Origin of the sequence: Streptomyces sp. NBC_01460, assembly GCF_036227405.1 — a bacterium.
Taxonomy (GTDB): domain Bacteria; phylum Actinomycetota; class Actinomycetes; order Streptomycetales; family Streptomycetaceae; genus Streptomyces.
In genome coordinates this window covers 8,060,294-8,117,964 of record NZ_CP109473.1, presented here as the reverse complement: position 1 = coordinate 8,117,964, position 57,671 = coordinate 8,060,294, and the positions used below count along the sequence as shown (strand labels likewise).

Sequence of the window (57,671 nt, the reverse complement as noted above, 5' to 3'; positions counted from 1 at the left end):
GCCCAACAGCGGCGAGATCGACATCATGGAGAACGTCGGCTTCGAACCCGGCACCGTCCACGGCACCCTGCACGGCCCCGGCTACTCCGGCTCCGGAGGAATCGGCGCGGGGTACTCGCTGCCCGGCGGGCAGGCGTTCGCCGACGCGTTCCACACCTTCGCCGTCGACTGGAGCCCCAACGCCATCACCTGGTCCGTGGACGGCACCGTCTACCAGCGGCGCACCCCCGCCGACCTCGGCGGCAAGCAGTGGGTCTTCGACAAGCCCTTCTTCGTGATCCTGAACCTGGCGGTCGGCGGCTACTGGCCCGGTGACCCCGACGGCAGCACGTCCTTCCCCCAGCAACTCGTGGTCGACTACGTCCGCGTCAGCACCGACACCGGGCAGCCGAGCGGCGGCGGGCCCGTCACCGGCATCGGCGGCAAGTGCCTCGACGTACCGAGCGCCAACAGTGCCAACGGCACACCCGTGCAGCTCTACGACTGCAACGGCACGACGGCGCAGCGGTGGACCGTCGGCAGCGACGGCACTCTCCGCGCCCTCGGCAAGTGCCTCGACGTCGCGTCCGCCGGTACGGCCGACGGCACGCCCGTCCAGTTGTGGGACTGCAACGGCACCGCCGCCCAGCAGTGGGCCGTCCCCGCGGCGCGTGACATCGTCAACCCCCAGGCCAACAAGTGTCTCGACGCCATCGGCAGCAGCTCGGCGAACGGCACACGGCTCCAGATCTGGACCTGCACCGGCGCCGCGAACCAGAAGTGGACGGTGACCCGGTGACACGCCTTCCGCTCGGCCGCGCCCTGCGGCGTGGCCTGGGCGCGGCAGCCGCGGCCGCTCTGCTCACCGGCCTGGTCGTCACCCCCGCGAGCGGGGCCGCGGCGGCCACCGGACAGATCACGGGGCTGGGCGGGAAGTGCGTCGACGTCGCCGGGGCCGCCACGGCGGACGGCACGCCGGTGCAGCTCTACGACTGCAACGGCAGCGCGGCACAGCAGTGGACCACCGGGAGCGACGGAACCCTCCGCGCCCTCGGCAAGTGCCTCGACGTCGCGTCCGGCGGGACGGCCGACGGCACCCGGACCCAGCTGTGGAGCTGCAACGGGAGCGCCGCCCAGCGGTGGTCCCTCAGCGCCGCGCGCGACATCGTCAACCCGCAGGCCGACAAGTGCCTGGACGTGACCGGCAACACGTCCGCGAACGGCACACGGCTGCAGATCTGGACCTGTACCGGCGCCGCGAACCAGAAGTGGACGGCGCCGAGCGGTGGCACCACCCCGCCCGGGCCGGGTGCGATGGCCGTGGCGCCGTACCTCTACAACGGCTGGGGCAGCCCGCCGAGCCCCACCACGGTGATGAACGCGACCGGGGTGAAGTGGTTCACGCTCGCGTTCGTCCTCAGCAACGGCTACTGCAACCCGCAGTGGGACGGGAGCCGTCCCCTCACAGGCGGCGTCGACCAGCAGACGGTCAACACCGTCCGAGCCGCCGGGGGTGACGTGATCCCGTCGTTCGGCGGCTGGAGCGGCAACAAGCTGGAGAGCTCCTGCGGCAGCGCCGCGGAGCTGGCCGCCGCCTACCAGAAGGTCATCAACGCCTACGGGCTCAAGGCCATCGACATCGACATCGAGGCGGCGGCCTACGACAGCCCGACCGTCCAGCAGCGCACGGTCGATGCGCTGAAGACCGTCCGGGCGAACAACCCGGGGATCAAGCTGTACGTCACCTTCGGCACCGGCCAGAACGGTCCGGACAGCAGCCTGATCAGCAAGGCGGCCGCGTCCGGGCTCACGGTGGACAGCTGGACGATCATGCCGTTCAACTTCGGCGGCAGCGGTCAGAACATGGGTCAGCTCACCGTCCGCGCCGCCGAGGGGCTGAAGAACACGGTCAAGAGCGCCTACGGGTACTCGGACGACCAGGCCTACCGGCACACGGGCATCTCGTCGATGAACGGCGTCACCGACAACGGCGAGACAGTAACCGTCGACGACTTCCGTACCATCCTCGGCTATGCCCAGCAGCGTCATCTGGCACGGCTGACCTTCTGGTCGGTCAATCGTGACCGGCCCTGCACCGGCGGTGGGGCGGACACCTGCTCGGGTGTCTCCCAGCAGCCGTGGGACTTCACCCGCGTCCTCGCCCAGTACACCGGCTGACCCCGGCTCGTACCCCCCTGTGTGCTGCCGCACCGCGATGCGGCAGCACACAGGCATGAGCGCGCCGAACCTGGAACGGGAAGGGAGGCGCGGGCCCCTTGCGCACGGACCCGCCGGGGCCCGCGTGGCGCGGTGAGCTCCGGCGCGACACCCGAGGCTGAGAGACTGTCCGTCCGCGGGGCGGCCGCGACACCCGGGGCGAGTTCGGAGCGAGTGATGAAGGCAGTCCGTTTCCAGACGTTCGGGGGCCCGGAGGTCCTCGAGATCGTGGATCTCCCCGATCCTCATCCGGGTCCGGGCGAGGTCAGGATCGCCGTGCGCGCGGCCGGGATCAACCCGAGCGACTGGAAGAAGCGCAGGGGCCTCATGGACGAGGAGCTCCCGCAGACCTTGGGTCATGAGGCGGCGGGCGTCGTCGACGAGCTCGGCGAGGGCGTCGCCGACGTGGCTGTCGGCGATCGCGTCTTCGGCTTCTGCACCGAGGGAGCCGCCCAGGCCGAGCTGGCGGTGCTCTCCCACTACGCGCCGGTCCCGCCCTCACTCGGCTTCCCCGCCGCCGCGGCGCTGCCGGCCGCGGTCGAGACGGCCACGCGCGCGCTCGACCGGCTCGGCGTCACGAGCGGCGGCACCCTGCTGATCAGCGGCGCCTCCGGAAGCGTCGGCAGCGCCGCGGTGCAGCTCGCCGTGGTCCGCGGCGCGCGCGTGATCGGCACGTCAGGTCCAGGACGTCACGCGTACCTGCGCGCGCTGGGGGCCGAGCCCGTCTCCTACGGCGAGGGCCTCACCGAGCGCGTGCGTGCGCTCGCGCCCGACGGTGTCGACACCGCGCTCGACGTCGCCGGGAGCGGCATCCTGCCCGAGCTCATCGACCTGGCCGGCGGCTCGGAGCACGTCGTGACGATCGCCGACTTCCGCGGGGCACAGGATCACGGCGTGGCGTTCAGCAGTGGGGACGCCGACCGCGCGGTCCACGCGCTGGCGGAGATCGGCGAGTTGATCGAGTCGGCGCGCTTCTCCCTCCCGGTCGCGCGGACGTTCCCGCTCTCCGGGATCGCCGAGGCGCACCGCGCCGGCGAGGAGGGCCGGGTGCGCGGGAAGCTCGTGCTGGTGGTCGGCCCGTCTGCCGGTGGATCCAGGTGAAGCCCGCCAGGACCGACCGGGCCGGGCGGGTGATCGCGGCACCACCGGCGGCCGTGTACCGCGCCCTCCTCGACCGGGACTCCCTCGAGACGTGGTTGCCGCCGGACGGAATGCGGGGGCGTGTCGAGCGGTGGGATCCCCGGCCCGGAGGCGGGTTCCGGATGGTCCTCACCTACCTCGACCCGACCGGAAGCCCCGGCAAGACGACCGAGGGGACCGATGTCGTCGAGGTCGGGTTCGCCGAGCTCGTGCCGGCGGAACGCGTGGTGCAGCGGGCGGTGTTCGAGGCCGACGACCCCGCGTACGCGGGCACCATGACGATGACCTGGCAGATCGTCGCCACCGGCGACGGGGCCGAGGTGACCGTCACGGCCACGGACGTGCCGCCCGGCATCGACCAGGCTGTGCACGAGGCCGGGATCGCCTCCTCGCTGGCCAACCTGGCGTCGTACGTCGAAGGCACCGGCTGACCGGAGGACGGCCCCGGCCACGAGGGGGACGCCCACCGGGTCCCTGGCCCGGTGAAACGGCACGCCGACCGCACAGCTGTCCAGCCCCGGGAGCGGGCGCGCGGTCGGCGCCACTGCGCGTGATGCACCGTCCGCGTTGCCCCTGGGCAGACACCGGGGCGTCCAGCGGGCGCCAGGACGGTCGCCCAGCTGTCCGGCGAAGCCGTACAGGCCGCGGAAGCCGGTGAAGGCCGCGCCAAGGGTAGGCACCAGGACAACGGGTCCGGCCCGACGCCGCGTTCGGCGATGACGAGGGCAGGCGTCCCGGCGGCCCTGACCAGCCCGTAGCCATGCTGTGCTGAGCACGTGCGGCCCTCACCCACCTACCGAGGTGAGTACGGAAGCTCAGGCCACCGGCACGGCAACCGCGTGACGATGAGCCTCACCTCGAAGCCCGATCTCAGGAGTCCCGTGCTCAGCCAGATGGCCACAGCCCTCGTCCCCGCGTTCGGACGCCTGACGACCTCGGCGGACCTGACCGCCGTCCCCGCCCCCGGCATCCTCGTCGCCAACCACACCTCACTGGCGGACCCCGGCGTCGTCCTTGCCGCTCTGCGACGCATGGACATCGAGCCCGTCGTCCTCGCCACAGCAGGCCTGTGGCGCGTTCCCGTCCTGAGCCATCTCCTGAACCGCGACGGCCATGTCCCCGTCCACCGCCGGACCAGCCGTGCCGCCGAAGCCCTGGAGACCGCCGCCGCCGCACTGGCAGCAGGACGGCACGTGCTCATCTACGGCGAGGGGCGCATCCCTCCACGCCGTGATGCCTCAGAAGCGGCCCCGGAGGCCTTCCGCAGCGGTCCCGCTCGGCTGGCCGCCGCTTCCGGGGCGTGCCTCATCCCGGTGGGCCAGGCGGGGGCCAGGCGCCTTGCCTCCGGCAGCGGGCTCAAGCAGCTGGCTGGAATCCTCACCGCCCCCGTCCGACGCCCCCGGCTCCACGTGCACGTCGGCGCACCCCTTCGCCTGCCGGCCGAGGTGGAGGCGGCGAGCGAGGCCGCGCACCGCGCCGTCACTGCCGCGTGGCGCACCGCAGCCCAGCATGTGGGCGAGCCCGTCGCGCCCTGGTCGGGCCCGGACGGTCACACACCCACCCTCCCGGCTGTCCCCGCTCCCCCGCTTCCTCGGGTGCCCACGGCCGGGAGGCTCTTCGGTGAACGTGTCCCCCGCTGAGCTCATTCCGTCCGTCCGCCGAGAGATGACAACGACCCGGCGCGCAGGGCGAATTCGCGGCGCGCGCGCCGGAGCGCACCGATCCGTAACCGACGGAATATCCGCCTGCGCTTGAATTGGCCGATTCCCGCCCAGGTCGACCGCCCCTCGACCGGCCTTCCCCATATCTCTCGAGACGTCTTTTCCTGATCGCATCGACTGGGGAACGCCACACCATGTCGACCTTCGCGGGAGCGGAAATCAGCGGAAGCACACTCTCTATGGGAGGTGAATCCTTTCCTCATCACACAGAAGACTTCGGACGCCCCTCCCGAGTGGAGCGAGTGGATCACCACCGGGGTCACCGGAAACCGCCCGACGCATTGTTCCCCGCCGTGAAGGTCATTCACCGTCGAAAACCAGCCCGGCATCACCTGCTGAATCCCTGCCCAGAACTTCCTGCCATTGAGCAACGAGGGGTGGTCGCAGACCGTAAGGTAGCGACCGTGGATATTATCTTCCGGCGCCTCGCCACCACCGAAACCGAGCCCCTCATCCGCTTTCTGACCAGCGAGAACTGGCCTTTCCACGGCACCAGCGAGCTGGACCGCGAAACCGTGGGCGGGTGGATCGTGGAAGACCGCTTCGAGAGCGCGGGGAACAGGACCTTCTGGATCGTCGCCGGCGGGGCGGCCGCAGGCCTGCTCCGGCTCATGGACCTGGGGGACCAGACACCCCTGTTCGACCTGCGGCTTCGGGCCGAGGACCGCGGTCGCGGGATCGGCACTCTGGCCGTGACCTGGCTGACCAGGTACGTCTTCGAGGAGTTTCCGGACGCACGCCGCATCGAGGCCCACACACGTCAGGACAACCTCGCGATGCGACGCGTACTCAGGCGCTGCGGCTACGTCAAGGAAGCGCACTACCGGGACGGGTGGCCGTCGTCGGGCGGGGCGGTTCACGACGCGGTCGGGTACGCGGTCCTGCGCCGGGACTGGACGTCCGGAGAAGTGACCGTCCCGCAGTGGAACGACGAGCCATTCGACTAGAACATATTCTTTCGATATGACTTCATGACCGCATCCGGGAATCGACCGTCCGAATATCACCTCTTGTTCGCCCGGCAAAGCCTGTCGTACTCTCACCGAGAACTGCCGGCAACGTCGCTTTGGAGGCGAACATGGCTGACAACACTGCACGGAACACTCCCGAGCAGGAATTCCCCGAGGTGGAGGTAAAGGTTTCCCCCGTGGCCGAGAGGGCACGGGCAACCTTCGCCAAGACCCACAACCGCGCTGGTGTTCCGGACTTCACCCAGATGTTCGGCGACTCGGCGAAGTAGCGAACCGGGGTCCCGCGCCTACCGCTCCGCAAGGCACCGGCAAACGCGGGACCCCTTTTCGCGGCCTCTTTTCGGGAATTATGGCGGCGACGAGGGAGACATCGGAATCATGACGGGATCCGCCTCGGGACTCGGCCGGGCGCTGGCGGCCGCATTCGGCCCCGACTTCGTGGTGAAACACCTCAGCACCGACGTGGTGCTCCGCAAGCTCGACCCGCAGCTGGTGCGGGAGCACTTCTCCTGGCACGACCTGAACGAGATCCTCTCCCGGGGTCGCGTGGAGCCCGCGGAGCTGAAGCTGTGCACCGGGGGCAGATCCCTGCCCGAGCACGAGTACACCGTCATGCGAGCAGGACATCGCGTCGTCGACCTGGCCAAGACGTTCTCGCTCATGCGGAACGGCGCCAGCCTCGTCGTCGACTCCCTCGACCGTATCCACCCCGCCGTCCGCGCCGCGACCGACGATGTCATGCGGATGGTCGGCGAGACCGCCTCCTGCAATCTCTTCGTCACCTTCGACGACGCGCAGGCCTTCGCCAGCCACTTCGACGAGGTGGACACCTTCGTCCTCCAGGTGCACGGCACCAAGAGCTGGCAGGTGCACGGGCCGTCGGAGGAACATCCGCTTCCGGAGTACGGGGACAGCGACCCGGCCCGTTGCCCGGAGACGGTGCTGTTCGAGAGGACGCTGGATCCGGGCGACGTGATCCACGTGCCCCGCGGCTGGTGGCACACCGTGCGCGGGGGCGGCGAATCCAGCCTGCACCTGACCTTCGCCTTCACCCGGCGCACCGGTTACGACTGGCTGCGCTGGGTGGCGTACCGGGCGCTCGACAACGTCGACGTGCGGGAGAGCCTGTCCCGCGCGGGGACTCCGGAGGAGCAGCGGGCGCAGGCCGAGCGGCTCGTCACGGCGTTCGTGACCGAGGCGAAGGGCTTGACGCTGCCCGACTTCTTCGACGCCGAGCGGCGCCGGAGCGGTGGGCGGGACATCGCGGGCCTGCCCTGGGACGTGCTGAGGGCGCGGCCGTCCGCCGAGGCGGTCGTCGAGCTGGCGACCGTGCTGCCCCCACTGCTCGACGTCAGGGGCGAGAGCGTGGTGCTCACCGCCGCGGACCGGGAGTTCGTCCTGCCCGCCGTGCACCGCGCGGCGTGCGAGACGCTTCTCCGGCTGCGTCGTGCCGGCATCGGGGAGCTGGCCGAACGGTCGGGCGCCTCCGAGGCATCCGTGTCCGCTCTGGTCTCCGCGTTGCTGAGGGTGCGTCTGGTCACCGTGACCGACCGCCGGGCGGAGCGGACCGAGGGGTGGCGGGTGTCGTGACGTCCGCCTCGATCCGGGCCGGTGCGGGTGCGCTGGGGCTGCCCGCGGCCGATGTCGACTCCGTGGTGTCAGGGTCCCTGGCCGCCGACGCGGTGCTCATGGGGCTGCCGTTCGACGCCGGGGTGACGGGTGTGCCGGGGCAGCGCCACGGGCCGGAGATCTTCCGGAAGCTGAGCCCTGGCCATGACTGGAGCGTCACTCACGACGGGGCGCTGGGCGGACTGATCGATCCGCTGACCGGGGGGCCGGTGCTCGCCGGCCGTCGGGTGTTCGACCTCGGCGACCTCGGGGCGGTGCCGATCGATCCCCGGGTGGGCAGGGCCGCGTACTACCGGGCGCTGACCGGTCTCACGGAACGCCTGGCCGGGGTGGGGACGATCCCCTTGTTCGTCGGAGGGGACCACAGCCTCTCCGCTCCGGTGGCGACGGGGCTGGCGGCGGTGCACGGACCGGTGCGCGTGGTGTGCTTCGACGCCCACTGCGACTTCAGCATCAGGCCGATGCCCGCTCTCACGGACATCACCCACGGCGATTTCCTCGGCCATCTGCTCGGGGCGGGCGTGGTGGCCGGAGCAGAGCTGTACGGCGTACGGACCTATCTGCCGGCCTCCTGCGGTCCGCTGCCGCCGGCTCTGCGCTGCGCCTACGCGTACGGCTTCCCGGAACCGGCGGACCACGTGGACGACACGGACGACCTGGATGAGCCGCACGACGAACCGACGTATCTGTCGGTCGACCTCGACGTGATCGACCCCACGGAATTCCCGGCAACAGGGCACCCGGAGGCGGGCGGCTACCGCCTGCGGGAGCTGCTGGCCGCCGTCGAGCACGTCTGCCGTACGCGGCGCGTGGTCGCGGTCGACATCGTGGAGGCCCTTCAGGACGACCGTGAGAACCGCGCGACGAGCGCGACGATCTCCGCGCTCGTCATGAGCTGCCTGCGGGCACTGCTGGACGACCACCAGGGACGAGCGAGGGGCAGATGAGTACGGACACGGCAGAACAGCAGCGGGCCCACCGCCTGCACGCATGGCAGATCGAGCTGATCGAGCGGACGGACCGGCCAGATGTCCGGAGTCTCGCGGGGTCCGTCACCGGCGTCAATCAGGGGGAGAACGAGGTGTCGATCCGTCAGGATCGAGGACTCACGTGGCTGTACAGGATGTGGGAGAGCGACCGAAGGCCCGGGCGTTTCCATCTGTACACGCCGGCCACCGGCAGGGTTCACGAGATCACCTCTCGTCAGGCGGTGCTGCTGCGGGCCGCTCGCTGGGACCCGTCAGGCGTGTCGGCGCCCGAGGGGCCGGGAGCACCGGACGGGGCGAGTGTCTCCGAGGCCGAGATCGACGGACTCGCCTCCCTGATCATGCCCTTCGACGGTCCCGGCTGGCAGTTCCCGGATCTGCCGCCCGACGCGCGCCTCGAGCAGCCGCGGGTCCGGGTGCTCATGCTCAATCCCACGGAGCAGTGCAACATCCGGTGCACGTACTGCTATTACGGCGGTGCCTACCCGGGGACGCGCCCGCACCGGACCGCCTCCCCGGAGAAGGACATGGTGAGGGCCGCGATCGACCTGTTCGTCACCGGTGAGGAGCGGCTGGAGCCCGCACAACGGGCGGTCTACTTCTTCGGGGGTGAGCCGTTGATGGCGTTCGACCAGCTGAAGGAGTCCGTGCTGGCCCTGGAGGAGCGGAAGAGGGAGGTCGGCTCCCGGCTGGAGAACCTCATCGTCCAGGTCAACACCAACGGCATGCTGCTGACACCGGAGATCGTCGGCTTCCTGGTCGAGCACGACATCTACCTCAACATCTCCGTCGACGGTCCCAACCACGACCGCTACCGGATCGACCGGCGCGGGAAGGGGACCCATGACCGCGTGCGGGAGCGGGCCGACTGGCTCGCGGAGAACTGGCCCGACTACTTCGCCTCGCGCGTCGCGATCATCTGCGTCCTGTCGGCGCCGCTCGACGAGGGCACGCTGTACCGGTACTTCAGCGAGTGGCCGGCCGCGCTGAGGGCGCTGGCCTGGGACTTCGACCTGCTGCTGCCAGGCGGTGAGGAGTCGTACGCGGACTTCCAGCAGATGTTCGCCGAGCAGCGAAGGGTCTGGGACCTCTTCGTGGCGTCCCACCGGCTGCCGTACGACGAGCGGGAGCAGTCGGGCCGCTACCGCTTCGCGTTCAGCCACGGCTTCCTGCACCGGTCCTTCCACCGCGCCCTGAACCAGCCCGAGCGGGACGGCGGTCCGCAGCTCGGACATCTGCTGGGCGTCCAGCTCGTCCCGGGGAACGAGTACCTCGTGCTCGGCTCGGACGGCACGCTCTACTCCTCGTACGAGTACCAGTCCCCGGACTTCGCTGTCGGCCACACCGACCGGGGCGTCGACCCGCTGGCAGGGGTCGAGCAGCTCGGCATGTTCCGCGACGCCGTGCAGGCCGGTTCCTGCCGGACCTGCTGGGCGGCTCCGATGTGCACGGTGACCGTCCCGGAGGCGCCCTTCCGGGCGTCGGATCCGGCCGGGACCGTACGCGAGAAGGTGGCGGCGAAGCAGGCGCGCTGCATGTCCGAGCGGGAGAACCTCGTGCAGGGCCTGCGCGCGCGGGCCGACATCGAGGCCGCCTTCGGACCCCACGCGCTGCGGGGGCACCGGGAGGACTGGGCCCGCCAGGCGGAGGGGGGCAGCCGCGTTGACTACTTCAACGGCTGACGACTCGGTCACGGCGGCCCGGATCTGCGGCGACCGGCCCGTCGTCCTGCGCGGAGCCGGCCGGGAGTGGCCGGTGTACGCCGCCCTGCATGAGGCACGGCTGCGGGAGCTCGACGACCGTCCGGTAATGGCCGAGGACTCTCGGCGGCAGGCGGTGACCGTGCGGTTTCGGGAGATCCTCGACGAGCTGCGGTCGGGACGTCCACGGGGGCTGTACCTCCGCGACCAGCTGGTCTCGGAGTTCGAACCGGGGCTGTGGAACCTCGTCCCGCGCGACATCCGCCGGCTGAACTGGCTTCTGGCGCTGCCCGCGGACGTACGCCCGGACTGGGTGTGGCTGATGATCGGCGGGGCCGACACCAGCTCCCCCCTGCACGTCGACACGATGGCGAGCTCCGCGTGGAACCTGCTCTGTTCGGGGCGCAAGGAGTGGAGCTTCCACCCACCCTGGCGGGCTGAGGCGTGGCGTCTGCTGCCCCCTGGCTGTGCCGGCGCTCCGGGGGCCGAGGACGAAGAGGGCGTCACGCTGGTCCAGGAACCGGGAGACATCGTGGTGACCCCCAGCGGATGGGCCCACGAGGTGCGGAATCCCACCGGCACCGTCTCCCTCACCGCCAACTTCGTCAACCGGTCCAACCTCGGCTTCGCGAAGAGGTACTTCGAGGTCCTCGGGGACCGGGAGAACCACGAACTGCTCACGGCGGTCGGCGCGACGTTCGACCTGCTCGACGACGCGACCGGCGGCCACGACGGGAGCCGTGCCCGGTGAGCGGGCGGACCCTGCCCGCCGGCGGTCTCCCCCCGGTCAGCCTGGGCACCTGGCAGATGTGGGGCGGGGAGGCGATCCGTGGCGTGCGGGAGGCCCTCGACCTCGGATACCGCTGTGTCGACACCGCCACCGGATACCGCAACGAACAGGCGGTCGGCGCGGGGATCCGCGCCTCCGGCATCCGGCGTGACGAACTGCTGATCGTCACCAAGTTCCCGGAGGAGGACGCCGGACGTGAACGCGAGACGCTGGCGCGCAGCCTGGAGCTGCTCGGGGTGGAGTACGTGGACCTCTGGCTGATGCACGGACCGTTGGACGCCGAGGGGTCCCTGGCCGTGTGGCGACGGTTCATCGAGGCGCGGGAGGCGGGCCTGGTCCGTGACATCGGGGTGAGCAACTTCCGGCCGGCCCAGGTGGACGACCTCGTCGCCCGTTCCGGCGTCGTCCCCGCCGTGAACCAGGTCGCCTTCGGCCCCCGGTACTTCGACCCCGCTCTCGCCCCGCACCACGCCGCGCTCGGGATCGTCGTGCAAGGACACAGCCCGTTCAGTGAGAACGACCTCGGGCACCCCGTGCTGCGGGCGACCGCCGAGCGTCACGGCCGCAGCGTCCACCAGGTCCTGCTGCGCTGGCACCTCGAGCACGGGGTCCCCACCGTGGCGAAGGCGGTCTCGCCCGCCCACCTCGCCGGGAACCTCACGGTCCGCAATTTCTCCCTGGCCCCCGCCGAAGTGGCGGCGATCGACCGCATCGCCGACGGCGCGCGGACGGACGTGGTCTCGTGAGGGTCCACCTGGAATCCGTGCACCGCTCCTACCGGGTTCGGCGGCCCCCGGAGACCGGCGGACGCCTCGGCCGCCTGTTCCGCAGGGTCAGCAGCGAGGTGGAGGCGCTCAAGGGCGTCGACCTGCGGGTCGACGAGGGCGAGGCGGTCGGCTACATCGGGCTCAACGGAGCCGGCAAGTCCACCACCATGAAGCTCATCGCCGGCATCCTGACCCCGACCACGGGCCGGGTCACGGTGGACGGCCGCGATCCGCACGCCGACCGCCGGCGTCTCTCCGCCCGGCTGGGGTATCTCGCGGCACAGCGGGCCAGTCTCTGGTGGGACCTGCCCGTGAAGGACTCCTACGAGCTGCTCCGGCGGGTCTACGACATCGAGCCGGCCGTCTTCCGGCGCCGCCGCGAGCACCTGGTGGACCGCCTCGGCATCGGCCGGTACCTCGACACCCCGGTGCGCGAACTCTCCCTCGGCAACCGGACCAGGGCGGAGCTGGTGGGCACGCTGCTCCACGCTCCCCGCCTGCTGCTGCTCGACGAGCCGACCATCGGACTCGACATCTTCGCGCGGGAGGCCATCTGCGGCGTCCTGCGCGACCTCCGCCAGGACACCGCGCCGACCGTCCTCGTAGCCAGCCACGACCTGCGGGACGTCGAGGCGATCTGCGACCGGATCGTCATGATCGACGACGGCCGGCTGGTCCATGACGGGAAGATCGACGAACTGCGCGCGCTCGGCGGCGGCCGCCGCACGCTGGTGATCCATCACGCGGCGGGGCACCGGCTGCCCCTGCTGCCCGGCCCCGCGCACGTCGAGGAACGGACCGGCATGATCACCACCTACGGATTCACCCAGGGTGAGCTGCCCGGCGAACTCCTCGCGGCGCTGTTCGCCGACCCCCGGGTCGACGACGTACGGATCGAGGCCCCGAGCCTGGAGAGCCTCATCAAGGGCATGTACCTGGAGGGTGCCTGATGGCCGCCGTGCGCCGGGGGTGGCAGACCCACCGGGCCGTCGCCGGCATGCAGGTGAAGCTGGCCTTCCACTACCGGACGAGAGCGCTCGCGCAAGGGATCGGCGCCCTGCTGCTGATCGGCCTCCAGGTGGCGCTGTGGAGCGCCGTCTACGCGGGTGGCGACGGCTCCGCGCGGGCCGGCTGGCTGACCCTGCACCAGACGACGCTCTACGCGGCGGCCGGGACCGTCTGGGTGCTCTGCGTCCCCGGCCTCGCGCTCGCCCGGCAGTTGGAGGCGAGGATCAGGGACGGGAGGATCGTGACCGAGCTGCTGCTGCCCACCGGATTCCAGTCCCAGTGGTTCTCCGCCGCCCTGGGCCGCACGCTGGGCGTCACCGCCCTCGTGGGCGTGCCCGCGGTGCTCGTCGGAGGGGCGCTGCTGTACCCCTTCTCCCTCGATCCCGCCTACGTCGGCCGCCTGGTGCTGACGACCGTCATCGCCTTCGTCGTCCTCTTCGACTTCAGCTACCTCATCGGCCTGTCGGCGTTCTTCATCCGCCGTGTCGAGGGCCTCAACGAGGTCCGCGAGGCCCTGCTCCTCCTGCTCGGCGGCTCGATGATGCCCATCTCGCTGTACCCGCAGGGGCTGCGTGACGTCGCGGTCTGGACCCCGTTCGTGCACGGCTTCTACACCCCGCTCGGCACCCTGGTCCGGGATCCCTTCGTCGACGGCCGGATCATCGCCCTGGGAGGCTGCTGGGCGGTCGTGCTGTCCGGTGCCTCGGTGCTGTGCACCCGCGCCGCCCTGAGGAAGCTGGTGATCGCGGGTGGCTGACGCCCTGGCCGGACTGCGGAAGTCCGCGGGCATCGCGCTGCTCGCCACCCGGATGAACTTCCGGAGCCACCTCGTGCACCCGGGCGAGGTCGCGCTCGCCAACGTCGGGGCTCTGGTCCAGGCGCTGTCCGGGGCGGCCGTCCTCATGCTGGCCCTCTCCGCGTCGGGCGGCATCCACGGCTGGACGCTCGCCGAGTGGGCGGCGCTGACGGGATTCACCACTGTGGCCCGTGCGCTGTGGAACACCGTCTTCTTCGGCACGCTCGACATCCCGGACATGGTGCGCAGCGGAGAGCTCGACCACTATCTGGTCCGTCCCACGAGCCCGTTGGCGCTGATTCTGTTCTCGAAGGTCGACACGGACGTCTGGATCGAGATCGTCGTCGGCACAGGCATGCTGTTCGGCGCCCTCCACGTCAGCGGGGCGGACGTCTCCGGCCCGGTCCTGGTCTTCATCCCGCTGGCACTGATCGGCTCAGCCCTGGTGTTCGCGGCCATGCACCTCGCCGTCACGGCCCTGTCCTTCTGGCTGCGCCAGGACGCGATGCTGAGCATGCTGATCTGGCGCCTGGACAGCTTCGCGCAGCTGCCGATGAGCTTCTATCCGAGGTGGCTGCTGACCGTGTTCTCCACGGTCGTGCCGTTCGCCTTCGTCGGCTACTTCCCCTGCCTCTACATCCTCGGCAGGACCGACTCCCCGTTCGTCTGGGCCCTGCCTCTCGCGGGCCCCCTGCTGTTCCTGCCCGCTGTCCTGCTGTGGCGAGGCGGGCTCGACCGCTACGCCGGCACCGGTTCATGAGGAGCCCCCGCGATGAACAACCGCGAAGCCTTCGAGCGCGACGGATACCTGCTGGCCGATCTCTACTCCGAGGACGAGGTGGCGGCGCTGAAGAGGATGCTCTCCGGCCTCATCGACCCTCCGGCCTCCGGGCATCCCCGGCTGTACGTCCACGCCGCGTCCACCACGCCTCTTCACCACCTCGACCCCTACAACCCGTACGCCGTGTGGAAGATCGTCAACACGCCGCTGGCCGGGGACGACTGGTACGCGCTCATCCACGACGATCGGGTCCTGGACGTCGTGGACGAGCTGCTGGGGCCGGACATCAACTTCCACATGGGGTTCGCACGGCTGCGCCCCTCCCGGCTGTCGGCCGAGGAGGGGTGGCACCGCGACCTCGACACCGACCGGCACACCCGGCCCGAGCTGGTCACGGCGCTGATCTACCTGGACGACATGGACGCGGAGTCCGGTGCGACGCTCGTCTGGCCGGGGAGCCATCTCCGCCACGAGCCCGTGCCCCCGGACGACGAGGTGGTGCCGGTGCGGACCCGCCCCGGGTCGGTGCTGTTCCTGCACTGCCTCACCGCTCACCGAGCCAGCAGCAACACCACGGACCGGCACCGCTCCATCCTGATCCACGAGTACAAGAGCGCGCGGGCGGTGGAACTCACACCCAACGACGCGGCCTTCGGCGACCTTCCGCTGCGCAGGGCGGGCCGCGCTCCGGGTGCCCTGCGGCGCGACCACCGCGCACCGTGGGGGTGACCGGGCGGGATCGTGCGGGGCCTGCGGCGGCGAATCCGGACCACGTACGAACATGCGGGCGAAGAAACGATTCATGCGCCCAACTACCCATACGGAAGGCAGACATTCACCTTCTTTCGTGTGATGACACGTCATGTGACGAGGGGGGAGGGTGAGCAGGCGCACCTACCGAAGGGCTGAGAACCACATATGACCGTTGAAGCCGACCGGGAAGCCGTACAGGCACGGACGACCGGACAGCAGAGTCTGGCCACATCCGCCGCACGGAACCTGGCGACGACATCGAAGTCCGTTCCGCAGACGCAGGAGACCTCCTCGCGGTGGCTCCTCCGGATGCTTCCCTGGGTGGACGTCCGGGGTGGGACCTACCGGGTGAACCGGCGGCTCAGCTATGCCGTGGGAGACGGGAGGGTGACCTTCGTCCAGACCGGCGGGCGGGTCTCCGTCATCCCGGCGGAGCTGGGCGAGCTCCCCGCCCTCAGGGGATTCACCGACGAGGAGGTGCTCGGCGAACTGGCCGGCCGTTGCGAGCAGGTGGACTTCGCCCAGGGCGCCGTGCTGGCCGCCGCGGGAGACTCGAAGGACCGTGTGTTCCTGTTGGCGCACGGCCGCGTCGAAAAGATCGGCACCGGGGCGTACGGCGGAGAGACCGTCCTCGAAGTCCTGGCCGACGGCGCTTACTTCGGCGAACAGTGCCTGACCGAGCCGGAGGCCGCCTGGGAGTCCACCTTCCGCGCCACCACGGCGTGCACCGTGCTGGTCCTGCCCCGGAGCGACGTCGAGAACCTCGCGGAACGCGCGCGGTCGTTGGGCACGCATCTGGAGACCGTCGCGGCCCTCCCCCAGCAGCGCACCAACTCGTACGGCGAATCAGCGGTCGACCTCTCGGCCGGCCACGTGGGCGAGTCCCGGATCCCGCACACCTACGTCGACTACGAAGCCTCGCCGCGCGAGTACGAACTCTCCGTCGCCCAGACGGTGCTGAAGATCCACAGCCGCGTCGCCGATCTCTACAACGACCCGATGAACCAGACCGAGCAGCAGCTCCGCCTCACGCTGGAGGCCCTGCGCGAGCGTCAGGAACACGAGCTCGTCAACAACCCGGAGTTCGGGCTGCTCAGCAACTGCGACTACGGGCAGCGCCTCCAGCCCCACGACGGGGTGCCGAGCCCCGACGACATGGACGAGCTGCTCTCACGCAGGCGTGGCAACAAGTTCTTCCTCGCCCATCCCCGCGCCATCGCCGCGTTCGGCCGGGAGTGCAACAAACGTGGCCTGACGCTGGACCCGGTGGACGTCGGCGGGCATCGCATTCCCGCCTGGCGCGGCGTGCCGATCTACCCGTGCGGAAAGATCCCGGTGACCGATGCCCGTACGACCTCGATCCTGTGCATGCGTACGGGTGAGGACGACCAGGGCGTGATCGGCCTGCGGCAGTCGGGGATCCCTGACGAGATCGAGCCCAGTCTGTCCGTACGGTTCATGGGCATCGACGAGCAGGCGCTCATCTCCTACCTCGTCACCGCCTACTACTCGGCCGCCGTCCTCGTCCCCGACGCTCTCGGTGTCCTGGAGAACGTCGAAGTGGGCCGCTGGCGCTGACCGGAGCCTCCAGGCACCGGACCGCCGATCACCCTTGTTCCGGGCGCGGCCGGCCTCGCGCCGCCCGCGTCCGGCCGGGCCCGCGCCCCCGTGCGGCGGACGCACCCGACGCCTGCCTCCCGACGCCTGCCGCCGGCATGCCCGCAGACGGGGCCTCGGCAGGCGTTCCTCCCCGTTCCCAGCCGAAAGGCACGCTTCGCCATGACCTCGACCAGTGGTGCCGAAGACCCCCCGTGGACACGGAACGGGTCCCCGACCGCCCGGCTGCCGACTCCCCCGCCTCGAACCGTCGATCGGGCCTCACCACCCCCTCCCCCACCCCTCGTGCTGGAGCGTCTCCTGGCCGGCCCGGCCGGCCTGGGCACGTCCGCGGCCCGCCTGTTCAGCTCCCCCACCCCGCCCGCGGCGGCACGGAAGGAGCCTCAGGAGGAAGGCTCGCCGGCGACGGGCGGGGACCAGTCCGCAGAGGGACGGGCCACGGCCGTGCGGATCCCGGCCCTGTACTGCCCCGACGCGGTGCGGGACGACCCCGCTCTGGGCGAGGAGGTCAACAACCGCCTGGTCGAATGGGCCGCGGAGACCGGCATCTTCACCGGTCGCCTCGAACGCCTCCGCTCACACCAGTTCGGGCGCCTGTTCATGCTCGCGCACCCCGACTGCGACGACCCCGACCGGCTGCTGGCCGCGGCCCGCTGCGGGCTAGCGGAATGGTCCGTGGACGACCACTGGGTCGACGAGGGCGAGGACACGGAGCCGGAGCTCCTCGGCGCACGGCTCGCGATGGCCCATGCGGTGATCGACCCCGTCCGCCTGCCCGCGCGCTATCAGGCGCAGTTCGAGGAACTCGTCCGGCGACAGCCCGTGCTCCGCGCCTTCCGGTCCAGCCTCGGTCACCTCTCCCGGTTCGCCAGCACCACCCAGGTGGCCCGGCTGCGCCATGAGCTCGCCGTCATGTTCGTCGGCTACGGGCAGGAGGCCCAGTGGCGCGGCAGCGGGCGCAGGCCCGCGGTGTGGGAGTACCTCCTGCACCGCTACGAGAACGCCTTCTACCCGTGCATGGCGCTGATCGACTCGGTGGGCGGCTACGAAGTACCCGCCACCGAGCTCGCCGACCCCACCGTGCGCCGCACCTATCTCTACGCGGGCATGGCCAACGTCCTGCTCAACGACGTCTATTCGATGGCCAAGGAGGACCCCGGAGACACCAACCTGCCCAACCTCATCGCCGCCGAGGACAACTGTTCCCTCCAGGAGGCCGTCGACCGCACAGCGGCCATCCACGACGAACTCATGCACACCGTCGAGGCCGACTGCGCGGTCCTGGCAACGGCCGGATCACCCCAGCTGCGCCGTTATTTGGCCGGCCTGTGGGCGTGGATGGGCGGGAGCAAGGAGTGGCACGCGACCAGCCCCCGATATCAGCAAGCCGACTGAACCCGTAGCGAGAAATCATGAATTCCGTAGCCAAGGAGAATGCTATGACCGCCCAGGACACCGCCGCCCATCCCCTGCGCAGCCTGTACCAGAAGTCCGTCGCCAACTACTGGAACCAGGAGAAGAACCCGGTCAACCTCCGCCTGGGCGAGGTCGACGGCATCTACCACCACCACTACGGCATCGGCGACGCGGACTGGTCCGTGCTCGAAGGTCCTGAGGAGACCCGGGAGCAGCGTCTCACGGCCGAGCTCCACCGTCTGGAGTGCGCCCAGTCCGACCTGCTGATGTCACACCTCGGCGACATCACCCCCGAGGACCGCCTCATGGACTCGGGATCGGGCCGCGGCGGCAGCAGTTTCGTCGCTCACAGCCGCTTCGGCGCGCGCGTCGACGGTGTCTCGATCTCCGAGACCCAGGTCGCCTTCGCCAACGGTCAGGCCAAGGAACGCGGAGTGGACCACAAGGTCAGCTTCCACCTCAAGAACATGCTCCACACCGGATTCGAGAGCGACAGCTTCCAGGGCATCTGGAACAATGAGAGCACCATGTACGTGGACCTCTCGCTCCTGTTCCCCGAGTACGCGAGGCTCCTCAAGCACGGGGGCCGCTACGTCACCATCACCGGGTGCTACAACGACGCGTACGGACTGCCTTCCCGGGCCGTCAGCGAGATCAACGCCCACTACATCTGCAACATCCACCCCCGCAGCACCTACTTCAAGGAGATGGCTGCCAACCGCCTCGTCCCCGTCAGCGTCGTCGACCTCACCGCGGCCACGATCCCCTACTGGGAACTCCGCGCCAAGTCGCCGCTGGCCACGGGCATCGAGAAGGCCTTCCTCGACGCGTACAAGGACGGCAGCTTCCAGTACCTGCTGATCGCCGCCGACAAGGTCTGATCCCCGGCGCCAGGAGCGGCTCGTCCGGGACCGACCGGCCGAGCCGCCGCTTCGCCCCCGTCCGGCCGGAGAACTCCGGCCGGACGGGGGCTCGTCGCGTTCGGGTGGGCGTTACGCGGTCTCCCGGCCCGCGTGCTCATGCCGGTTACTTCGGGCCGCGTGTGAACGCGCTGGTCGACCAGGTGTAGCCGAGTGCGGTCAGGGCCACGGTCCAGGCGAGGGCGAGCCAGCCGTTGTGGCCGATCTCGGTGCCCACGAGGAGACCGCAGAGGCTTTCGATGGCGGGGGCGAGCAGCTGGTACTCGGCGGTCGGACGGAACCAGCCCGGCACGGCGTCGACCGGGGTGAAGGCGCTGGAGACGAGGGGCAGAAGGATCAGGGACATCGCGCTGTTTCCGGTCATCAGCCGGATGTAGGCGAGTAGTCGGAGCCGTCCGAGCCGCCGCCGACGATGCCGCTCATGCTCGGCAGCAGGGCCGGTGACCGCGAAGGACACCACCACGTCGGAATGCGCGGCCGGCTGCCCCCGCACCTGGTGATGGCCGGAACATGTCTGGCTCCTTCCGCACCTCGTACTGCCGTCCGGGCAGGCATCTCCACCCGATAAAGGACCCATCAACGGCGTGTCTCGCAACGATGGTTGACGCAGAGGTCACGAATCGAGGACACGTCACTCCAGCCCCGTCAGCCAGGCCGCCAAGAAGCAGGACCGCGTCAGGGCATGGAAGCAACCCTCCTGTCAGACGCCCGGCTCACCAGGCCCTTGTGGCGCACAGGAAGTCGCCTCGCCGGAGGAGCCTGCCGGGCTCGGAGTCACGGAGGCGCCGCCGGCCGTCGTGGCCACCACCACCACGTGGTCCTCGGCGCTCCAGACGCGCCGCTCCTCCTTCGGCGGGTTGAGGCGCACCCCACGGCTCGTGGGTTCCGTGAGACCGTCGTGGCTGCGGTAGCCGATCGCGCATTCGCCCCGGTCGCGCGCGGCGGCGACGACCGTGGCGAAGGTGGCTTCGGCACCCGGGCGGACGTACGAACCGGCGAAGCGCAGGCAGATGCTGCTGCCGCCCGCGGAGAACAGTTCGTCGAAGACCGGTGCCAGGTGCCGGTTCTGCGCGATCTGCGCCATGAGGAGCCCGGTCAGCTTTCCGCTGACGATGACGTCGGAGCCTGTGTTGACCGGTGCCAAGGGCCTGTTCCGGTCATCGGTGAGCTCGGTGACGACGGGAACCTCACGTCCGCTGCGTTCCTCCAGCAGCCGAAGGGCCAACAGCGTGACCAGGGTCCAGTCGTCGGGGTGGTCCGGGCCGTCCCCCGGGTCCGGGCCGAGGACGACGAGGCCGTCGTACGGGCCGAGGTCGAGGCCCAGCATGGTCTCGGGCCGCGACAGGGCCGCCGACCGGAAGCGCACGTCCGGCCCCGCCGCCGACCCGGGCTCCGGCTCCGGCCCCCTGGGCCGGGGCACGGCGCTGTCGGTGACGACGTCGAGGACGGATCCCGGGCGGGCCGCGAGCCTCAGCTGGTCGACGACAAGGGGAGCCCGCCGGTTCCAGCCGAGCAGCAGCAGGCGTGTCGGGCCGTCCGGCTCGGAGGGGGCCGCAGCGATCACCGAGGGGTCGACGAGGTGTCCGCAGGCGTCGACCCGGGTGCTGTCGCCATCGAGGGCGAGCACGATCAGGCGGCTTCCCGGGACGACGACGGTGTCGGCGGGCGGGTTCAGCAGCGTACGGCCCTCGGGGGTGAGCAGCCCGACCACGCAGGAGCCGGGGTGGCCCAGCAGGGTCGTCCCGAAGGATCGGTGATGGAACGTCGTGGCGTCGGCCAGATGGAACTCGTCGCCCGCGAAGTCGAGGAGGTCGTGCAGGACGAGGGAGAGGCCGGGCCGGCCGACGCACTGGGCGATCAGCCGGGCCGTGACCATGTCGGTCTCCAGGACCGTGCCGCGGGGACCGGCGGCCAGCCGGGCCGGAGCGCGGTACCGGTCGTCCCGGACCGCGGCGAGCACCGGTGGCCCGTCCGCTCCCTCGCCGAGAACCGCACCCAGCGCCAGCAGGACGCGCAACACCTCGGCGTCGGCGGACTGTCCCGCCGACGGCAGCACCAGGACGGTGCTCGCGGTCCGCGGGCTGACGAGCGCGAGCACGTCCGGGTCGCTCGGGGGGCCGCTGCGGCAGATGATCCGGGCTCGTGCGGCGGGCGGCACGTGGGCGGTCAGCACGCGCTCCATCTCGAGCTTGTCCCGGTCGGCGAGCAGCACGACGGCCCGCGGCCGCTGCGGTGCCTGGGCGGCCACCAGCTCACTCACCACGGTGGTCACCTGGTCCGACCAGCCGAGCACGACGACGTGCCCCTGTTCCAGGACCGTCGACCGTCCTCGGCTCAGCTCCGCCATCCGGTCCGCCAGCCCCGTCGTGATCACCCCGACGAGGGTCGACACGCAGAGCAGGGCGACCAGCCCGAGCACGGCCGAGAGCACCAGCCGGATCGGCGTGCCGGTGGCGGCGCCCAGGCGCAGCGTCTCCGCGCTGGTCCGCCAGGCCGCCGCGATCCGCCCCGAGAGCGAGGGGGGCGAGCCGGGATCCGTCCACACCAGGAGGGTGCTCACCGGGACGACGACGGCCAGGCAGGTGATCACCAGCCAGCCCATCAAGGTTCCGGTGGAGCGTGCCAGCGTGCGGTCGAACCGGTAGCGTGCCCGGCTCCGCAGAGGCACCCGCGACCGCCCCTTGACTGTTTCCACTGCCACTCCCCTCGACCGCCGCGCACCGCGCCCGGGGTACGGCACCGCTCGTCCCCCGACGCAGAGTGCGGCTTCCCCCGCCGGGACACACCGGGTTCGGGAGCCGGTTCATCCTTTCGGGCGGCAAGAGGGGACATCTCGGACACCGCGGCATACTTCGCTGGTCCGCAGGTCGGGCCGGACTCCCCGCCGCGCCTCCGTGAGCAGCGTCGATGCACGGGCGGCCCCGGTGGGCCGCGGCCGGCCGGCCCGGCCGACGCAGGAGCGCCGGCGCCTCAGGTCAGCGACAGCTGCATCAGCGTCAGATCCAGCCAGCGGCCGAATTTGGTACCGGCCTCCGGCACCGTGCCGACAGCGCGGAACCCGAACCGCTCGTGCAGCCGGATCGACGCGGCGTTCCCGGCTTCGATACCGGCGATCAAGCTGTGATGACCGGCCTCACGGGCGGAGACGACGAGGGCACCGAGCAGCGCGGAGCCGATGCCGAGCCCGTGCCGGCCGTCGCGGACGTAGACCGAGTTCTCCATGGTGTGGCGGAACCCGTCCAGCTCCCGCCACGGGGCGTACGCGCCGTACCCGGCCACCTCGCCGTCCACCTCGGCCACGAACGCGGAACCGCGCTCCAGGTGCGCGGCGAGCCAGGCGACACCCTCGGCCGAGGACAGCCTGCAGCCCGTCCACAGAGCCGTCGAGTGCTCCACCGCGTGGTTACGGATCTCGCGGATGGCTTCCGTGTCGCCCGAGTGTGCCGGACGCACCGCCACCGCTCCACCCCTCTCGTATATTGGATTCATGTCCAACATAGTAGATCCTCTGGTTCTCCGGATCGCGGCACGTGTGCGTACCGAGCGGGAGCGACGCCGGTGGACGCTGGCACAGCTGGCCGAGGCCTCCGGCGTCTCCCAGGCCATGATCAGCCGGATCGAGCGCGGCGAGAGCAGTCCCACCGCCGTCGTCGTCGGCAAACTGTCCGCCGCCTTCCAGCTCAGCATCGCCTCCCTGGTCGCCCTGCCGGAGGAGACACAGGAGGACACGGCGACCGGAACCGCCGGGGTACGCCGCCTGGCCGACGCGTCGGAGTGGCGTGACCCCGACACCGGATACCGGCGCCGTCAGATCACCGGCCCGCACTTCCCGGCGGAGATCGCCGAGATCCGTCTGCCCGCGAGGACCCGTGTGCCCTATCCGGCCGCGGCCTTCGCCTTCGTGCGGCAGGTCGTCTGGGTCCTGGACGGCCACCTGACCTTCCACGAGGGCGACACCGTCCACGAACTCGACGCGGGCGACACCATCGAGCTCGGCGAGCCCACCCCCCGCGTCTTCGCCAACACCACCGACGCCGAGTGCCGCTACGCCGTCGTCCTCTCCCGCGGCACCCAGCCGTGACCCGTCCCCTCTCCCGCGGCGGCACCTTCCTTCTCGCCGCCATAGCGGGGACGGCGATAGCGAACAACTACGCCCTCCAGCCCGCGCTCGCGACGGTCGCCGCCGACCTGGGCGCACCGCTCTCCGTGATCGGCCTCGTCCCGGCGGCGGCGCTCGGCGGCTGCGTGCTCGGCTTCGCCTTCCTGCTCCCCCTCACCGACCGCCTGGCCCCCAACCGCCTGATCCCGGCCCAGCTCGCCGCCCTGGCAGCCGCACTCACCCTGGCGGCAGCCGCACCCGGCGCGCCCGTCCTGCTGACCGCGTACCTGCTCATCGGCGCGGCGGCGGGAGTCGCGGCCCAGGCCGGCAACATCGCCGGCCGCGACGCCCTGCCCGGACGCCGCGGGACCGGGGTCGCCACCGTGGCCGCCGGCATGTCGGCGGGCATCCTGCTCAGCCGCGTTGCGGGAGGAGCGCTCACGGACGCCCTCGGGTGGCGGCGCATGCTGCTCGTCTTCTCGGTCCTCGCCCTGCTCGGCGCACTCGCCGCCGCCAGGTTCCTCCCCGGACAGCGGCCGCTCGCCCGCCGCACCTACCGTGCCACCCTCGCGTCGCTGCCCCCGCTCCTGCATCGGCACCCGCAGCTGCGCCGCGCGGTGGCCACCGGCGGGCTCTGGTACTTCACCTTCAACCTCATCTGGGTCGCGCTGGCCCTCGCCCTGGCCCAGGGTCCCTACCACCTCGGGCCGACCGCCATCGGCCTGTACAGCCTGGCCGGACTCCTCGGCTTCGCGGTGCTCCCCCTCACCGGACGCCTCACCGACCGGTACGCCCCGCACGTCCTGATCAGCGCGGGCATCCTGGCCGCCGCGGCCGGTGCCGCCCTGCTGGCCTGCGGCCTGGACACCCCGCCGGTCACGGCGCTCGGGCTCGCCGTGTTCGACGCGGGATGCTTCGCCGCCCAGGCCGCCAACCAGAGCCGCATCATCGCTCTCGCCCCGCAGCAGTCCGGCAGCCTCAGCAGCGTCTACCTCGTGCTGTACTTCACGATCGGAGCGGTCGGCACCTCGCTCGCCGCGCCGCTGCTCAACACTCTCGGCTGGCGGGGCATCACCTTCACCGCCCTCACCGCTCTCCTCCTCGCCGCCCGCGTCGCACGGCCGACGCCGGCAAGGCTCGCCGCGAACTGACGCGCCGCCCCTCCTTCTCCACATGCCCAACCATTGACAGGGCTTCGATGCGGGCGGCAAACTCACCGCATCGAGTGAAGGAAACTTCACCATGCGAACAACGGAACCGATGAGGCGCGGCCTGGGGGGCGACAAGGCCGCCCCTGGACATCCGGGCCGGCGTGGCCGACCTCAGGGAAGCCCCCGTACGAAGGAGAACGAACGGTGCACACGACCGTAGGAATCGTCGGGGGCGGCCCGGCCGGACTGCTGCTGTCGCGGCTGCTCCACCGGGCGGGCGTCGACTGCGTCGTCCTGGAGAGCCGCGATCGCGCCTATGTCGAGCAGCGGCAACGGGCGGGCATCCTCGAACAGTCCACCGTCGACGCCCTGCGCGAGGTGGAGGCGGCCGAGCGGCTGGAGGCCGAAGGGCTGGTCCACGACGGCGTGGAGCTGCGCTGGGAGGGTCGGGCGCACCGGATCGACTTCCCCTCGCTGACGGGCGGTCGCCGTGTCTGGGTGTACGCGCAGACCGAGGTCGTCAAGGACCTCATAGCCCTCCAGTCGGCCGACGGCGCCGCCCTCCACTTCGGGGCCGAGGTCCGCTCGGTCGAAGGAGCGGACACCGACCGCCCGGCGATCCACTACACGCACGAGGGCCAGGACAAGACCCTGACGTGCGACTACGTCGTGGGCTGCGACGGCTTCCACGGAGTGACCCGGACGGCCGTGCCCGAGCACATCCGGCGGACCTACGAACGGGTCTACCCCTATTCGTGGTTCGGCATCCTGGCCGATGTGGCGCCCTCCTGCGACGAGTTGGTCTACGCCCACTCACCGCGCGGCTTCGCCCTGCACAGCATGCGGTCACCCGAGGTCAGCCGCCTGTACCTCCAGGTACCCAACGGAACGAATCCGGCGGACTGGTCCGACGAGCGGATCTGGGACGAGCTGGACGCCCGGTTCGCGCTCGACGGGTGGAAGCTGGAGCGCGGCCCCATCACCTCCAAGAGCGTTCTGCCGATGCGGAGTTCGGTCACCGAGCCCATGCAGTACGGCCGCGTCTTCCTGGCCGGGGACGCGGCGCACATCGTGCCGCCCACCGGCGCGAAGGGGCTCAACCTGGCCGCGGCCGACGTGATCGTGCTGGGGCGGGCGCTGATCCGGCGACACACGGCCGGTGAGACCGATCTGCTGGACGCCTATTCCGACACCTGTCTGCGCCGCGTCTGGCGGGCCGAGCACTTCTCGTACTTCATGACCACGACGCTGCACACCGATCCGGACCAGAGCTCCTTCGACACGCGGCTCCAGACCGCTCAGCTCGACCGCATCGCCACCTCTCCGCACGCGGCGGCCGAACTCGCCATGAACTACGCGGGGTTGCCGCTGCCGTGACCTCACAGGAGCAGGTGCGGCGGGGCGAGTCGACATACGCCCTTCGCGGCTTCACCGGCCCGGGGCGCGAGGACCCCGGAGCCCGCAGGCGCACGCCTGCGGGCTCACCCGTCGTGGGTTCGGGCGCCGGAAAGCCGTCCCGCGCCCCCCATTGACACCGGCGGAGGCCGGGGAGAAACTCACACGGCCTCGTCGAGAGTGGAGTTATTTTCACCTGGCGAACACCCACTCCCCGATCGTGGAGTTCCGCCCTGAGAACGGGACGGTCCACCCGCCACAAAGCCGTGGCAGAAAGCGAGTGCCCCGTGCCTGCCCCGACCACGTCCCCGGACGGCCGCTCCTTCAGGGTCGTCGCTCCGGTCATCGCCCTGTGCTGGCTCGCCGTGTTCTTCGACGGCATGGACGTCAACATCTACGGTGCGACGATGCCGCACCTCCTGGCCGACGAGAGTCTCGGCTTCACGCCCGCGCTGGCGGGCTCCATCGGCAGCTGGACCACCTTCGGCATGCTGCTCGGCGCCCTGGCCGCAGGCACGTCGACCGACTGGCTCGGCCGGAAGCCCCTGGTCACGGGCAGCGTCGTGCTGTTCTCGGTCGGATCCGCCCTGTGCGCGGTCGCGACCGGCGCCACCGTGTTCGGCGCCGGACGCTTCGTCTCCGGACTCGGCCTGGGCGGACTCATGCCGATCGGCCTCGCGATCGTCGCCGAGTTCGCACCACCCCGCCGGGCGGCCCTCGCCACCGGCCTGATGATGACCTCGTACCACGCGGGCGGCATGGCGGCCACCGGCATCGGCCTCGTCGTGGCCCCCGAGCACGGCTGGCGCTGGGTGTTCTGGGCAGGCGTGCTCCCGGCCCTGATCGCTGTCCCTCTGGTGCTGAAGTGGCTCCCGGAGTCCCCGGGAGTGCTCTTCGCCCGGGGACGCGCAGAGCAGGCGTACGCCGTCGCCGACCGCTACCGGCTGGAACGCCCGAGCGCGCAACAGGCCCCGCACGCCGGCGCCAAGGGCCGCGTGGCGGCGATCACCGCCCTGTTCGCCCCCGGTACGCGCTGGGCGACCCCGCTGCTCTGGACCGCGTCCTTCGCGGGCCTTCTCCTCGTCTACGGGGTCTCCACCTGGCTCCCCGAGCTGATGCGCGCCACCGGGTACTCCCTCTCCTCCTCGGTCACCTTCCTCATGGTGATCAACGCGGGTGGCATCGTGGGCATGCTGATAGCCGGTCGCACGGCGGACAGGTTCGGTCCGGTGAAGGTCTCCGCCCTGTGGTTCGTGCTGACCGCCGTGGGCACGTTCCTGCTCAGGGCGCAGCTGCCGCTCGGCGCCGCGTACGTCATCGTCTTCATCACCGGCATCTGGCTGTTCAGCGCCCAGGTGATGGTCTACGCGGCCACCTCCCGCGTCTACGGACCCCGTGAACGCGCCACCGGCCTGGGCTGGGTCACCGGCGTCGGGCGCACGGGCGCCGTGGTCGGCCCGACCCTCGGCGGCGCGGTGCTCGCCGGCGGGAACGCGGGCCTCGGCTTCACGACGTTCGCCGTGGCGGCCGTGCTCGGGGCGGTGGCGATCTCCCTGGTCCCGCTGGCCCTGGGCAACCGCCGCCCGCGCGGTACGGAATCGGCTCCCGCTCTCACCGCGTAGGCCTGCCGCGCGGCGGACATGAGCGGGGCCGCTGGGCACCCGTACCGGTCGGCCGGCGCCGCTCGGCCTTCCTCCACGCGTCGTGCGGGCCGCGTCTTCGCCGTTCCGGCAGGGCCGGTCAAGTGGAATCGGGCGCCGGGACGCGTGACCCCGCACGTCCTGGTGGCAGATGAACAGCGGTAGACCGTCCCCTCCTCCCAGGAGCATCATGCCGCCTCAGACCCCCACCCCCCGCTACACCGTTCCCGGCCTCAGCACCAAGGACGGCGGGCGGGTGATCGAACTGCTGAAGATGCGTCTGCACTCGCTCAACGACCTGGCGCTCACCCTGAAGCACATCCACTGGAACGTGATCGGCCCGCACTTCATCGCCGTGCACGAAATGCTCGACCCGCAGACGCTGGCGGTCCGGGACATGGCGGACGCCACCGCCGAACGCATCTCGGCGCTGGGCGGCGTGCCGCAGGGCACGGCGGGAGTGCTGGTGGCCGAGCGGACGTGGGACGACTACAGCGTGGGCAGGGCGGACGCGATCGCCCACCTCGGCGCCCTCGACCTCGTCTACACGGGAATCATCGAGGACCACCGGAAGGCAGCCGCGAAGGCCGCCTCCATCGACCCGGTCACCGAGGACCTGCTCATCGAGCACCTCCGTTCCCTGGAACAGTTCCAGTGGTTCGTCCGCGCCCACCTGGAGAACAGTGCGGGGGCCCTCACCACGGCGGACGCGGGAAGCGAGACGCAGGCCGCCGCGAAGGCCGGTGCGTCGCGTGCGGTCCCGGCGAAGAAGACGGCCAACGCCGGGCGGACGGCCAAGAAGGCGGCCACCGGCAAGCGCGTCCGCTGACGTGTGACCGGCCCTCGGCCGCAGGACGCGGCGTTCCGTTGAGGGGCGACGACGAGGAGTGCGGCGCCGCCCGCGCCGCACTCCTCGTCCCCCGGCCTCAGCCCCGGGCCCCCCTGATCATGTCCGCGCACTTCTCGCCGATCATCATCGTGGTGATGCAGGGGTTGACGGCGGGCAGGAACGGCATCACCGACGCGTCCGCCACGCGCAGCCCTTGCACCCCCTTCACCCGCAGCTGCGGGTCGAGGGCCGCCTCCGGGTCGTCCGCGGCTCCCATCCGCACCGTGCCGGCCGGGTGGTAGACGGTGTTGTGGGTCTGCCGGATGTAGTCGAGGAGCTCCGCGTCGCTTCCGGCACCGGTCCCCGGCGCCAGTTCCCGGCCGGCCCAGGCGGCCATCGGTGCCCGGCCGACGATGTCCCGGGCGAGCCGCAGCCCGTGGGTCATCACGCGTACGTCGTGCTCGTCCGTGAAGTAGCGGGGGTCGACCCGCGGCTTGTCCCGGAAGTCGCGGGTGCGGAGCCGGACGGTTCCCATGGACCGGGCGCGGGTGACGTTGGGTGTGAGGCAGAAGGCGTTCTCGGAGGTCGGGTATCCGCGCCGGTAGGTGTTCATGTCGAAGGGCACGGATCCGTAGTGGAACATCAGGTCGGGGCGGTCCAGGCCGGGTTCGGTGTCGGCGAAGATGCCGATCTCCCACCACTGGGTGGACGAGGTGACCATGGGCTGCCGCGCCTCCCACATGATCACGCCCTCCGGGTGGTCCTGGAGGTGGGAGCCGACCGCCGGTGAGTCGACCCGGACGTCCACCCCGGTCTCGCGCAGATGCTCCGCCGGGCCGATCCCCGAGAGCATCAGCAGTTTCGGGGCGTCGATGGAGCCGCAGGACACGACCACTTCGCGCCGCGCGCCGACTGTGCGCGTGTGGATGAGGTCGGGCGTCAGGTATTCGACACCGGTGCAGCGCTGTCCGGCGTCGAGGACCAGCCGCTTGGCCTGCAGTCCGGTCCGCACCTCGAGGTTGGGCCGCCGGCCGAGGACCGGGTGCAGGTAGGAGACGGAGGCGGACGAACGCGTCCCGTCGGGGCGGGCGTTGATCTGGAACCAGTGCGCCCCGCGGGTCACCGTCGTACCGGTGTTGAACGGTGTGGTGGGGATTCCGGCTTCGGCACAGGCCTCCAGCAGGGCCGCTCCGCACGGGTCGCTCGGCGGGATCGTGCGGATGGTCACCGGCCCGTTGCGCCCGTGGTGGTCGCCGGGTGCGTCGTTGGTCTCCAGCCGTTGGTAGAGCGGGAAGCAGTCCGCGGCGCTCCAGCCCTCGCACCCCAGGGCGCCCCACTCGTCGAGGTCCTCGGCCGGTGCCCAGAAGGCGATGCAGGAGTTGTGGGACGAACAGCCGCCGAGGACCTTGGCGCGGGCGTGCCGCATGAAGCTGTTGCCGTTGTCCTGCGGCTCCACCGGGTAGTCCCAGTCGTAACCGGATTCCAGCAGCCCCATCCACCGGTCGAGCTGCAGGATGTTGTCGTCCCCCACGTCGGAGGGACCGGCCTCCAGGACGCAGACGGTGACGGAGGGGTCCTCGGACAGCCGGGCGGCGACGACCGCACCGGCTGTTCCCCCGCCGACCACCACGTAGTCGAACTCGTCCTGCGGTCGGGTCTCAGCGGGCATCTCTGTTCTCCGGAATCCTTGGGAGGGACGGACCGCGGCGGTGCGGGCGTCGCGGCTAGGCGGGCGGCGGTGCGGAGCCCGTCGGGTCGTTCACCTCGGTGCGGTGGCTCTCGAGGACACCGGTCCTGTGCCGTTGTACGAACCAGTAGTAGGTGAAGCCCCCGACGGCGACGATGCCGATGAAGACGAACGCGCCCCAGCGCAGGTACCAGTGCTGGGGGCCCGTCGCGTTGTAGACCTCGGCGCGGGGCCAGGCGAGGTTGAGCGCCATGCCCGCCCCCCACAGGACGGCGAGGATGTTGACCGGCAGCCCGAACCGGCCCAGCGAGAAGCTGCCTTCGGCCGGGTGCCAGGCTCCGCGCAGCCGGCGGATCAGCATGGGAGCCGTGACCATCAGATAGGCCAGGTAGATCATGATGACGGCGATGCTGGTGATCACCGAGAAGATCTGCGGCTGGTTGATGTTGATCACCAGGATGACGACGCCCACCACGCCGATCACGACGGCGGGCACCACCGGGGTCTGGAAGCGGGGGCTGACCTTGGCCAGTACCGAGCCTGCGGGAAGGTTGTTGTCCCGTGCCATGGCGAACATCAGCCGGATGCCGGCGGCCTGCACGGCGAGCACGCAGACGGTGATGGCCACGACCACGCACCACAGGAAGATCTCGCCGATGGTCGAACCGAGCGTCTCCAGCACCACGTACTGCAGACCACCGGTCGACAGCTCCTTCGCGGCCAGGTCCGGCACCGCCAGCAGTGCGAAGAGCAGGATGAGCCCTCCGATGAGGAACGACGCGATGAGCGCCCGCAGGATCGCGCGGGGTGCGTTGCGGCCCGGATTGTGCGACTCCTCGCCGAGCGACGACGCGGTGTCGAAGCCGTACATCACGTATGCGGACGCGAGTGAGGCGGTGAGGAAGGCGCCGAAGTAGCCGAGGGTCCGGCCCTCACCCAGCCCGTACGTGTCCGTCAGGACGCTGCTGGGACCGCGGGTGATGTGTGCGGCGAGGAAGATGATCAGCGCGACGGCGGCGATCAGCTCGATGAACACGCCCGCGGAGTTGATCCGGGCCATGAGCTGGACACCGAAGGCGTTGACCAGGGTGGAGAAGAGGATCAGGACGGTGCCGAGGAGTACGGCGTTCGTCGCCGCGTCGTTCTTGCCGGTGCCGTCGCCGACGAACTGGAACCAGCTGTCGATCTGCGGAAGCGTGATCTGGTACGCGAGCGCCACGGCGGAGAGCGAGACCATGGTGGCGGTCATCATCATCCAGCCGCCGAGCCAGCCGACGTGCGGGCCGCCCATGCACTTGGCCCAGTTGTAGATCGAGCCGGCCACCGGGTAGCGGGCGGCGAGCTCGCAGAAGCACAGGGCGACCATCAGCTGGCCGACGAAGACCATGGGCCAGGACCACCAGTAGGCCGGTCCGCCGAAGCTCACGCCGAAGTAGAACAGCTGGAAGGTGCCGGTCAGGATCGAGATGTAGCTGATGCCCGCGGCGAAGGTGTGGAAGTTGCCCAGGGTCCGCTTGAGCTCGGGCTTGTAGCCGAGTTCGGCGAGTGAGTCGTCGTCGTGGATGCCGTCGGCCCCGGTGCCGGGCGGCGGGGTGCTCGCCGGGTCGGGGCCCGTGGGGGCGGAATTGCTCATTCGAACCACCTCTGCGGCCTCGCCGCGGTGTTGCGCCAGATGTGCTTGGCCTCCTGGTACTCCGCGAGACCGGCCGGGCCGAGCTCGCGGCCGACGCCGGACTGCTTCATTCCGCCCCACTCGGCCTGCGGTACGTACGGATGGAAGTCGTTGATCCAGACGGTCCCCGCGCGCAGCCCGGCGGCCACCCGGTGAGCCCGCTCGGCGTCCTGCGTCCAGACCGCCCCGGCCAGACCGTAGACGGTGTCGTTGGCGAGGGCGACGGCCTCCGCCTCCTCCCGGAAGCGCTCGACGGTCAGGACCGGGCCGAAGGACTCGTCGCGCACGACGGTCATGTCCGGCGTGCACTCGTCGAGAACGGTGGGCAGGTAGTAGAAGCCGTTCCGCAGCGCCGGGTCGTCCGGGCGGGCGCCGCCGCAGCGCAGTACGGCGCCCTCCGCCAGACCAGCGGCCACGTATGCCTCGACCTTGTCGCGGTGCGCAGCCGAGATCAGCGGCCCGCTGCGGGCGTCCTCGTCGAACGGTCCGCCGAGCCGGATGTCCTGGGCGCGCCGTACGAGCTCGTCGACGAAGGCGTCGTGCAGGTCGTCCTGCACGAGCAGCCGGGCGCCGGCCGAGCAGACCTGCCCGGCGTGCAGGAACACCGCCATCAGCGCGTAGTCGACCGCGGTGTCGAACTCGGTGTCGGCGAACACGATATTGGGGTTCTTACCGCCCAGTTCGAGCGCGATCTTCTTCACGGTGGGTGCGGCCGCCGCCATGATGAGCCGGCCGGTGACCAGGCCACCGGTGAAGGAGACCATGTCCACGCGCGGGTCCGAGCTCAGGGGCGCGCCGGCGGTCGCCCCGGCGCCGAGCACCAGATTGGCCACACCGGGCGGCAGTCCGGCCTCGGTGAGCGCGTGCATCAGGAGGATCGAGGTGTGGGGCGTGAGCTCGCTCGGTTTGAGGACGAACGTGTTGCCCGCGGCGACGGCAGGGGCCACCTTCCAGGCCGTCTGCAGCAGCGGGTAGTTCCACGGCGTGATCAACGAGCAGACCCCTACCGGTTCGTGGACCACCCTGCTGTCGATCCCGGGATCACCCGTGTCGACGACGCGGTCGGTACCGCCGGAGGCGACCAGGTTGCCGAAGTACCGGAAGCAGTTCGCGATGTCGTCCATGTCGTACTCGCTCTCCACGAGCCGCTTCCCCGTGTCCAGGGTCTCGGCTCTGGCGAACGCGTCCTTGTCCCGTTCGAGCAGGTCGGCCACACGCAGCAGCAGCCGGCCGCGCTCGGCGGCGGGCGTGCGCGGCCACGGCCCCCGGTCGAAGGCCTCGCGCGCGGCGGCCACCGCCGCGGCCGCGTCACGTTCTCCCGCCTCGTCGACGACGGCGACCAGCTCACCGTCGGCGGGGCAGCGGATCTCGCGCGTTCCGCCCTCGAGGGCAGCGCTCCACCGGCCACCGATGAACAGCTCAGGCATGGCGTCCCTCCGGGCTCGCACGAGGAAGGGGGAGGCGGTGTAGCCGACCGTGCCGAGCTCGCCACCCAAAGTAAGCCCGCATGACCCCGCTCGCGCGGCAGGAGGCTCGCACGATGGGGCCACGGCGCCCCTTCACCGGCTCGCCGCAGGCACCGCTTTCCGGCCGAAGCCAGGTTTTTCCCTCGGAGACCAATTCAGGATCGACGCAGGTCAGAAGGTAGTTCGCGGTTGTACCACTCGCTTCTGTCCACATGCCGGACACCGTGCGAGCGTCGAACGCACCACCTCCGAGCTGGCCGAACGGCCATTCGGTAGGCAAACCGCACACCGGTCGGGCCGGAAAGGGCTGATCGATGTGCGGTCACTGCGCGCAGGCATCAGACTCCTCACCGCAACCACCCCCCGAATTCAAGGAGACACACCAATGCTTCACGCGATGCGCAGATCCCTCGCATTCACCACGCTGTCGACACTTCTGGTCTCCGGCACCGTCGCGATGGGTACCGCCCACGCCCTGCCCTCGCAGTCGGCCGGCCTCTACGCACCGTCGGCCCTCGTCCTCTCGCTCGGCAAGGGCGGTACCGCGCCGGCCACCGTCCAGCGCGCCGTCACCCTGAGCTGCGCGCCCCGCCCCAGCGGCACCCACCCCTCGCCGGAGGCGGCCTGCACGGAACTGCGGCAGGTCGAGGGCGAGTTCACCCAGCTGACCACTCCGCTTCCGCAGGGACGGTGCACGCGCCAGTGGGACCCCGTCGTCCTCTCCGCGACCGGCGTGTGGCAGGGCCGCAGCGTCTCCTGGTCGGCCACCTTCGGCAACACGTGCGAAATGCGGGCGAGCCTGGCCGAAGGAGCGGTCTTCACCTTCTGACCGCGCCCCTCCGCGCACGGTCCGGACAGTCGCCGGAACGCCCCTCGGCCGGTGACCGGCCTCCCGTACGCCCCCGCAGCTGCCTGCGCCCTCACCACGCACACGGTGAGGGCGCGGCCCGTCGGCGCCACGACCCCGTCGACGGTCCGGCTCGAACCGGGCGGGAACGACGACCCGGTGGCGACGACCCGCGGCACCCACCGCGCACCGCCGACCCGAACTATGGTGAAGCACCAGACCACGGGCCGACGAGGGGGACGCGATCAACACCGCCGAGAGGGGCCGGCACGCGCTGGACCCCGCCAACGTGAGGAACGCGAAGAACACCATCTTCGAACTGCTGCACCGTGCGGGAGTCTTCCGGGACGACGCCGAAGAGCTGATCGCCCTGGTGGAGGCCGGGGCGATCGCCGAGGCGCACGGCGAAGCGGAGAAGGCGGCGGGTGTCCCGGCCGGGAGAGAAGAACCGTATGCCGTCGGCTGGCAGGACGGGGCCCGGGCCCTCGGCGACGAACTCGTCCGCGTCGCCGAGCGTGCCGTCGACCGGGCCGTCGGTGAAGCCGCAGGAGGGGCCGCAGGAGGCCATCACCCGGTCGGAAGGATGGATGTGGAGCGTGCGAAGGTCGCCGTGACGCCGCTCTATCTCGCCTTCAGCGACGCCTCGGACCTTGATCCGGAGGTGTCGGACGACGTCCTCACGGCGGTGCTCGGCACGATGAGTGTCGTGGGACGGGCCCGTTACGCCGGCCGGCTGGAGCAGTTCACCGACTCCCATCGGCAGCGGCTGGAACGGCTGTACACGCAGTACGGGCCGCGCAGCCGCATCGCCGTCCACGGCCGCTACTCCCTCCTCCACTCCCCTTCGAGCGTCGCCGTGCTCGAGCGGCTGATCAGCGCACCGTCGGCGCTGCGGGTGGAGTGGGAGCAGGCGGAACTGCCTCCGGCATGGCTCGAGGGTCTCTCGAAGGCCTGGCACGCGTCGGAGGGAACGGCGGGCTGATACCGGAACCGGTCGTACGGGGTGTCGGACACCGGCCGCCGTCCTCGGTGACGGACATGCCTGCGGCGCGGGCCCCCCACAGTTCGTGGGGAGACCGCGCCACGGTTCCGGTCCCGAGCCTCAGCTCAGCGGTTCGATCCGGATGGTGCGGAACCGCACCTTGTTCCCGTGGTCCTGGAGGCGGATCGCTCCGGCCGCCGGGCTCTCCGGCAGACCCGCGCCGGTCGGCCCGTCGATCGCGATGTCGTCGTGGACCGTGCGGCCGTTCCACACCACCGTCACCCGGGCGTCGGCGGTCTTGGTGCCGCCTGCGTCGAAGCGCGCCGCGCGGAACGTGACGTCGTACGTCTGCCACGTCTCCGGAGCAGTGGCCGCGTTGGCGTCCGGTGCCTTCTTCTGGTAGATCGCCCCCGCCTCGTTCGTGTCGAGGGTGGTGTCACCGAAGGAGTCGAGGATCTGGAGCTCGTAGCGGTCCTGGAGATAGACACCGCTGTTGCCCCGGTCCTGGCCGGTCACGTCGTCCGGCAGCAGAGGCACCCTGAACTCCAGGCTCAGCTTGAAGTCCTGGTAGGCCTCCTTGGTCCGGATGTCGCCGCAGCACACCTCCATCGACTTCTCGGCGGCCGTCGGCCATTCGAGGCGCCGGCCGTCCGTGTGCTGCCACTGCTCCTGGGAGGCGGTGGTGCCGTCGAAGAGGGAGACGGCGGCGCCATGAGGACGCACGGTGATCAGGTCGAGGTTCACATGACCGGTGTCACCGGGGTCGAAGCGGTACGAGACCGTGTTGGGCCCCGCGTGCAGGGAGACCCGCTCGGTCTGCGTCGACCAGGCGTCCCAGGTCCCGGTCGAGGGGAGTCTCGTCTGCCTGAGCTTCTCCCCGTTGACGTGGAGGGAGAGCGATTTCGTGCCCTGGAAGGGGTTGGGGCCGTTGGAGTAGCGCAGGTTCACGTCGTACGCGCCGGCCTCGGGGACCGTCACGTCGAAGGTCGTGGCGGCCTTGCCCTCCGTGTCGTAACGGTCGACGAAGCCGCTGCCCGCATACCCGGTGTGGTCGGTGTGGATCCCCGCCGTGCCGGTGAGCCGCGCCTCCTCCGCCTCGTACAGCGTCGCCGCCGGGGGCTGCTTCCCGGGCAGGGCGTTGAGCGTGTACCAGGCCTCCGTGCTCCACAGCGCCTCGCCGGACGCGGAGGCGAAGGGACGCGGTGAGCGCAGGTGCACGACCCGGCCGGGCTTGAGGCCGTCGAACCGCAGCTGGACCGTACGGCCGTCGTCGGCGAGGGTCGCGGTGCGCACGGTGAGCCGCTCCTCACCGATCTTCGGGCCGCCGTAGTCGGAGGTGGGGGTGTAACGCCACTGCTCCGCCTGGTAACGGGAGGTCAGATTCTCCGCGGTGGCCTCCGACAGCGGCTGGGTGTACTCCAGGTCGAAGCCGCCGGGGACCGCGCGCATCTCCTGGATGTCGAAGGTGTTACCGCCGTTCGGTGTGAGCTTCTGCAGGCCGAACTTCAGCTTCCCCTCCTGTCCCCAGTTGCCGTCGGCGCCGAGGCCGCCGGCGTATATCGCCCCGTCGGGCCCCATGGTGATGCGGTTGACGCCGGCTTCGAGTCCCTGCGTGTAGCGGAACACGGCGCCCTGGTACTCCCCCTTCACCTTTTCCAGGTAGGCGCGCTGGAGTCCGCCGTAGGTGACGTCGCCGATCAGCATCTGGCCGGCGAACCGGCCCTCGGTCAGGTACAGCGGGGTGCTGGGAGAGTTGCCTATCTCGTTCTGCGGGAGCCAGAGCACCGGCTGGGTGACGGGGCGGTTGTCGAATCCGCCCGAGGGCTGGGTGTAGTGGTTGAAGAAGCGGTCCTGCTTGATCTGGACGAGCTTCGACGCCGGCAGCCAGCCGCCCTGGTTGTCCGTGGTGAAGAGCGAGCCGCCGGGGCCCCAGCCGATGCCGTTCGGGGTCCGCAGTCCGCCCGCGATCGCCCGGATCTTCCCCGTCTTCTTGTTGACCTTGTACGTCGTGCCGCGGCCCTCCGCCGGCTGCGGAGTGGTGGTCGCACCGCCGTAGTCGATGGCGACGGACAGGTTCACGTAGAAGGAGCCGTCCCGGTACAGCAGCCCGAACGCGAACTCGTGGAAGTTCCCGCCGTACGGCCATGTCGCGACCGTGCGGTACTCGTCGGTGACGAAGTCCTCGTCCTTGTCGACGAGTTGCGTCAGCTCGTGCTTCTGCGAGACGTACAGCGACCCGTCGACGTACGCGATGCCCATCGGCTCGCGCAGACCCTCCGCGACCTTCTTCACCGTCACCTTGTCGCGGCTGGTGTCACCGGTGACGTGGTCGAGGAGGTACACCTCTCCCGTCCGGTTCTCGGAGCCGCCCCAGGTGGAGAGGGCCAGCCGGCCGTCCGGCAGCCAGTCCATGCCGGTGACCTGCGGTTCGAAGCCGTCCGGGCGCAGCTCGGTGAGGTCGAGGTCGGGGCGTACGTCGGCGAGCGGCAGGCCGTCGCCGGGGCTGTCCGCGCCCGACTCGCACTCCTTGCGGCCCGGCGCGGTCACGCGGACGACCCCGGCGTCGGTGCTCAGGGCCGCGCTCGGGACGACGGCGAAGCCGTCCGCACCCGGCGGCCTCCACGCCAGGGTCAGCTGCTGCTCGCCGCCCCGCTCGAAGTAGTCGACCGTGAACGGATGCGATCCGGCGGTGAGTTGGACGGAACCGTCCTTGGGCTCGGCACCGTGCAGACCGTCGTGGTCGATGACCTCCCGGCCGTCGACGGTGAGCCGCGAGCCGTCGTCGCTGTTGAGGCGGAAGGTGTAGGTCCCGTCGGCGGGAATCACCAGGTATCCGGAGACCTCGGCCACGAAGTTGTCCGCGTAGCCGCCGAAATCGCCTGTCGCGGACCAGTCCACGGTCGGCATCAGCTTGTCCACGTTCGGCGTCTGACCCGGTTTGAGTGTGCACAGGGTGCTGAGTGGCACCTGGGTGTCGAAGACGCGCAGGGTGACGCCTGGCTCCTGGAGCGGGATGTCGGCGGAGAGGGCGGCGGCCGGCGAGCCGGAGAGGACACCTCCGGCGAGAGAACCCGCGACGAACAGAGTCGTGAGCCTTCTTCGGGCACGTGGGAACAGCCGTAACTGCATCGGTCCTCCAGCAGGGTGGTGGCACTCCGGCGGGGCTGTACGGATCCGCGACTACGCAAGGGGCTGCGGTGGCGCCGCCACGCTAGGGGACTTCTGCTGAAGAAGTCCATACTTTGTCATCTGCGAGTCGAAAGTTCCGCCGCCCCCTCCCCCGGGCCGGGGCCGGTCGGCGTCGTCGACAGCGCTGGGCGCGCGCGGAGCAGGGCGGACGAGAGGCCTGGCCGGTCGAACCAGCCAGGCCGACCAGTCATCGAGCAACATGTGGCGGAAGCCGCTCAGCCCAGGTGTCCCGGTGCGCAGGGGGCGGCTCGGGAGCGGCAGCGGCGTCGCCGGTTCGCAGGTCCCTCCGAGGGGAATGGATGCAGGAGCCGGGTCGCGGGGCCACGGCCGACGCGCGTGTGCGCGCCGTGGTGTGAACGAAGGACGCCCACGTATGACGCGGGACACCGCGAGGTGGTTCGACGGTGGGAAGGGCTTCGGTTCCCTCTCGGTGGACGTGAGAGACGCGCACGTGTTCGTCCGCTCCCACGCGTTCATCGGCACAGGTCTCCGCAGCCTGGACGAGGGCGAACGTACTGGTTCGAGATCGCGGGGTGTGTGGGGGCCGCAGGCGGACCAGGACCGCGCGCCCTTCAGCAGCAGGATCGGACACCACTCATGCGCACGTCCGAACACTCATCACAGGAGGAACCCACGCCATGAGCACTGCGCACCGTCTGCTCGGATCCGGTGACCACAGGGTCCTGGTGCTTCACGACTGGTTCGGCACCAGCGCCGGGTGGGGATCCTTCCTGGACTACCTCGACGGCGACACCTTCAGCTACGCCTTCCTCGACTACCGCGGCTACGGCGACCGCAAGGCCGTGACCGGTGCGTACACACTCGCCGAGATCGCCGATGACGCCCTCACTCTGGCCGACGAACTCGGCTGGCAGCGCTTCTCCCTCGTCGGCCACTCCATGGGCGGCAAGGCCGTTCAGCAGGTACTGGCGCAAGCCCCGCAGCGGGTGCGCAAAATGGTCGGGCTCGCACCCGTCCCCGCCGGGGCGTACCCGCTCGACGCTGACGGCGAGGCGCTCTTCTACGGTGCTGCACAGGACCGTGACAAGCGGCTGGCGATCATGGACCTCGTCACCGGTCAACGCGCCAGCCGGGTATGGGTCGATCTGATGGTCGACCGCTCCCTCCAACTCTCGACCCGCGAGGCATTCGGCGGTTACGTCAAGGACTGGGTCTCCGCCGACCTGACCGAGAGGATCGTCGGCAGCCGCATCCCGGTCAAGGTCATCGTCGGCGAGCACGATCTCGCCCTGACAGCCGAGGTGATGCGGGGAACGTGGCTCAGCCACTACCCGAACGCCGAACTCGAGGAGATCGCCAACAGCGGCCACTACCCGATGCACGAGACCCCGGTGGCGCTGGCAACGGCGCTGGAGGCATTCCTGCGAGCCTGAACCCGGCCCGGTCGCTCCTGCTGCTTCACGAAGTGGGAGGCTCTGCCTTGGACGAGGCCACGCCTGTCACCGCTCCGGCTACTACGCCGTTGGGTCCGGCTTCGGACCGGGGCCGGCGGCACGTAGCTGCTCACGCAGGATGTCCGCGTGCCCGCAGTGATGGGCCAGTTCGCGCAGGACTTGCAGGTACACCCAACGCAGAGTGCGTGGGCCGGTTCGGTGGCCGGTCACGACCTTGTCCAGCGGCAGCTCGGCGACCGCCGCCAGGGCTCGCGCGCAGGCCTCCTGGTGGGCCGCCGTGACAGAGGCGACGGTGTCGTCGTCGGCGAGCCGGAAGGACTCGTCCGGGTTCTGGACCAAGCCGAGTTCCCGACGGGATGTGCCGCCGACGCATTCCTCGAACCACACCCGCTGCATCCACGTGACGTGCTTGAGCAGTCCGAGCAACGTTGTTGCCGATGAGACGAGGCGCCGGCGGGCCTGCTCTTCGGTGAGGCCGTCGAGGGTCGCCTCGACGGCACCCCGGTACTCCTCCACGAACGCATCGAGCTGGGCGCGTTCGTCGTCCAACAGCACATCGAACGAGCCCATCTGTGTCTCCCATCGCCCTGCGGTCCGGGACGCATCAGCTCGTGCGAGCTGCTGACCACGCCGACAGCGACAACTCTAGGCCGTGCCCTCCGCGGTCAGATCCCGGACGTGAACATCGAGGACCTGGACTCGGCCGGCCACCGCTGCCCGGTGAAGGCGAAGGGCGTCCGTCTTTACGTCTTCGACCGATGCGGTGCGCGAGCGAATGCACGCAAGATCCGCGAGACCGAGCGCGCCTGGCAGAGGAGCCAATGGTCGAGCGGACAGCCGAGTAGACAGCGTAGCGAGACTGCCTAGCTCTCGGCATCTGCGGCGGACGCGTCCTCGTGCGCCGCGGGAAGGGTGAAGACGAAGCGGGTACCGGGGGTGTGGTCCGTGTCCAGGGTGATCGTCCCGCCGTGGTACTCGACGATCTTCTTGCAGAGGGCGAGGCCGATGCCGTTCCCCGGATAGGTGTCACGGGTGTGGAGGCGCTGGAAGATGACGAAGATCCGCTCGGCGTACTCCGGGCCGACCCCGATCCCGTTGTCGCTCACGGCGAACTCCCAGCGGGGGCCGGCGTCCTCGGGACCGTCCGGGGCGGCCACCGTTTCGTGCGCGCTGACGTGGATGCGGGGCACGACGCCCGGGGCACGGAACTTGATGGCGTTGGAGATCAGGTTCTGCAGCAGGACGCCGAGCTGGGTCGGGTCGCCGTGGACCGAGGGGAGCGGGTCGTGGGTGAGGATGGCCCCGCTCTCCTCGATGACCAGGCCCAGGGAGCTGGTGGTGCGGCGCAGCACGGGTTCGAGTGCGACGTCGGCGTCCTCGGCGTGCAGACGTCCGACGCGGGAGAACGCGAGGAGGTCGCCGATGAGGGTCTGCATACGGTTGGCACCGTCGACCGCGAAGGAGATGTACTGCTTGGCGCGGTCGTCGAGCTGCTCCGCGTAGCGGCGTTCCAGGAGCTGGCAGAAGCTGGCGACCTTGCGCAGCGGCTCCTGGAGGTCGTGGGACGCCACGTAGGCGAATTGTTCGAGCTCCTCGTTGGAGCGGCGCAGCTCCGTGGCCTGTTCGTCGAGCTGGGCCCGCGCCCGGTCGCTGAACTCCAGTTCACCGGAGAGGCGCCGGCGCATGCCGTCCACGTCGGTGGCGAGCGCCCGGAGGTCGGCGGGGCCGGAGGGGACGATGGAGTGTCCGAACCTGCCGTCCGCGATCTTCCGGACGTCCGTGCGCAGCTGGTCCAGGGGCAGTTGGACGCCGCGGCGCAGCCCGGCGAAGGCGAGAGCGATGAGGGCGAGGACCACGCACGCGATCGTGGTGAAGACCGTGTTGCGCAGGGAGCGCGCACCGTCCAGGTCGCTGCGCGCCGCGTCCCGTGCGGCCTCGATGTGGGTCTGCTGCTCGGTCAGTGAGGCACGAAGGGCGTCGAACGTGTCCTTGCCCGACTCGACGCGCTCCCTGGCCGAGGCCACGGGGTCGCCCGCCTCGCTCACGGGGCGGGCGGTCGCGGCCTGCCAGCGCTCGGACCGCTCGCGCACCCGGGCGAGGTCGGCCGTCGACTGCTCGTCGCCGCCGGTCAGCCGTGCCAGTTCCCTGGCCGCGGCTCTCTCCTGGGCCACGCCCTCCCGATAGGGCTCGAGGAATTCACGCTTCCCCGTCATCCCGTATCCGCGGATGCCCGTCTCCTGGTTGATCAGGGCGCTTTCCATCCGCACGGAGGCGATCAGGGCGGGCGACCAGCGATCGGTGAGCCGCCTGTTCACGTCGGTGGCGTGGGCCAGGACCCAGACGCCGCACCCGGTCAGGACGAGCAGGAGCACCAGCGCCGCCGCGGAACCGGCGCTCAGCCAGCCACGCGTGGTCCAGCCGTCCTGGGCGGACCGCGGCGGTGTGACCGAGGTCTGCTGAACGGTGTCGGTCTGCACGTCGGTCCACCCTCCCTGGGCCCGGTGGCGCACCGGGCGGCGCCACCTTACCCGCGAGGACAACCATGGTTGTCGACGGGGTGCCCCGGCGTCTACGGTGCATCCATGGCAGTAGAGACGCAGACGAGCGCCGAACAGGAGGAGCTGGCCGAACGGGCACGTGCGGCCGTCGCCGAAGCCGCCCGGCTGCTCACCCTCGGCTCGCCGGTGCCGGACGTCGGCGAGGAGGGCACCGACCAGCCCCCGAGCGACGCACTGGCCTCGCTGCGCGCCCTGGCCTACCTGGGCCGGGCGGTGGAGGAGTGCGCGGCTCTGGCCGCGCGGGCCGCCGCCCTGGAGGGCGCCGGCTACCCCCAGCTGGGGAGAGCCTGGGGCGTCAGCCGCCAGGGGGCCCGCAAACGCTGGCCCGGACTCGTCTTCACCACTCGCCCGGCATCACGCCCGCTACCCCACCACAAGACCCGGAGCTCGCTCATGAACGGCCTCGCCCCCCGCACCTACACCGTCCTGCTCGTCGAGGACGACATGGCGGACGCCATGCTGATCGAGGAGGCGCTGACGGAGCACGGCATGGCACGCGGGATCCAGCGGGCCGACGACGGCGTCGCGGCGCTGGAGTACCTCCGTGACCCGCAGACCGACCGGCCGGACCTGATCGTGCTCGACCTGAACATGCCCCGAATGAACGGCCGGGAGCTGCTGAACGTCCTCAAGAACGACAGCGATCTGGCGAGCATCCCCATCGTCGTACTGACCACGTCCGCCGCGCCGGACGACGTCGAGGACGCCTACCGCCAGCACGCCAACGCGTACGTCACCAAGCCCGTCAACCTCGACGACTTCATGGAGACGGTCCAGAGCATCGACTCCTTCTTCCTCGACACCGCCACGACGCCGCCGCCCCACCTGCGCAACGACGGCTGAGCAGGCGGGGCGGTCAGGCAGGGCGGTCAGACGGCGGGCCTCAGATGGTCGCCGCGTCGATCACGAACCGGTAGCGGACGTCGCTGTTCAGCACACGCTCGTACGCCTCGTTGATCTCGGACGCGCCGATCAGCTCGATCTCCGCGCCGAATCCGTGCTCGGCGCAGAAGTCCAGCATCTCCTGGGTCTCCTGAATGCCCCCGATGCCGGAGCCCGAGAGGGACTTGCGTCCGCCGATCAGGGAGAAGAGGTTGACGGAGATGGGCTCCTCGGGGGCGCCGACGTTGACCAGCGCGCCGTCCGTCTTCAGGAGGGCGAGGTAGGCGCCGAAGTCCAGGGGCGCCGACACCGTGGACAGGATGATGTCGAACGTGCCGGCCAGGTCCTCGAAGGTCTTCGGGTCGCTGGTGGCGTAGTAGTGGTCGGCGCCCAGCTTCAGCCCGTCGTCCCGCTTGCGCAGGGACTGCGAGAGCACGGTCACCTCCGCACCGAGCGCGTGGGCGATCTTGACGCCCACGTGTCCGAGGCCGCCCATGCCGAGGACGGCGACCTTCTTGCCGGGGCCGGCCTTCCAGTGCTTCAGCGGGGAGTACGTGGTGATGCCCGCGCAGAGCAGCGGCGCGGCCTCGTCCAGCGACAGGCCGTCGGGGATGCGAACGGTGTAGTTCTCGTCCACGACGATGTGCGTGGAGTAGCCGCCGTAGGTGGGCTCGCCGTTCTTGTCGAGGGCGTTGTACGTGCCGGTGTTGCCCTTGACGCAGTACTGCTCGAGGCCGGCCTTGCAGTTGTCGCACTCGCGGCAGGAGTCGACCATGCAGCCGACGCCCACCCGGTCGCCCACGGCGAACCTGGTGACGCCGGAGCCGGTCTCGGTGACGACCCCGGCGATCTCATGGCCGGGGACCATCGGGAATATGCCCTCGCTCCACCCGTCGCGGGCCTGATGGATGTCCGAGTGGCAGATGCCGGCGAACTTGATGTCGATCAGGACGTCGAACTCGCCGACCGCGCGCCGTTCGATGGTGGTGCGCTCGAGCGGGGCCTTGGCGGAGGGGGCGGCGTACGCAGCGACAGTGGTCATGCGGGAATGCTCCTAAGGAGTGGTCCTGCGCCCGGCAGCCTTCGGTCCGGGCACAGCATCCAGCCTGCCCCACCTCACGGCATTCACCCAGGCCACAGTTGTGCCTACGTCCAGTGGTCCTACTACTGGCGGGGACAGGATGGTGTGCGTACGACCGTGGATACTGGAGACATGGAGGAGCAGCCTGTATCCGAACGCCGGCCGGCCGGCCCCCGCGGCCCCGGTGCCGGCACGGGCCCCGCCATCGACCGGCGCGCCGAGCTCAGCGAGTTCCTGCGCAGCCGGCGTGCCCGCCTGAAGCCGGAGGACGTGGGTCTGCCCGACTTCGGGCGTCACCGCCGGGTCCCGGGGCTGCGCCGCGAGGAGCTGGCCCAGCTGGCCGGTGTGTCCGTGGCGTACTACACCCGCCTCGAGCAGGGCAACGGACAGAACGTGTCCGGTGAGGTGCTCGGCGCGATCGCGTCCGCGCTGCGGCTGACGGATGCCGAGCAGGCGCATCTCACCCACCTCGCGAAGCCGAAGCAGCACCGGAAGAAGCCGTCGCCGCGGCAGCAGCGGGTGCGGGGTGCCCTGTGCCGGCTGCTCGACACCATGGACGGTGTGCCCGCCTACGTCGTCGGGCGGCGTTCGGAGATCCTGGCCTGGAACCGGATGGCGGCGGCGGTGTTCGGCGACTGGTCGCAGCTGCCGGCGCAGGAGCGGAACTGGGCGCGACTGGTGTTCCTGAACCCGGACTACCAGGACCTGTACGTGGACTGGGACCAGAAGGCGTCGGACATCGTCAGCTACCTGCGGATGGACGCGGGCTGCCACCCCGACGACCCCCGTCTCTCCGCGCTCGTCGGTGAACTGTCCGTGAAGAGCGAGGAGTTCCGACGGCTGTGGGCGCGGCACGACGTCAGGGAGAAGAGCCACGGCGTCAAGCGGCTGCACCACCCGCTGGTCGGTGAACTGTCGCTCTCCTTCGAGACGTTCACCCTGCCCGACGACGCGGAACAGTCGGTGGTCGCCTACCACGCGGAGCCGGACTCCGCGTCCGCCGAGGCCCTGCGGCTGCTGGCGAGCTGGGGCACGGACGCGACACGGGCGGGGTCGTCCGCTCCCGGGATGCAGTAGACCCGGTCGTCCCCCCCGCGTCGTCCGGCCGGCGAGCCGCCGCCGGGGCGAGCCGGGACGCCGGGCGGTGCCGGATCGGCCGGGTGACGTCCTGTACCAGCCTGTACGCTGCGGGGATGCAGCCGTCCGCCTCTTCCTCCTCCGCGCGGTCCGGCCAGTCCGCGGCCCCCGCCCAGCGTGGGCTCCTCACGGAGCGGATCGCACGGGACCTCGAGCACGACATCCGGTCCGGTGACATCCCCGTCGGGACGAAACTCCCCTCCGAGCGCGAGCTCGCGGCCCAGTTCGGTGCCAGCAGGAACGTCGTGCGGGAGGTTCTGCGGCGCCTGGAGACCCAGCACCTGATCGAGGTCGCACCGGGTCGCGGCTCGTTCGTCCGCGAGCAGAGCTCGGGGCAGGCGAGGGGCTACGACGCGTTGTACCGCGCCGGGCGGCCGACCGTCCGGCAGTTGATCGAGGCCCGGCTGCCGCTGGAGGTCGAGACGGTGCGGCTGGCGACCGAGCGCGCGACGGACGAGGACATCGAGGCGATGAGAGCGGCACGGGACGCCCTCGAATCGGCGAACGACGTCGTCGTCAAGGCCCGGGCCGACATGGCGTTCCACGATGCCGTCGCCGAGGCGAGCAAGAACCCGGTCCTGCGGATCATGCTCTCGTCGATCAGCGGGATGATGTTCGAGATGATGCTCCGCTCCAATTCCGACCCCTCGATCGGCGAGCCCGGCGTTCCGCACCACCCCGAGATCTTCGAGGCGATCGAGGCGCGTGACGTGGACCTGGCCGGTGAGCGGATGCGGGAGCACCTGATGCTCGGGCTGCGCACCTACGGCAAGGATCTCGACGTCCAGGTCGACATCATGGCGCGCAACCACATCGAAGCGCTGCTGGACGACACCGGGAACCGCTAGGGCCACGGAAAGATCGGCGAGCGGCCTTTCGGGGCCGGCCGCCCAGGGCGGACCGGGGCGCGCGCCCCGCAGAGGTCCGACGCGGATCCGATCCGTGCAGGGGCTGTTCGGCACGTCTTCCTCCTGCTAACGTCCGTCTGGTTCAACTGGTCCTACCAGTTGGGCCAGACGGACCGGATCTCACGCGGAGGCCGCACGCCCCCGCGTGAGCATGACGCACGACAGCGCAGAGAGACGAGGACGACGATGTCCACGAGCAGCCAGCTCCTCAGCCGGCGCTCCTTCGGCAGGCTGGCGGCAGGGGTCGCGGGAGCCGCCGGGATGGGGGCGCTCGGCGCGTGTACGACCAGGGGCGGCCGGCCTTCCGCCGACACCCCGTTGCGGATCATGGCGATCAACCACGTGTGGTCGCAGGCGATCCGGCGCCGGACGAAGGAGTTCGAGGAGCGGATCGGGCGGCGGGTCTCGATGACGCTGCTCACCGCGGACCAGCTGGCCAGCAGCTACAACGTGAAGCTCAACGCCTCGGGCACCGACGTGGACGTCATGATGGTCCGCGCGCTCCAGGAGCAGCTGCTCTTCGCGCACAACGGCTGGCTGGCCGACCTGAGCGACCGTGTCACCCAGGACGAGGACTTCGCCTGGCCGGACTTCCAGAAGGCCCCGCGCGAGGCCTCCTTGACGGCGGGCAAGGTGCTGAGCGTCCCCGTGGTCACCGAGCGCCCGGCACTGTACTACCGCAAGGACCTCGTGGAGGGCGTCGGCGGACCGCCCCGCACCCTGGAGGCGCTGATGTCGGCGGCCCAGGAACTCACCGAGAAGAAGAAGGGCTTCTACGGCTTCGTCGGCCGGGGCCAGCGCAGCGGCGCCGTGTCCCAGTGGTCGAGCTTCCTGTACTCGCACGGCGGGGACTTCGTCGTAGGGGGCAGGTCCGGCATCGGCTCGCCCGAGGCTCTCGCCGCGTACGCGTACTACGGCAGGCTCCTGTCGAGGACGGGCCCGCCCGGCGCGACCAACATGAGCCTCGAACAGGCGATGCCGATCTTCGCGCAGGGCAAGGCCGCCTTCTACATCGACGCGGACGCGATCTACAGCAGCTTCCTCGACCCGAAGGTGTCGACCGTGCGGGAGACCGTCGGCTTCGCCCCCTTCCCCGCGGGACCGGCCGGCGCCCGGCCGCACAACATCCCGTCCTGGAGTCTCGGCATCAGCGAGTTCTCCCTGCTGCGCGACGACGCCTGGGAGTTCGTCAAGTGGGCCGCGGGGCCCGAGGTGACCGCGGACCTCCAGAAGGACGGCATCCCCGGAGCACGCGGCTCGGTGTGGTCCGACCCCGAGTCCCTGGCCTCCTTCCCGCCGGACCTCGCCGAGGCCATGCGGCTCAACGCCGAGCGGGGGCTCGGCTACGACAGGCCCCGCGTCCTCCAGGTCGGCCGCGCCAGGGACATCGTGGGACGGCCCCTGGTCGCGGGCATCCTCGGCAACGACGTACGGCCCGTGGCCCGCGACGCCGATGCGGAGTTCGCCGATTTCCTCGTCCGCGACAACCGCCACAAGGAGTCCTGATGTCCACCACGGAGGTCTCCCCGACCGCCCGCCCGGCCACCGTGCCGGGTGAGGGACCGGCCCCCGCGCGCCGTCCCCGCACCTTCGAGCAGGCCAACCGGCGGCTGAAGTGGACGATGCTGGCCCCGGCGCTGCTGTTCGTCGGGCTGATGATCGTCTTCCCGCTGGTCTACACCCTCGACCTCAGCCTGACCGACGCCTTCGGCGCGGTGAACGCGGGCAGGACGTACGTCGGCCTGCAGAACTTCACCGACGCCCTCGGCGACACCCGCCGGTTCTGGCCCGCCGCGCAGCGCACGCTCGTCTTCACGGTCGGCGCGGTGATCCTGGAGACCGTGCTCGGCCTCGCCCTCGCGATGCTCATGCGCAAGCCGTTCCGGGGCATGCGGTGGGTGCGTACGGTCCTGATCATCCCGCTGCTCACCACTCCGGTGGCGATCGGCATCCTCTGGCTGCTGATCCTCGACCCCACCAACGGCATAGCCAACCACCTGCTCGCCGGGGTCGGCCTGCCCCGGCAGGAGTTCCTCGGCTCGGTGAGCCAGTCCCTGCCGACGCTCATGCTCATCGACGTATGGCAGTGGACGCCCATGATGACCCTGCTGCTGCTCGCCGGGCTCACCACGCTGCCCGAGGAGCCGGAGGAGGCGGCGCGCGTCGACGGTGCGAACGGCTGGCAGCGCTTCCGGCACGTCGTGCTGCCCATGCTCGGGCCGACGCTGGCCACCGCCCTGGTGCTGCGCGCGGTCGACGCACTCAAGACCTTCGACATCCTCTACGCCACCAAGGGTGCCGGCGGCGGCTCGGACTTCGAGGTGGAGACCCTGAACGTCTACGCCTACGGGCTGACCTTCGACTACCAGGAGTACGGCCTGGCCGCCGCCGTCCTGGTCCTGTTCACGCTCTTCATCGTCGGCGTCGTGGTGCTGCTGCGCCGCCGGGGCGGAAGGAAGACCGCATGAGTGCCACCGTCACCCCCGTACCCGTCCGGGCACACCTGCGCCGGCGCACGGCGCTCTCGTGGCTGCGCGGGATCACCATCGCCGCCGTGACGCTCGTCTTCGCGCTGCCCCTGGTGTGGATGTTCGCGGCGGCCTTCAAGACCAACGTCCAGGTGACCGACCCGTCGGTGGGCCTGTGGTTCAACCCCACCCTGGAGAACTTCCGCAGCATCGTCGAGGCCGGGCAGATCCTGCGGTCGATGGGCAACTCCCTGCTGGTCGGCGTGGTCTCCACCGTGCTCTCCGCCGTCATCGCGGTGCCCGCCGCCTGGGCGGTCGGACGGTTCGACATGCGCCGCACCGGATCGCTGATCCTGGTCGCCCGCATCGTGCCGGCGATCTCGCTCCTCGTCCCCTGGTACTACCTGTTCGCGCGGATGGGCCTCGTCGGCTCCTACACCGTGCTGATCCTCAGTCAGATGTTCGTCTCCGTCCCGCTCATCATGTGGATCATGATCAGCTTCTTCGCCGGCCTTCCGGTGGAGCTGGAGGAGGCCGCGCGCACCGACGGACTGAGCGCCTTCGGAGCGTTCTGGCGCATCTCGCTGCCGCTCGCGGCGCCCGGGACGGCGACGGCCTCCCTGCTGGCCTTCGTCTTCAGCTGGAACAACTTCATGTTCGCGCTGATCTTCGCCGACGACCGCACCCAGACGGTGCCGGTGACCCTCTTCAACTTCATCTCGTACGCGAGCACCGACTGGGGCGGGCTGATGGCCGCGGCGACGCTCATCACCGTCCCCGTGGTCCTCGCCGCCGTGCTCGGCCAGAAGTACCTGGTGGCCGGTCTGACCTCCGGCGCCACCAAGGGCTGAACGCCCCTCACCACCGCATTCGGAAGAAAGTACCCCCATGAAAATTGTCGACGCGAAAGTCCTCGTCACCAGCCCCGGCCGTAACTTCGTCACCCTGAAACTGACGACCGACGAGGGGATCACCGGCCTCGGCGACGCCACGCTCAACGGCCGGGAGCTGGCCGTGGTCAGCTATCTCGAGGACCACGTCGCACCGCTTCTCGTCGGACTCGACCCGCACCGCGTCGAGGACACCTGGCAGTCCCTCTACCGGGGTGCCTACTGGCGGCGCGGTCCGGTGACGATGGCGGCGATCGCCGCCGTCGACGTCGCGCTGTGGGACATCAAGGCGAAGGCCGCGGGACTCCCCCTCTACCAGCTCCTCGGCGGCGCCAGCCGCACCCGGGTGGGGACCTACGGCCACGCCAACGGCCGTGACATCCCCGAACTCCTCGACTCGGTCCGGGCCCGGCTCGACGAGGGTTACCCCGCCGTCCGCGTGCAGACCGGCATCCCCGGACTGAAAGCCGTCTACGGCGTGTCGAGTACGGACGGCACCGGCTCCCCCGTCCTGCACCAGCAGGCCAGGCCGCTGGTGGAGGACTGGGACACCGACGCCTATCTGCGTCACATGCCGTCCGTGCTGGAGGCAGTGCGGGCCGAGTTCGGCCCCGACCTCCCCCTCCTGCACGACGCGCACCACCGGCTCACCCCCATCCAGGCCGCCCGCCTCGGCAAGGACCTGGAGCCGTACCGCCTCTTCTGGCTCGAGGACTGCACGCCCGCCGAGAACCAGGAGGCTCTGCGCCTGGTCCGCCGCCACACCACCACGCCGCTGGCCATCGGCGAGGTCTTCAACACGGTGTACGACTACCAGTCCCTGATCACCGAGCAGTTGATCGACTACGTACGTTCCGCCGTGACCCACTTCGGAGGCGTCACCCCGCTGCGCAAGCTCTTCGACTTCGCCGCGCAGTACCAGATCAAGAGCGCGATCCACGGCCCGGAGGACATCTCCCCGGTCGGCATGGCGGCCGCCGTCCATCTCGACCTCGCCGTGCACAACTTCGGCATCCAGGAGTACTCGGGCCACACCCCGCTCACGAACGAGGTGTTCCGCCACGCGTACACCTTCGAGGACGGCCACCTGCACCCGGGCGAGGCGCCGGGCATCGGGGTCGAGCTGGACGAGGACCTGGCGGCGGCGCACCCGTACGAGGCGGCGTACCTCCCGGTCAACCGTCTGCACGACGGGACGGTCCACGACTGGTGACCTGCCCGCGGTGAACCGTCCCTTGGAACCCGGGTAGCGCTTCCCCTGCCGTCTCCCCCGCCGCCTTTCGCGGCCCGGTCCTGCGTCAGGCCGGGCGCGGAAGGCGGTGCAGTCGCACGTCGAGGCGCGCGTCCGCGACCTCGGCGGTCATGTACGTGCAGTACGGCTGCCGGCGTCGGTCGGTCGGCGAACCCGGGTTGAGCAGGCGCAGGCCTCCGGGAGCGGTGGTGTCCCAGGGGATGTGGCTGTGGCCGAACACCAGGACGTCGAGATCGGGGTAGCGGTCCGCGCACCGCTTCTCCCGCCCCTGCGACGCCCCCGTCTCGTGCACGACGCCGAAGCGGAGCCCTTCGCACTCCAGGGGTGCGAACTCGGGCAGCCTGGACCTCAGTTCCGGGCCGTCGTTGTTGCCGAAGACGCCGACGAAACGCCGCGCACGGGCCTCGAAGAGGTCCAGGGTCGCCTCGTCCACCCAGTCACCGGCGTGGAGGACGACATCGGCCGCCTCCATCTCCGCGAGCAGGGGCGCGGGCAGTCGCCGGGCCCGCTTGGGCAGGTGCGTGTCCGAGGTCAGCAGCAGGCGCACGGGCACGCTCCAGGGCCGTGGGAAGCGGCCGGGATGTGCCGCTCGTCGGGCCACCCTATGCACGGAGACGGTGGTCGGGGCGCAGCCTCCTTCGGCGGGCCCGGCCGGGTTTCTTGTACGCACCATGGACAACTCCTCCCCCTGCCGCTACCTTCAGCGATTGTTTGACAACGATGTCATTCCCTTCTTCTCCCAAGGAGCGGTGATCGCGAATGGTGTCCCGGAGAACTCTTCTGCAAGCGGGCGGGGCGGCCCTGGCGGCCGGCGGGCTCGGAATCTCCCTGCCCGGTCGGGCCGACGCGGCTCCGGCCGGACGAGCGGTCCCTCTGCTGCCGTCCTTCGGCCGTCCCTCCCGGCTCGACGTCGCCGACGTCAGCTCGCTCGACGGGAACGACCAGCTGTTGCTGACGACCCTTCAGGGGGTGGTCAACCGTGGGCGCCCACGCCTCTACTTCAATTTCGACGAGGGCGATGTCGACCTCCGCTGGCTGCCCGGCACGGGCGCCTCGGTCACCCGCCACGACAACGCCCTGGACCTGGTCGCCCTCCACCGGGACGACGTGCGCGGCGCGATCCTGCACGACCCCGACGTCCCGGACTCGGTGAACGTGGCGACCACGCTGGCCGGGCTGGAGAACGCCGTCGCCGCCACGGCCGAGCAGGCGCGTGAGCACCGTCTGAGGACCGTCGTCGACCTGCGGGGGCGGTTCGACGCGGACGACGTGGTCGCCACCTACCGCTGGCAGCTGGACCGTCTGTTCCCACGCTGCGCCCACACCCTGCTGGCAGGGCTGCCGCCCACCCGGACCGTACGCGCGGAGGGCGTGCGGTGGCGCGAGATCGCCCGGGAGGCCGGGCGCGTCCGCGACGCGTCGAACCGGCAGGTCCGCACCTTCGACCTGAGCGCGGAGCTCGCCGGCGGGGACGGCGTGTACCTGCGCTTCCAGGACTCGTTCGGCGACGACGGCTGGGGAGCCTCGGTGGGTTCGGTCAAGGTGACGGCCGACGGCGGACAGGTGATCGCGGCCTTCGCACCCGGCACGGCCGGAGAGAAGCCGTACCTCTTCGACAGCTCCGGCTCCTCCATCGGCGACAACGCCCACCGTTTCTGCGACGGAAGCGGGTACTTCACCTACCGCTTCACCCCTCCGTCAGGTACGCGGCACCTGCTGGTCGAGGCCGACGTGTGGAACCAGTTCCTCGTGTCCGCCACCACCACCGCGCCGACCAGGGTCGAGCCGTTCCCCTACTTCCGGGACTACGCGGTCGCCGCCCGGGCCATGGTCGTGTGGCTGCCCCCGTCCGGCGGGACGGGGGCGCTCCTGGACGAGGTCTTCGGCCGGGTCGGGCCCACCACCCCCTACACGGGCTGGTTCTCCAACGACGTGGCGGGCGAGTGGGGAGGGGTGGACCGCGCGTCCCGGCACGGCATCGAAGTGGTGCCCGCCGACTTCTACATGAACGGCACGGTGCACGCCGGCGTCCCCGCGAAGATCTCGGACAAGGTCCGGCCGAGACCGAAGGCGCCGCTCCGCGACCGCGTCTACCTCACCCTCACCGTCGGCGAGGGTGACAACATCCAGTACTGCCAGCGCCGCATGCGGACCATCTGGGACGACCCCGCGCGAGGGCGTGTACCCGTCAACTGGACCGTCAGCCCGCTGCTCGCGGACATCGGTCCCGCGCTGCTGGCGCACTACCAGGCCACCGCCACCGACAACGACCTGCTGATCGCGGGCCCTTCCGGCGCCGGCTACACCTATCCGGGCTCCTGGCCCGAGGAGGCCCTGGACGCGTACACCGACCTCACCGGACGCTTCCTGCGCCGCACCGGCATGGACCTGGTCTACGCGTACAACCCCCGCAACGCGGCAGGGGACGGATGGGTCCCGTTCGAGGAGCGCGTCGTGCGCTCCTACCGGGAGAACACCCCGCTGCGCGGGATCATCCAGTCCTGGGAGACCGGAGACCTGCGGATCCGCCCGGCCGGCATCCCGGTGATCGGCAACTTCTTCCCGCAGGGGAAGGCCGCGGAGTACCGGGACGGCCTGCTCCGGCACATCGAGGACTGGGACGGCACCGCGCCGCTGTTCATCGCCGGCGCCGTCAACGCCTGGAGCTGGACGCCCGGTGACATCGCCGAACTCGCCGCCCTGCTGGGCGACCCGTTCGACATCGTCCGCGGCGACACCTTCTTCGACCTGGTGAACCGGGCGGGCTGACGCTCCGGGCACCAGGGTGCCCGGAGGGTGCCGGTGCGGACGATCAGCGACTCGTCCGCACCGGCACCCGCGGCGCGTGGCGTGTTCGCCGGGCGGGGGCCGGCCCTCACCGGCTCTCCGGCGGGGCGGCGATGGTCGGGGGGTGTTCGGGATCGGGGATCCGGTCGCTCCAGCCGCCGGGGACCGTCCGGCCCTGCTGGTCGCGGAAGCGGATGGGGGCCGTCCCGACCCGGCGGGTGAAGAGCCGCGAGAAGTAGGCGGGGTCGTCGTAGCCGACGCGGCGGGCCACCGCGGCGACGGGGAGCTCGGTGGCGGCGAGGAGCTCCTTGGCGCGGCCGAGGCGGATGCCGAGGAGGTAGTCCTTGGGGCTGCACCCTGCGGCGCGCCGTACGGCGATGCGCAGCTCGGCGGGGGTCATACCGTGGCGGGAGGCGTGTTCGGCGACGGACAGGGGCTGGAAGGCGTCGCGCGCGAGGGCGTGGAGTACGGGATCTCCGTCGGCCCCCACGTCGGCGCGGGCGCGGCGCAGGGCGACGAGGAGTTCGTGCACGGCGGCACCGGTCTCCACCTCGAGGAGGGGGTTGCCGAGGCGGGCGGCCCGGGCGATGCGGCTCACGGCGGCGCGGGCGGACGCGGTGTCGGCGAGGGGGACGACCGGGCGCTCGGGTTCGATGTAGCCGAGCTCGGTGTACGGGGCGGTGGCCGGGCCGGTGAAGTCGACGAAGCTCTCGTCCCATCCGGTAGCGGGGTCGGGACCGTAGTGGTGCGGGATGCCCGGTACGAGCCAGATCAGTGCGGGGGCGGTCACGGATGTGCGTGTGCCGTCGGGGCAGCGGTACCAGCCGGCGCCCGCGCTGATGACGACGGCGACGTGGTGGTCGAGGGTGCGGGGGCCGACGACGGGCAGTGCGCCGTGCTGGAGGCCGACTCCCAGGCAGACCAGACCCAGCCTGTGATGGGTGGGGCCGGGCGTGAAATAGCGCATCCAGGTGTGGTACATCGCTTCCGTCTCCTCCTCGCCCGTCCGGTCTGCGTTCCCTTGTGTCCAAACACTGCCGATCTTTGTCCATGGACCGCTCCGCCGCCAGGGTGTGAGGTGGGGGCCGGTGCGACGAGAGGTGGGCGACGGTGCCTGAGTTCACGGTCGGCGAGCGGGATTTCGAGCTGGACGGGCGGCCCGTACGGCTGTTGTCGGGTGCTCTGCACTACTTCCGCGTGCACGAGGGCCACTGGGGGCACCGGCTGGCGATGCTGCGGGCCATGGGGCTGAACTGTGTGGAGACGTACGTCCCGTGGAACCTGCACGAGCCGGAGCCGGGGCGGTACCGCGACGTGGAGGCGTTGGGACGGTTCCTGGACGCCGCGGAGGCGGCGGGGCTGTGGGCGATCGTGCGGCCGGGGCCGTACATCTGCGCCGAGTGGGAGAACGGCGGTCTGCCGCACTGGCTGACGGGCGCCCTGGGAGCTCGGGTACGGACCCGTGATCCGGAGTTCGTCGGGCAGGTGGAGCGGTGGTTCCGGCACCTGCTGCCGCAGGTCGTGCGGCGGCAGATCGACCGGGGCGGTCCGGTGATCATGGTGCAGGCCGAGAACGAGTACGGCAGTTACGGCTCCGACCAGGTCTACCTGGGCCGTCTCGTGGAGGTGCTGCGCGAGCTCGGGACGACGGTGCCGCTGTTCACGTCCGACGGGCCCGAGGACCACATGCTGACGGGCGGGTCCGTGCCGGGAGTACTCGCGACGGCGAACTTCGGTTCGGGGGCGCGGGAGAGCTTCAGGACCCTGCGCCGTCACCGTCCGGACGGCCCGCTGATGTGCATGGAGTTCTGGTGCGGGTGGTTCGTCCACTGGGGGTCGGAGCCGGTGCTCCGGGAGCCCGCCGACGCCGCGGCGGCGTTGGAGGAGATCCTCGGGTGCGGCGCGTCCGTCAACCTCTACATGGCGCACGGCGGGACGAACTTCGGCGGCTGGTCGGGGGCGAACCGTTCCGGGGAGCTCCACGGCGGGGAGCTCCGGTCGACCGTGACCTCGTACGACTACGACGCCCCCATCGACGAGTACGGCCGCCCGACGGAGAAGTTCTGGCTGTTCCGGGAGGTCCTCGCGCGGCACGGGGAGGTCGGCGCCCCGCTTCCCGACGTACCGGCTCGGCCTCCGACGCTGGCAGAGCCGGTGCGGGCCGAGCTCACGGGGTGGGCACCGCTGGGCGACGTCATGGACGGCCTCGGCGGCCCGGAGGCAGAGTGGGCGATGCCGCCGGCCTTCGAGGAACTGGGGGTGGACAGGGGGGTGGTCCGCTACCGGGTGGAGGTGCCGGGGCCGCGCCCGCCGTATCCGCTGGGAGTGACCGGGCTGCGGGACCGGGCGGTCGTGTACGTCGACGGGGTGAAAGCGGGGGTGCTGGGCGGTGGCCCGGCCGAGGCGAACTCGTACACGGCGCTGGACCGGCCCGTCGCGGGGCCGGCGGTGGTGGAGCTGTGGGTGGAGTCACTGGGGCGGGTCAACTACGGGCCGCGTCTCGCCGAACCGAAGGGGATCACGGGGGGTGTGCTGCACGAGCGCCAGTACCTGCACGGTGTGCGGGCACAGGGGCTCGCTCTGGACGCGTTCGAGAGCGAGGACGCACTCGGGAAGGTGCCGTTCCGTTCACCGGAAGCGGGCGCTCCCGGGCTGTTCCGGGGCTCCTTCGACGTGCGCGGTGCGGGTGACGCCGAGGTCTCCCTGCCGGGGTGGGAGCGCGGCTTCGTGTGGGTCAACGGCTTCTGCCTGGGTCGCTACTGGAACGTGGGACCGCAGGAGTCCTTGTACGTCCCCGGGCCCGTGCTGCGCGAGGGTGTGAACGAGGTGTGGGTCCTGGAGCTGGAGCGCTCGGGCGAGCACCTGCTGACCGTCGGCTGAGGACGTGTCCTGAGGAGGAGGGGGCCGGTCCTTCGGTCAGGACCGGCCCCCTCGTCGTCACCCCTTGCCGGCGGCTCCTCTCAGCCGCCCGTCACACCTCGCGGACCTCGAAGGAGTCGAGGACGAACTCCGCCGTCCCGTCGTCCCCGGTCTTGCGCAGGCCGACCCAGGTCTCACCCGCGGACGGCGCGGTGAACTCGTAGGTCAGCACGGCCGGTGAGGTCGCGACGGGGAGGTCTCTGCGGTCGAGTTCGCGCGTGGCGGGCGCGTCGACCGCGGTGATCCACGCGTACTCCCCGGCCTTCTCGTTCTCGTACCGGAAGGTGACCCGGTAGCGCTTGCCCGCCTCGAAGCGGACGGTGTGCTGCACGGTGCGGTGGACCAGGCCGCTGTTCTCCCCGCGCGATTTGAGCGACTGGGTTCCGTCGACGACGTCGTCGATCGCCTTGCCGTTCCAGCCGCGCCCGGTGAACGGGGCGTGCCGTTGCGCGATGTGGGTGCGCGGGTCCGTCGAGCCGCCCGCGTCCCCCTTCACGAAGGCTCCCCAGCCCTGCGGCACGTGCTCGAAGTCCTCGAAGGCGACGGCTCCGGCCTTGGTGGTGCGCTGCGCGGCGACGATCCGTACGTTGTCGAAGCGGACCCTGGCGTCCCCTTCCCCGGCGCGCAGGGTGAGGTCCACGGCGCCTCCGCCGTCCGGCACGGTGAAGTACGTGAACATCCGCTGGAAGCGGGTGCCGTGCTTGCGGTCCGCCGCGACGAAGTTGACGGCGGTCGAGGAGTCGGTCCAGTTCTCGGTGGTGGTTCCGTCGGCGGTGCGCACGGTGAGAGCGGCCCGTCGCCGCTCCCCCGCGTTCCTGCCCACCTCCACCTGTACGGATGCGGCATAGGTGCCTGGTGCCAGGCGGGCCGCTCGCTGCCCGACCGCCACCGCGGGTCCGGCGCCGACGACCAACTCGTAGTCACCGAGGGCGCTCAGCTCGACCGACGCCGGGCCGCTGACGTTCCAGCCGGCCAGGGAACCGGAGTGGAAGCCCGGGTCGTGGAGCGGTGTCCCCTGTCCCCACTCCGGGTCCGGGTTCGCCACACGGGTGCGGTGGACGACGTACGGTTGCTTCGCCTCGGCCTCGATGGTGACGCGGCCGGAGCGGACGGGTACCTCACGGACGTACACCCGTCCCTGGTCGGTGAGCCGGTACAGGGCGAGTGCCGCCCGGCCGGCCCAGCCGCGCGGCACCCGCCAGGTGCTGCTGCCCCCTGCCGGGTTG

Annotated in this window: 48 protein-coding genes and 1 pseudogene (2 of these 49 running past the window's edge); 36 read left to right on the top strand and 13 right to left on the bottom strand. The window is 70.8% G+C overall.

What is annotated here, in order from left to right; all coding sequences use genetic code 11:
* The 19 genes from OG488_RS36150 to OG488_RS36060 form a co-directional block, all read left to right on the top strand.
* A protein-coding gene (locus OG488_RS36150) for a ricin-type beta-trefoil lectin domain protein (RefSeq protein ID WP_329239255.1) crosses the window boundary here: on the top strand, positions 1-778 show its 3' portion. Its footprint begins 506 nt before the window's first position; the window shows 778 of its 1,284 coding nt (coding positions 507-1,284); its start codon lies off the left edge, out of view; its stop codon occupies positions 776-778.
* Positions 760-2,157, top strand: a complete 1,398-nt coding sequence (locus OG488_RS36145) for a ricin-type beta-trefoil lectin domain protein (protein WP_329239253.1) — start codon at positions 760-762, stop codon at positions 2,155-2,157. Before OG488_RS36150 ends, OG488_RS36145 begins: the two co-directional genes overlap by 19 nt.
* A gap of 216 nt (positions 2,158-2,373) precedes the next feature.
* Positions 2,374-3,297, top strand: coding sequence for an NADP-dependent oxidoreductase (locus tag OG488_RS36140; protein ID WP_329237151.1), 924 nt, complete (start codon positions 2,374-2,376; stop codon positions 3,295-3,297).
* Positions 3,294-3,767: an SRPBCC family protein gene (locus OG488_RS36135; RefSeq protein WP_329237148.1), complete on the top strand. Its 474-nt coding sequence runs from the start codon at positions 3,294-3,296 to the stop codon at positions 3,765-3,767. Before OG488_RS36140 ends, OG488_RS36135 begins: the two co-directional genes overlap by 4 nt.
* A 450-nt stretch (positions 3,768-4,217) precedes the next feature.
* Positions 4,218-4,976 carry a lysophospholipid acyltransferase family protein gene (locus tag OG488_RS36130; RefSeq protein WP_329239250.1) on the top strand — a complete coding sequence of 253 codons (759 nt, stop codon included), beginning with the start codon at positions 4,218-4,220 and terminating at the stop codon, positions 4,974-4,976.
* A gap of 485 nt (positions 4,977-5,461) precedes the next feature.
* Positions 5,462-6,004 (top strand): GNAT family N-acetyltransferase, encoded by a 543-nt coding sequence (locus OG488_RS36125; RefSeq protein WP_329237145.1) that lies wholly within the window; start codon positions 5,462-5,464, stop codon positions 6,002-6,004.
* A 131-nt stretch (positions 6,005-6,135) separates the two neighbouring features.
* Complete coding sequence (locus OG488_RS36120; protein WP_329237141.1) at positions 6,136-6,297, top strand: hypothetical protein; 162 nt, start codon at positions 6,136-6,138, stop codon at positions 6,295-6,297.
* A gap of 109 nt (positions 6,298-6,406) precedes the next feature.
* Entirely contained in the window at positions 6,407-7,618 is a 1,212-nt protein-coding gene (locus OG488_RS36115) for a JmjC domain-containing protein (RefSeq protein WP_329237138.1), read from the top strand.
* Positions 7,615-8,604 carry an arginase family protein gene (locus OG488_RS36110; RefSeq protein ID WP_329237135.1) on the top strand — a complete coding sequence of 330 codons (990 nt, stop codon included), beginning with the start codon at positions 7,615-7,617 and terminating at the stop codon, positions 8,602-8,604. The genes OG488_RS36115 and OG488_RS36110 overlap by 4 nt, the downstream gene beginning before the upstream one ends.
* Positions 8,601-10,325: a radical SAM protein gene (locus tag OG488_RS36105; protein ID WP_329237132.1), complete on the top strand. Its 1,725-nt coding sequence runs from the start codon at positions 8,601-8,603 to the stop codon at positions 10,323-10,325. The genes OG488_RS36110 and OG488_RS36105 overlap by 4 nt, the downstream gene beginning before the upstream one ends.
* On the top strand, positions 10,306-11,094 hold the full coding sequence (locus tag OG488_RS36100) for a cupin-like domain-containing protein (RefSeq protein ID WP_329237128.1): 789 nt from the start codon (positions 10,306-10,308) through the stop codon (positions 11,092-11,094). The genes OG488_RS36105 and OG488_RS36100 overlap by 20 nt, the downstream gene beginning before the upstream one ends.
* Positions 11,091-11,879, top strand: coding sequence for an aldo/keto reductase (locus OG488_RS36095; RefSeq protein ID WP_329237124.1), 789 nt, complete (start codon positions 11,091-11,093; stop codon positions 11,877-11,879). Before OG488_RS36100 ends, OG488_RS36095 begins: the two co-directional genes overlap by 4 nt.
* Positions 11,876-12,850, top strand: a complete 975-nt coding sequence (locus OG488_RS36090) for an ATP-binding cassette domain-containing protein (protein ID WP_329237121.1) — start codon at positions 11,876-11,878, stop codon at positions 12,848-12,850. Before OG488_RS36095 ends, OG488_RS36090 begins: the two co-directional genes overlap by 4 nt.
* Positions 12,850-13,665 (top strand): ABC transporter permease, encoded by an 816-nt coding sequence (locus OG488_RS36085; protein ID WP_329237118.1) that lies wholly within the window; start codon positions 12,850-12,852, stop codon positions 13,663-13,665. Before OG488_RS36090 ends, OG488_RS36085 begins: the two co-directional genes overlap by 1 nt.
* A complete protein-coding gene (locus tag OG488_RS36080; RefSeq protein WP_329237115.1) occupies positions 13,658-14,464 on the top strand; it encodes an ABC transporter permease in 807 nt (268 codons plus the stop codon). Before OG488_RS36085 ends, OG488_RS36080 begins: the two co-directional genes overlap by 8 nt.
* Positions 14,465-14,476: 12 nt before the next feature.
* Complete coding sequence (locus OG488_RS36075; RefSeq protein ID WP_329237113.1) at positions 14,477-15,214, top strand: phytanoyl-CoA dioxygenase family protein; 738 nt, start codon at positions 14,477-14,479, stop codon at positions 15,212-15,214.
* 189 nt (positions 15,215-15,403) lie between these two features.
* Complete coding sequence (locus tag OG488_RS36070; protein WP_329237110.1) at positions 15,404-16,816, top strand: family 2B encapsulin nanocompartment shell protein; 1,413 nt, start codon at positions 15,404-15,406, stop codon at positions 16,814-16,816.
* A gap of 324 nt (positions 16,817-17,140) precedes the next feature.
* Positions 17,141-18,250, top strand: a complete 1,110-nt coding sequence (locus tag OG488_RS36065; protein WP_329237107.1) for a family 2 encapsulin nanocompartment cargo protein terpene cyclase — start codon at positions 17,141-17,143, stop codon at positions 18,248-18,250.
* Between the two features lie 44 nt (positions 18,251-18,294).
* The gene (locus OG488_RS36060) at positions 18,295-19,152 is read left to right on the top strand and encodes a geranyl diphosphate 2-C-methyltransferase (protein WP_329237105.1); all 858 of its coding nucleotides are present in this window, start codon (positions 18,295-18,297) and stop codon (positions 19,150-19,152) included.
* 145 nt (positions 19,153-19,297) lie between these two features.
* Here the strand turns inward: OG488_RS36060 and OG488_RS36055 are convergent.
* The 3 genes and pseudogenes from OG488_RS36055 to OG488_RS36045 all read right to left on the bottom strand — a co-directional run.
* Positions 19,298-19,546: pseudogene (locus OG488_RS36055) on the bottom strand (ABC transporter permease); the annotation flags it as partial.
* Between the two features lie 345 nt (positions 19,547-19,891).
* Positions 19,892-21,886, bottom strand: a complete 1,995-nt coding sequence (locus OG488_RS36050) for a CASTOR/POLLUX-related putative ion channel (protein ID WP_329237103.1) — start codon at positions 21,884-21,886, stop codon at positions 19,892-19,894.
* A 275-nt stretch (positions 21,887-22,161) separates the two neighbouring features.
* The gene (locus OG488_RS36045; RefSeq protein ID WP_329237098.1) at positions 22,162-22,680 is read right to left on the bottom strand and encodes a GNAT family N-acetyltransferase; all 519 of its coding nucleotides are present in this window, start codon (positions 22,678-22,680) and stop codon (positions 22,162-22,164) included.
* On the opposite strand from OG488_RS36045, the gene OG488_RS36040 reads away from it, so the two are divergent.
* The 5 genes from OG488_RS36040 (at position 22,679) to OG488_RS36020 (ending at position 28,305) form a co-directional block, all read left to right on the top strand.
* Positions 22,679-23,272: a helix-turn-helix domain-containing protein gene (locus OG488_RS36040; RefSeq protein WP_329237095.1), complete on the top strand. Its 594-nt coding sequence runs from the start codon at positions 22,679-22,681 to the stop codon at positions 23,270-23,272. The two genes, OG488_RS36045 and OG488_RS36040, sit on opposite strands and share 2 nt — an antisense overlap.
* Positions 23,269-24,441 (top strand): MFS transporter, encoded by a 1,173-nt coding sequence (locus tag OG488_RS36035; RefSeq protein WP_329237092.1) that lies wholly within the window; start codon positions 23,269-23,271, stop codon positions 24,439-24,441. Before OG488_RS36040 ends, OG488_RS36035 begins: the two co-directional genes overlap by 4 nt.
* Positions 24,442-24,645: 204 nt before the next feature.
* The gene (locus OG488_RS36030; protein ID WP_329237089.1) at positions 24,646-25,818 is read left to right on the top strand and encodes a 4-hydroxybenzoate 3-monooxygenase; all 1,173 of its coding nucleotides are present in this window, start codon (positions 24,646-24,648) and stop codon (positions 25,816-25,818) included.
* Between the two features lie 305 nt (positions 25,819-26,123).
* Positions 26,124-27,458, top strand: a complete 1,335-nt coding sequence (locus OG488_RS36025; protein ID WP_329237086.1) for an MFS transporter — start codon at positions 26,124-26,126, stop codon at positions 27,456-27,458.
* A gap of 208 nt (positions 27,459-27,666) precedes the next feature.
* Positions 27,667-28,305: a Dps family protein gene (locus OG488_RS36020; protein WP_329237084.1), complete on the top strand. Its 639-nt coding sequence runs from the start codon at positions 27,667-27,669 to the stop codon at positions 28,303-28,305.
* 97 nt (positions 28,306-28,402) lie between these two features.
* On the opposite strand, the gene OG488_RS36015 is transcribed toward OG488_RS36020, so the two are convergent.
* The 3 genes from OG488_RS36015 to OG488_RS36005 are packed head-to-tail and all read right to left on the bottom strand — an operon-like array spanning position 28,403 to position 33,091.
* Positions 28,403-29,974: a GMC family oxidoreductase gene (locus tag OG488_RS36015; RefSeq protein WP_329237082.1), complete on the bottom strand. Its 1,572-nt coding sequence runs from the start codon at positions 29,972-29,974 to the stop codon at positions 28,403-28,405.
* Between the two features lie 55 nt (positions 29,975-30,029).
* On the bottom strand, positions 30,030-31,625 hold the full coding sequence (locus tag OG488_RS36010; RefSeq protein ID WP_329237079.1) for an APC family permease: 1,596 nt from the start codon (positions 31,623-31,625) through the stop codon (positions 30,030-30,032).
* On the bottom strand, positions 31,622-33,091 hold the full coding sequence (locus OG488_RS36005; RefSeq protein ID WP_329237075.1) for an aldehyde dehydrogenase family protein: 1,470 nt from the start codon (positions 33,089-33,091) through the stop codon (positions 31,622-31,624). The genes OG488_RS36010 and OG488_RS36005 overlap by 4 nt, the downstream gene beginning before the upstream one ends.
* 436 nt (positions 33,092-33,527) lie before the next feature.
* Between OG488_RS36005 and OG488_RS36000 the strand changes: the two genes are divergently transcribed.
* Together OG488_RS36000 and OG488_RS35995 are read left to right on the top strand one after the other, a co-directional pair.
* Entirely contained in the window at positions 33,528-33,959 is a 432-nt protein-coding gene (locus tag OG488_RS36000; protein ID WP_329237073.1) for an SSI family serine proteinase inhibitor, read from the top strand.
* A 307-nt stretch (positions 33,960-34,266) separates the two neighbouring features.
* Complete coding sequence (locus tag OG488_RS35995) at positions 34,267-34,959, top strand: hypothetical protein (protein WP_329237071.1); 693 nt, start codon at positions 34,267-34,269, stop codon at positions 34,957-34,959.
* A 120-nt stretch (positions 34,960-35,079) separates the two neighbouring features.
* Here OG488_RS35995 and OG488_RS35990 read toward each other — a convergent pair whose 3' ends face one another.
* Complete coding sequence (locus OG488_RS35990) at positions 35,080-38,088, bottom strand: family 16 glycoside hydrolase (RefSeq protein WP_329237068.1); 3,009 nt, start codon at positions 38,086-38,088, stop codon at positions 35,080-35,082.
* 698 nt (positions 38,089-38,786) lie between these two features.
* On the opposite strand from OG488_RS35990, the gene OG488_RS35985 reads away from it, so the two are divergent.
* Positions 38,787-39,542: an alpha/beta fold hydrolase gene (locus OG488_RS35985; RefSeq protein ID WP_329237065.1), complete on the top strand. Its 756-nt coding sequence runs from the start codon at positions 38,787-38,789 to the stop codon at positions 39,540-39,542.
* Positions 39,543-39,623: 81 nt separating this feature from the next.
* Here OG488_RS35985 and OG488_RS35980 read toward each other — a convergent pair whose 3' ends face one another.
* Together OG488_RS35980 and OG488_RS35975 are read right to left on the bottom strand one after the other, a co-directional pair.
* A complete protein-coding gene (locus tag OG488_RS35980; RefSeq protein ID WP_329237062.1) occupies positions 39,624-40,133 on the bottom strand; it encodes a DinB family protein in 510 nt (169 codons plus the stop codon).
* Between the two features lie 293 nt (positions 40,134-40,426).
* A complete protein-coding gene (locus OG488_RS35975; protein WP_329237060.1) occupies positions 40,427-42,040 on the bottom strand; it encodes a sensor histidine kinase in 1,614 nt (537 codons plus the stop codon).
* 105 nt (positions 42,041-42,145) lie between these two features.
* Between OG488_RS35975 and OG488_RS35970 the strand changes: the two genes are divergently transcribed.
* Complete coding sequence (locus OG488_RS35970) at positions 42,146-42,964, top strand: response regulator (protein ID WP_329237057.1); 819 nt, start codon at positions 42,146-42,148, stop codon at positions 42,962-42,964.
* A gap of 40 nt (positions 42,965-43,004) precedes the next feature.
* On the opposite strand, the gene OG488_RS35965 is transcribed toward OG488_RS35970, so the two are convergent.
* Positions 43,005-44,045: an NAD(P)-dependent alcohol dehydrogenase gene (locus OG488_RS35965; RefSeq protein WP_329237054.1), complete on the bottom strand. Its 1,041-nt coding sequence runs from the start codon at positions 44,043-44,045 to the stop codon at positions 43,005-43,007.
* A 171-nt stretch (positions 44,046-44,216) separates the two neighbouring features.
* Between OG488_RS35965 and OG488_RS35960 the strand changes: the two genes are divergently transcribed.
* The 6 genes from OG488_RS35960 to manD all read left to right on the top strand — a co-directional run bounded on the left by OG488_RS35960 (position 44,217) and on the right by manD (position 50,700).
* Positions 44,217-45,161 (top strand): helix-turn-helix transcriptional regulator, encoded by a 945-nt coding sequence (locus tag OG488_RS35960; protein ID WP_329237051.1) that lies wholly within the window; start codon positions 44,217-44,219, stop codon positions 45,159-45,161.
* Positions 45,162-45,277: 116 nt separating this feature from the next.
* Positions 45,278-46,069 carry a FadR/GntR family transcriptional regulator gene (locus tag OG488_RS35955; RefSeq protein ID WP_329237049.1) on the top strand — a complete coding sequence of 264 codons (792 nt, stop codon included), beginning with the start codon at positions 45,278-45,280 and terminating at the stop codon, positions 46,067-46,069.
* 246 nt (positions 46,070-46,315) lie between these two features.
* A complete protein-coding gene (locus tag OG488_RS35950; protein ID WP_329237046.1) occupies positions 46,316-47,635 on the top strand; it encodes an ABC transporter substrate-binding protein in 1,320 nt (439 codons plus the stop codon).
* Positions 47,635-48,597 (top strand): carbohydrate ABC transporter permease, encoded by a 963-nt coding sequence (locus OG488_RS35945; protein WP_329237043.1) that lies wholly within the window; start codon positions 47,635-47,637, stop codon positions 48,595-48,597. Before OG488_RS35950 ends, OG488_RS35945 begins: the two co-directional genes overlap by 1 nt.
* The gene (locus tag OG488_RS35940) at positions 48,594-49,448 is read left to right on the top strand and encodes a carbohydrate ABC transporter permease (protein WP_329237040.1); all 855 of its coding nucleotides are present in this window, start codon (positions 48,594-48,596) and stop codon (positions 49,446-49,448) included. The genes OG488_RS35945 and OG488_RS35940 overlap by 4 nt, the downstream gene beginning before the upstream one ends.
* A 37-nt stretch (positions 49,449-49,485) precedes the next feature.
* Entirely contained in the window at positions 49,486-50,700 is a 1,215-nt protein-coding gene (gene manD, locus OG488_RS35935; protein WP_329237037.1) for a D-mannonate dehydratase ManD, read from the top strand.
* An 85-nt stretch (positions 50,701-50,785) separates the two neighbouring features.
* Here the strand turns inward: manD and OG488_RS35930 are convergent, their stop codons facing one another.
* Positions 50,786-51,286, bottom strand: a complete 501-nt coding sequence (locus tag OG488_RS35930; RefSeq protein WP_329239247.1) for a metallophosphoesterase family protein — start codon at positions 51,284-51,286, stop codon at positions 50,786-50,788.
* 212 nt (positions 51,287-51,498) lie between these two features.
* Here OG488_RS35930 and OG488_RS35925 point away from each other — a divergent pair, with 212 nt between their 5' ends.
* A complete protein-coding gene (locus tag OG488_RS35925; RefSeq protein ID WP_329237034.1) occupies positions 51,499-53,508 on the top strand; it encodes a GxGYxYP domain-containing protein in 2,010 nt (669 codons plus the stop codon).
* Between the two features lie 106 nt (positions 53,509-53,614).
* On the opposite strand, the gene OG488_RS35920 is transcribed toward OG488_RS35925, so the two are convergent.
* Complete coding sequence (locus tag OG488_RS35920; protein WP_329237031.1) at positions 53,615-54,508, bottom strand: helix-turn-helix domain-containing protein; 894 nt, start codon at positions 54,506-54,508, stop codon at positions 53,615-53,617.
* A gap of 128 nt (positions 54,509-54,636) precedes the next feature.
* Here OG488_RS35920 and OG488_RS35915 point away from each other — a divergent pair, with 128 nt between their 5' ends.
* Complete coding sequence (locus OG488_RS35915) at positions 54,637-56,406, top strand: glycoside hydrolase family 35 protein (protein WP_329237028.1); 1,770 nt, start codon at positions 54,637-54,639, stop codon at positions 56,404-56,406.
* A 91-nt stretch (positions 56,407-56,497) separates the two neighbouring features.
* On the opposite strand, the gene OG488_RS35910 is transcribed toward OG488_RS35915, so the two are convergent.
* Positions 56,498-57,671, bottom strand: the end of a protein-coding gene (locus tag OG488_RS35910; RefSeq protein ID WP_329237026.1) for an endo-alpha-N-acetylgalactosaminidase family protein. It continues 1,907 nt past the right edge of the window; the window shows 1,174 of its 3,081 coding nt (coding positions 1,908-3,081); its start codon lies beyond the right edge, outside the window; it ends in the stop codon at positions 56,498-56,500.

Bases quoted from the DNA above. Each gene is read 5' to 3' on its own strand.
- OG488_RS36140 (WP_329237151.1), top strand. From the start codon at position 2,374: ATGAAGGCAGTCCGTTTCCAGACGTTCGGGGGCCCGGAGGTCCTCGAG.
- OG488_RS36120 (WP_329237141.1), top strand. From the start codon at position 6,136: ATGGCTGACAACACTGCACGGAACACTCCCGAGCAGGAATTCCCCGAG.
- OG488_RS36115 (WP_329237138.1), top strand. From the start codon at position 6,407: ATGACGGGATCCGCCTCGGGACTCGGCCGGGCGCTGGCGGCCGCATTC.
- OG488_RS36105 (WP_329237132.1), top strand. From the start codon at position 8,601: ATGAGTACGGACACGGCAGAACAGCAGCGGGCCCACCGCCTGCACGCA.
- OG488_RS36085 (WP_329237118.1), top strand. From the start codon at position 12,850: ATGGCCGCCGTGCGCCGGGGGTGGCAGACCCACCGGGCCGTCGCCGGC.
- OG488_RS36075 (WP_329237113.1), top strand. From the start codon at position 14,477: ATGAACAACCGCGAAGCCTTCGAGCGCGACGGATACCTGCTGGCCGAT.
- OG488_RS36070 (WP_329237110.1), top strand. From the start codon at position 15,404: ATGACCGTTGAAGCCGACCGGGAAGCCGTACAGGCACGGACGACCGGA.
- OG488_RS36060 (WP_329237105.1), top strand. From the start codon at position 18,295: ATGACCGCCCAGGACACCGCCGCCCATCCCCTGCGCAGCCTGTACCAG.
- OG488_RS36040 (WP_329237095.1), top strand. From the start codon at position 22,679: ATGTCCAACATAGTAGATCCTCTGGTTCTCCGGATCGCGGCACGTGTG.
- OG488_RS36045 (WP_329237098.1), bottom strand. From the start codon at position 22,680: ATGAATCCAATATACGAGAGGGGTGGAGCGGTGGCGGTGCGTCCGGCA.
- OG488_RS36020 (WP_329237084.1), top strand. From the start codon at position 27,667: ATGCCGCCTCAGACCCCCACCCCCCGCTACACCGTTCCCGGCCTCAGC.
- OG488_RS36015 (WP_329237082.1), bottom strand. From the start codon at position 29,974: ATGCCCGCTGAGACCCGACCGCAGGACGAGTTCGACTACGTGGTGGTC.
- OG488_RS36010 (WP_329237079.1), bottom strand. From the start codon at position 31,625: ATGAGCAATTCCGCCCCCACGGGCCCCGACCCGGCGAGCACCCCGCCG.
- OG488_RS36005 (WP_329237075.1), bottom strand. From the start codon at position 33,091: ATGCCTGAGCTGTTCATCGGTGGCCGGTGGAGCGCTGCCCTCGAGGGC.
- OG488_RS36000 (WP_329237073.1), top strand. From the start codon at position 33,528: ATGCGCAGATCCCTCGCATTCACCACGCTGTCGACACTTCTGGTCTCC.
- OG488_RS35990 (WP_329237068.1), bottom strand. From the start codon at position 38,088: ATGCAGTTACGGCTGTTCCCACGTGCCCGAAGAAGGCTCACGACTCTG.
- OG488_RS35985 (WP_329237065.1), top strand. From the start codon at position 38,787: ATGAGCACTGCGCACCGTCTGCTCGGATCCGGTGACCACAGGGTCCTG.
- OG488_RS35980 (WP_329237062.1), bottom strand. From the start codon at position 40,133: ATGGGCTCGTTCGATGTGCTGTTGGACGACGAACGCGCCCAGCTCGAT.
- OG488_RS35970 (WP_329237057.1), top strand. From the start codon at position 42,146: ATGGCAGTAGAGACGCAGACGAGCGCCGAACAGGAGGAGCTGGCCGAA.
- OG488_RS35965 (WP_329237054.1), bottom strand. From the start codon at position 44,045: ATGACCACTGTCGCTGCGTACGCCGCCCCCTCCGCCAAGGCCCCGCTC.
- OG488_RS35960 (WP_329237051.1), top strand. From the start codon at position 44,217: ATGGAGGAGCAGCCTGTATCCGAACGCCGGCCGGCCGGCCCCCGCGGC.
- OG488_RS35955 (WP_329237049.1), top strand. From the start codon at position 45,278: ATGCAGCCGTCCGCCTCTTCCTCCTCCGCGCGGTCCGGCCAGTCCGCG.
- OG488_RS35950 (WP_329237046.1), top strand. From the start codon at position 46,316: ATGTCCACGAGCAGCCAGCTCCTCAGCCGGCGCTCCTTCGGCAGGCTG.
- OG488_RS35945 (WP_329237043.1), top strand. From the start codon at position 47,635: ATGTCCACCACGGAGGTCTCCCCGACCGCCCGCCCGGCCACCGTGCCG.
- OG488_RS35940 (WP_329237040.1), top strand. From the start codon at position 48,594: ATGAGTGCCACCGTCACCCCCGTACCCGTCCGGGCACACCTGCGCCGG.
- manD (WP_329237037.1), top strand. From the start codon at position 49,486: ATGAAAATTGTCGACGCGAAAGTCCTCGTCACCAGCCCCGGCCGTAAC.
- OG488_RS35925 (WP_329237034.1), top strand. From the start codon at position 51,499: ATGGTGTCCCGGAGAACTCTTCTGCAAGCGGGCGGGGCGGCCCTGGCG.
- OG488_RS35920 (WP_329237031.1), bottom strand. From the start codon at position 54,508: ATGTACCACACCTGGATGCGCTATTTCACGCCCGGCCCCACCCATCAC.